General features: G+C 44.5%; 31 protein-coding genes. 15 read left to right on the forward strand and 16 right to left on the reverse strand.

The window, feature by feature from the left end; translation table 11 throughout:
* The first annotated feature begins 397 nt into the window (after nt 1-397).
* From ACJ751_RS21830 to ACJ751_RS21845, 4 genes are read left to right on the forward strand one after another with little or no spacing between them, the layout of a single operon-like run.
* Entirely contained in the window at nt 398-3,808 is a 3,411-nt protein-coding gene (locus tag ACJ751_RS21830) for a SusC/RagA family TonB-linked outer membrane protein (protein WP_407747645.1), read from the forward strand.
* 29 nt (nt 3,809-3,837) lie between these two features.
* The gene (locus ACJ751_RS21835) at nt 3,838-5,301 is read left to right on the forward strand and encodes a RagB/SusD family nutrient uptake outer membrane protein (protein WP_407747646.1); all 1,464 of its coding nucleotides are present in this window, start codon (nt 3,838-3,840) and stop codon (nt 5,299-5,301) included.
* Nucleotides 5,302-5,331: 30 nt separating this feature from the next.
* A complete protein-coding gene (locus tag ACJ751_RS21840; RefSeq protein WP_407747647.1) occupies nt 5,332-6,213 on the forward strand; it encodes a putative zinc-binding metallopeptidase in 882 nt (293 codons plus the stop codon).
* 24 nt (nt 6,214-6,237) lie between these two features.
* Nucleotides 6,238-7,593: a DUF4302 domain-containing protein gene (locus tag ACJ751_RS21845; protein WP_407747648.1), complete on the forward strand. Its 1,356-nt coding sequence runs from the start codon at nt 6,238-6,240 to the stop codon at nt 7,591-7,593.
* A 264-nt stretch (nt 7,594-7,857) separates the two neighbouring features.
* On the opposite strand, the gene ACJ751_RS21850 is transcribed toward ACJ751_RS21845, so the two are convergent.
* Genes ACJ751_RS21850 through ACJ751_RS21860 form a run of 3 tightly spaced genes read right to left on the reverse strand, consistent with a single transcriptional unit; the run spans nt 7,858 to nt 10,027 of the window.
* Nucleotides 7,858-8,868: a hypothetical protein gene (locus ACJ751_RS21850; protein WP_407747649.1), complete on the reverse strand. Its 1,011-nt coding sequence runs from the start codon at nt 8,866-8,868 to the stop codon at nt 7,858-7,860.
* Entirely contained in the window at nt 8,843-9,472 is a 630-nt protein-coding gene (locus tag ACJ751_RS21855) for a hypothetical protein (protein WP_407747650.1), read from the reverse strand. Before ACJ751_RS21855 ends, ACJ751_RS21850 begins: the two co-directional genes overlap by 26 nt.
* A gap of 3 nt (nt 9,473-9,475) precedes the next feature.
* Nucleotides 9,476-10,027 carry an RNA polymerase sigma factor gene (locus tag ACJ751_RS21860; RefSeq protein ID WP_407747651.1) on the reverse strand — a complete coding sequence of 184 codons (552 nt, stop codon included), beginning with the start codon at nt 10,025-10,027 and terminating at the stop codon, nt 9,476-9,478.
* A 191-nt stretch (nt 10,028-10,218) separates the two neighbouring features.
* Between ACJ751_RS21860 and ACJ751_RS21865 the strand changes: the two genes are divergently transcribed.
* Genes ACJ751_RS21865 through ACJ751_RS21875 form a run of 3 tightly spaced genes read left to right on the forward strand, consistent with a single transcriptional unit; the run spans nt 10,219 to nt 12,309 of the window.
* Complete coding sequence (locus ACJ751_RS21865) at nt 10,219-11,403, forward strand: acyl-CoA dehydrogenase family protein (protein ID WP_407747653.1); 1,185 nt, start codon at nt 10,219-10,221, stop codon at nt 11,401-11,403.
* A gap of 11 nt (nt 11,404-11,414) precedes the next feature.
* A complete protein-coding gene (locus ACJ751_RS21870) occupies nt 11,415-11,924 on the forward strand; it encodes a shikimate kinase (RefSeq protein ID WP_407747654.1) in 510 nt (169 codons plus the stop codon).
* Nucleotides 11,917-12,309 (forward strand): DUF423 domain-containing protein, encoded by a 393-nt coding sequence (locus tag ACJ751_RS21875; RefSeq protein ID WP_407747655.1) that lies wholly within the window; start codon nt 11,917-11,919, stop codon nt 12,307-12,309. Before ACJ751_RS21870 ends, ACJ751_RS21875 begins: the two co-directional genes overlap by 8 nt.
* Nucleotides 12,310-12,323: 14 nt before the next feature.
* Here the strand turns inward: ACJ751_RS21875 and ACJ751_RS21880 are convergent, their stop codons facing one another.
* On the reverse strand, nt 12,324-14,318 hold the full coding sequence (locus ACJ751_RS21880) for an ATP-binding protein (protein WP_407747656.1): 1,995 nt from the start codon (nt 14,316-14,318) through the stop codon (nt 12,324-12,326).
* 263 nt (nt 14,319-14,581) lie between these two features.
* Here ACJ751_RS21880 and ACJ751_RS21885 point away from each other — a divergent pair, with 263 nt between their 5' ends.
* Both ACJ751_RS21885 and ACJ751_RS21890 read left to right on the forward strand, forming a co-directional pair.
* Nucleotides 14,582-17,113, forward strand: coding sequence for a DNA translocase FtsK 4TM domain-containing protein (locus ACJ751_RS21885; RefSeq protein WP_407747657.1), 2,532 nt, complete (start codon nt 14,582-14,584; stop codon nt 17,111-17,113).
* 113 nt (nt 17,114-17,226) lie between these two features.
* Nucleotides 17,227-17,880 (forward strand): LolA family protein, encoded by a 654-nt coding sequence (locus ACJ751_RS21890; protein WP_407747658.1) that lies wholly within the window; start codon nt 17,227-17,229, stop codon nt 17,878-17,880.
* Nucleotides 17,881-17,999: 119 nt separating this feature from the next.
* Here the strand turns inward: ACJ751_RS21890 and ACJ751_RS21895 are convergent, their stop codons facing one another.
* A complete protein-coding gene (locus ACJ751_RS21895) occupies nt 18,000-18,566 on the reverse strand; it encodes a UbiX family flavin prenyltransferase (RefSeq protein ID WP_407747660.1) in 567 nt (188 codons plus the stop codon).
* 37 nt (nt 18,567-18,603) lie between these two features.
* Here ACJ751_RS21895 and ACJ751_RS21900 point away from each other — a divergent pair, with 37 nt between their 5' ends.
* On the forward strand, nt 18,604-19,161 hold the full coding sequence (locus tag ACJ751_RS21900) for a thioredoxin family protein (protein ID WP_407747661.1): 558 nt from the start codon (nt 18,604-18,606) through the stop codon (nt 19,159-19,161).
* Between the two features lie 2 nt (nt 19,162-19,163).
* Here the strand turns inward: ACJ751_RS21900 and ACJ751_RS21905 are convergent, their stop codons facing one another.
* The 3 genes from ACJ751_RS21905 to ACJ751_RS21915 all read right to left on the reverse strand — a co-directional run bounded on the left by ACJ751_RS21905 (nt 19,164) and on the right by ACJ751_RS21915 (nt 22,368).
* A complete protein-coding gene (locus ACJ751_RS21905) occupies nt 19,164-19,697 on the reverse strand; it encodes a DUF6169 family protein (RefSeq protein WP_407747662.1) in 534 nt (177 codons plus the stop codon).
* An 863-nt stretch (nt 19,698-20,560) separates the two neighbouring features.
* Nucleotides 20,561-21,007, reverse strand: coding sequence for a hypothetical protein (locus ACJ751_RS21910; protein WP_407747663.1), 447 nt, complete (start codon nt 21,005-21,007; stop codon nt 20,561-20,563).
* Nucleotides 21,008-21,225: 218 nt separating this feature from the next.
* On the reverse strand, nt 21,226-22,368 hold the full coding sequence (locus ACJ751_RS21915) for an aminotransferase class I/II-fold pyridoxal phosphate-dependent enzyme (protein WP_407747664.1): 1,143 nt from the start codon (nt 22,366-22,368) through the stop codon (nt 21,226-21,228).
* A 401-nt stretch (nt 22,369-22,769) separates the two neighbouring features.
* Here ACJ751_RS21915 and pafA point away from each other — a divergent pair, with 401 nt between their 5' ends.
* From pafA to ACJ751_RS21930, 3 genes are all read left to right on the forward strand, one after another.
* The gene (gene pafA / locus ACJ751_RS21920) at nt 22,770-24,434 is read left to right on the forward strand and encodes an alkaline phosphatase PafA (protein WP_407747665.1); all 1,665 of its coding nucleotides are present in this window, start codon (nt 22,770-22,772) and stop codon (nt 24,432-24,434) included.
* A 201-nt stretch (nt 24,435-24,635) separates the two neighbouring features.
* Complete coding sequence (locus tag ACJ751_RS21925; protein ID WP_407747666.1) at nt 24,636-27,494, forward strand: M16 family metallopeptidase; 2,859 nt, start codon at nt 24,636-24,638, stop codon at nt 27,492-27,494.
* Nucleotides 27,495-28,429: 935 nt separating this feature from the next.
* Complete coding sequence (locus ACJ751_RS21930) at nt 28,430-28,957, forward strand: hypothetical protein (protein WP_407747667.1); 528 nt, start codon at nt 28,430-28,432, stop codon at nt 28,955-28,957.
* A 134-nt stretch (nt 28,958-29,091) separates the two neighbouring features.
* On the opposite strand, the gene ACJ751_RS21935 is transcribed toward ACJ751_RS21930, so the two are convergent.
* The 6 genes from ACJ751_RS21935 to ACJ751_RS21960 form a co-directional block, all read right to left on the reverse strand.
* On the reverse strand, nt 29,092-30,150 hold the full coding sequence (locus ACJ751_RS21935; protein WP_407747668.1) for a class I fructose-bisphosphate aldolase: 1,059 nt from the start codon (nt 30,148-30,150) through the stop codon (nt 29,092-29,094).
* Nucleotides 30,151-30,398: 248 nt separating this feature from the next.
* Nucleotides 30,399-31,466, reverse strand: coding sequence for a class II fructose-bisphosphate aldolase (fbaA, locus tag ACJ751_RS21940; protein WP_014220697.1), 1,068 nt, complete (start codon nt 31,464-31,466; stop codon nt 30,399-30,401).
* Between the two features lie 144 nt (nt 31,467-31,610).
* Nucleotides 31,611-32,492, reverse strand: coding sequence for an MBL fold metallo-hydrolase (locus ACJ751_RS21945; protein WP_407747670.1), 882 nt, complete (start codon nt 32,490-32,492; stop codon nt 31,611-31,613).
* Between the two features lie 11 nt (nt 32,493-32,503).
* On the reverse strand, nt 32,504-33,604 hold the full coding sequence (locus ACJ751_RS21950; RefSeq protein WP_407747671.1) for a hypothetical protein: 1,101 nt from the start codon (nt 33,602-33,604) through the stop codon (nt 32,504-32,506).
* Nucleotides 33,605-33,618: 14 nt separating this feature from the next.
* Nucleotides 33,619-34,386 (reverse strand): ABC transporter substrate-binding protein, encoded by a 768-nt coding sequence (locus tag ACJ751_RS21955; protein ID WP_407747673.1) that lies wholly within the window; start codon nt 34,384-34,386, stop codon nt 33,619-33,621.
* Between the two features lie 1,301 nt (nt 34,387-35,687).
* Nucleotides 35,688-37,055, reverse strand: coding sequence for a pyridoxal-phosphate dependent enzyme (locus tag ACJ751_RS21960; RefSeq protein WP_407747674.1), 1,368 nt, complete (start codon nt 37,053-37,055; stop codon nt 35,688-35,690).
* Nucleotides 37,056-37,261: 206 nt separating this feature from the next.
* Here ACJ751_RS21960 and ACJ751_RS21965 point away from each other — a divergent pair, with 206 nt between their 5' ends.
* Nucleotides 37,262-37,921, forward strand: coding sequence for an alpha/beta fold hydrolase (locus ACJ751_RS21965; RefSeq protein ID WP_407747675.1), 660 nt, complete (start codon nt 37,262-37,264; stop codon nt 37,919-37,921).
* Between the two features lie 183 nt (nt 37,922-38,104).
* Nucleotides 38,105-40,387: a Tex family protein gene (locus ACJ751_RS21970; RefSeq protein WP_407747676.1), complete on the forward strand. Its 2,283-nt coding sequence runs from the start codon at nt 38,105-38,107 to the stop codon at nt 40,385-40,387.
* Between the two features lie 172 nt (nt 40,388-40,559).
* On the opposite strand, the gene ACJ751_RS21975 is transcribed toward ACJ751_RS21970, so the two are convergent.
* Together ACJ751_RS21975 and ACJ751_RS21980 are read right to left on the reverse strand one after the other, a co-directional pair.
* Nucleotides 40,560-41,084, reverse strand: a complete 525-nt coding sequence (locus tag ACJ751_RS21975) for a hypothetical protein (RefSeq protein WP_407747677.1) — start codon at nt 41,082-41,084, stop codon at nt 40,560-40,562.
* 29 nt (nt 41,085-41,113) lie between these two features.
* Nucleotides 41,114-41,380 (reverse strand): RNA polymerase sigma factor (locus ACJ751_RS21980; RefSeq protein WP_407747678.1); only part of this gene is annotated, 267 nt, incomplete at its 5' end.

Genomic DNA, 41,380 nt, shown 5'->3' on the forward strand with positions numbered 1-41,380 from the left:
AAGTTTTTCAGTAGGAAAAATTTCCATTTTTTCGAATGTACCTGCCAGTACCAATGCCAGTACCAAACAATATCAATACCGTTATATCCTTATTCAAGGATCTGTTCCGGCACGTAGCGCGGTAAATTTGAACGATTACAAGACTGTAAAAGAGTACTATAATATTCCTGACTAAGAAAGCTGAATCAGACACAAGTCGTTCCCTTCAGAAACCATTCTTTCCGGATAGCCGGATAAAAGAATAAGCGAATTATCTCAAATCAGAGTGAACTACTATATTGACCTGTCAGGGCCGTGCATAATCAATGCACTGGCCTGACTGGTTAAATAGGGGCATCCGCCAGGGCGGCCCGGACGTATTAATCTATTATTCTTCAGTAATCAAAAACTAATTGCTATGCGTTTTAAACAAAACGCTTTTGAGGCAAAGGCATTTCAGGCAACCTGCAAAAGACTATTCTTGGTGGTACTGGTAGCTGGTTGTTTGCCGGTGACTACCCACGCATTTGATATTCCCCATCATATAAACAAAACCCGGTTCTTCCAGGACACTGCCGTATTAAGAGGTAAAGTTAGCGGCACCGAGGAAGGAAGCATGCTGCCCCAGGTGTCTGTTCAAAACCTGGTAAGCGGCCGGGGATCATTTACCAATTCCCAGGGTGAATTTGCCATTGGCGCCCGCCGGGGCGACAGCATCCGGTTCTCCTATGCCGGCAAAACTCCCCAAACCATCGTTTACCGGGGTGAAAAATATCTGGAAGTGCATTTGTCTGAAGGTGGTAAGGCACTCTCTGAAGTAATTGTAACCGGTTTCCAGACTATCGAAAAAAAGAAATTTTCCGGTTCGGCAGCTAACGTGAAAATGGATGATGCCAAGCTGGCCGGTCAAACCGATATCAGCAAGATGCTTGAAGGACGGGCAGCCGGGGTATCGGTTCAAAACGTATCGGGCACCTTTGGTGCGGCCCCCAAAGTGCGGGTGCGTGGCGCCACCTCCATCAATGGTGATAATAAACCTTTGTGGGTGGTAGATGGCGTGGTGCTCGAAGACATTGTAAACATCTCGAACGACCAGCTTTCGAGCGGCGACCCTACAACCCTGTTAGGTTCTGCGGTAGCGGGGTTAAATGCGAACGACATCGAAAGCTTCGACATATTAAAAGACGCCTCTGCAGCTGCCCTGTATGGCGCCCGCGCCATGAACGGGGTAGTGGTTATCACTACTAAAAAAGGCCGTCAGGGAAAACCCAACGTAAACTATATCGGCAATTTCAGTACTTACCTGAAACCCAGTTATAATAATTTCAATATCATGAATTCTGCCCAGCAAATGTCGGTACTGGCCGAGCTGGAGCGGAAAGGCAGCCTGAATCCCAACATCCTCGACCGCGCAGATAACGGGGTATATGGCAAAATGTACGACCTCATTAACACGCCCAATGCCAATGGCACAGGGTTTATGCTGGTTAACGGCACGGCGGAGAAAAAAGCATTTTTAACCCGTTACGCACAGGCCAATACCGACTGGTTCGATATCCTGTTCCGTAACAACTTCATTCAGGAACATTCTTTAAGTGTTTCCGGCGGTACCGACCGTTCCCAGTCATACTTCTCAACCAGTTATTATGGCGATAATGGCTGGACACCGGCCGATAAAGTAAGCCGCTATACCCTCAACTTCCGCAACAACTATAAATTCAGCGATAAAGTGTCGGCCGATTTTACAACGGTAGGCTCTGTTCGCGAACAAAAAACGCCCGGCGCCCTTAGCCGGCAAAGCAACCCCGTTGATGGTAGTTATGACCGCGACTTCGACATCAACCCCTTCAGCTATGCCCTTCACAGCAGCCGCACCTTAACGGCCTTCGACCAAAATGGCAACCGGGAATATTTCCGTCGCAATTTTGCTCCGTTCAACATTCTTACCGAGCTGGAGAACAACTATATAAACCTGCGGGTGATTGACCTGCGTTTACAGGGAAGTTTGAACTATAAGATCACCCCTGAACTGCGGTATGAATTTGTAGGGGCCTTAAGGTATGTTAAATCAAGCCGCGAGCACCAGATCACAGAAAACTCAAATATGGCCAATGCTTACCGGGCAGCCGGTACATCCACCATCAAACAAAACAATAAATTCCTTTATAAAGACCCTGAAGATCCCAATGCAGAACCTGTGGTGGTATTGCCCTATGGTGGTTTTTATAACCGCACAGAAGATGAGTTGATCAACTACGATTTTCGCAACAGCCTTAACTATACTAAAGAGATTAACGATAAAAATTCCCTCAGCTTACTGGTTGGTCAACAGGTGAAATATGCCGACAGGCAGAACTTTAACAATACGGGTTACGGCTACCAGTACAATAACGGGGGCGTTCCTTTTGTCGACTACCGCATTCTGAAACAAACCATCGAGCTGAATTTTCCGTATTATGGAATGTCGAAAGATTATGACCGGTTTGTGGCGTTTTACGGCTCAGGTACCTATACTTATAACTCACGCTATAATTTAACCGGCACAGTACGGTATGACGGATCGAACAGACTGGGTAAATCACAAACCGCCCGCTGGTTGCCAACCTGGAGTGTAGCCGGATCCTGGAATGCTGAGCAGGAAAAATTCATGGAAAACTTAACCTGGGTGGATGCCCTTACCGTGCGCGGCAGCTACGGGTTAACAGCCAGTATGGGACCTGCTACCAATTCGGAAATTGTTTTAAAGAACATCATTACCAACAGAACGTATTTAACCGAAAGAGAATCAGTGATACAGCTGGCCAACCTGGAAAACTCACAGCTTACCTGGGAGAAATTGTATACTGCCAACGCGGGCATTGATGCCACCCTGTTGAACAAACGGCTCAATTTCAGCGTGGACGTATACCATCGCAACAGCTTCGACCTGATAAGCCTGGTTAAAACATCGGGTGTTGGTGGCGAACCTTATAAAGCAGCCAACTATGCTGATATGACATCCCAGGGTATTGAGTTACTGGTAGGCTATGTTCTGGTAAATAACAAAACCTTTAAATGGCGCACCAACCTTACTGCCGGTTACAATACCAACGAAATAACCAATGCCAAAAACGAGCCCAACATCTTTGACCTGGTTGCGGCAGAAGGTGGCAATAAACAGGGATACCCGGTACGCAGTTTGTTCTCGCTTAATTTTAAAGGGCTGGAACATTTTACCGGAACGCCCCAGTTTATTGATGAAACAGGCAAGGTGGGTAACAATGTATACCTGCAGGACCAAAACACCAGTTACCTGGTGTATGAAGGCCCTGTTGATCCCCGGCTTACCGGTGGTTTGCTGAACAGCTTCAGCTACAAAGATTTTACGCTGAATATATTCATCACCTACCAGGCAGGCAACAAGATCAGGTTGTACCCCGCATTCAAGAACAGTTATACCGACCTGGATGCCATGCCCAAAGAGTTTTATGACCGCTGGTCGATGCCCGGTGATGAAAAATACACCACTGTTCCTTCCATCCTGGGTGCCTTTGAGCAATCGAAACTGGATGGCGCTACACCGTATAATGACTACAACTATTCAACTGCACGGGTAGCCAGTGGCGATATGATCCGGTTAAAGAATGTTTCCCTTGGCTGGCAGGTGCCTCAGCGAATAACCAGGAAGATGGGGTTAAGCAGTCTGAATGTACAGGCCGTATCGAACAACCCCTGGCTCATTTACTCAGATAAAAAATTAAAAGGGCAGGATCCTGAGTTCTTCAATACCGGTGGTATTGCACAACCCATTCAAAAACAGTTTACATTCTCGGTGAGAGTAGGCATATAATCAGGTGTGAAACGAAAAAAGGTAATTACATGCGAAAAATATTATCATATACAACCGTTGTACTGCTTTTTACAACCGCAGGCTGTAAAAAGTTTCTCGATAAAAATCCTGACAACCGGGCATCGCTGACCAATCCGGAGCAGGTGTCGCAATTGCTGGGCACTGCCTATCCCCAGGCTAATTATATGGCCTTTTGCGAATCCATTTCAGATAATGTGGCCGATAAGGGAACAGGCGTACAGGACAGGACCAATATAGATCCTTTCTTTTTTCGGGATGTTGACAACAAGGACCAGGATTCGCCCGAGTTTTATTGGGATGGCTGTTATACTGCTATAGCAGCAGCCAACCAGGCGCTGGAAACGATCAGGAATGCCTCCGATTCAAACCTGTACAAATCCCAGAAGGGCGAGGCGCTGGTATGCAGGGCATATGCACATTTTATGCTGGTTACATTCTTCTCAAAACCATACAGTGCCAGAAGCGGCAGTACTTCCAGTACGGATCCTGGTATTCCATATGTGACCACTCCTGAGAAAGTAGTATTTCAGCAATACGATCGTAAAACAGTGGCTTATGATTACCAGATGATCGAGCAGGACCTGTTGCAGGGTTTACCGCTTATCGATGATACCAGGTATACCATAAAAAGCTATCACTTTAACAAAGCAGCCGCCAATGCGTTTGCAGCCCGTTTTTATCTTTTCAAACAGGATTATGCTAAAGTGATCACCTATGCCAATGCGGTATTTTCATCAGGTAATCCTACCTCCCTGTTGCGGCCCTGGAATACTACCTACAGGACCATGACCCCGCAGGACCTGTTTGCCATTTATGCAAAGGCAACAGAACCGGCTAACCTGTTGCTGGTGGAGACCATTTCAAACTGGGCACGTAATTATTTCACTGTTCGTTATGCTTTTAACGCGGCCAAGCGCGATGAGATCTTTGGTGATACTACCTTTGGTGCCTGGGAATTCGATAAACACATTTATACGGCAGGAACCAACAATTACCTGTTACCCAAGATCAATGAATATTTCGTACGTAATTCGGTAAATGCGAATATTGGAACTCCCTATGTAATGGTGCCCTTATTTACTGCAGAAGAAGTGCTGTTTAACCGGGCGGAAGCCTACCTGTTTACGAACGATCTCAATAGCTGCCTGCAGGATTTAAATTACTATGCAAGCACCCGCATCAGGGATTACGATGAGGCAAAAAATGCCATCACAACGACCAAACTGGCAAAACGTTATCCTTCTATCACAAACAACCTCGATAGAGCGCTGAATTGTGTAATTGATTTTAAACGGGCTGAATATGTACAGGAAGGTATGCGCTGGTTCGATCTGCTGCGTTATAACATACCCGTTACGCACACCACTTTCGACCAAAGCCAAACGCTTACGCTGGCATCAGATTCCAAAATGCGGGTGTTCCAGTTGCCTGAGACAGTAAAGCTATCTGGCATGCCGCTGAACCCGAGATAATATAACCATAAACAAAACAGAACCTACTATATGTTCAACCATAAAATATACCTTGTTGTGCTGGCGCTGGCAATTTTTGCGTCGTGTAAAAAGGGAGACGACCTGGGCGATGTGAGCCAGATACCCGGTTTGGGTGGCGATACCTGGGCGGGTGGCCCCATCGATACCTGGATCAGGGATAGCCTTACCGTTCCTTATAACGTTACCGCTAAATACAAGTGGGACCAGGGCGTACTGGAATTTGATAAAACACTGACCCCGCCCAAGGAAGAAAAAATCATCCCTGTGCTGAGTTCCATAAAAAAAGTGTGGATCGATAACTATGTGAAAGAAGCGGGAAAATCTTTCATGATGAAATACATTCCCAAGTATTTTGTACTGGTGGGCAGCGCCAGTTGGAATATGGATGGCACCATTACCCTGGGAACGGCAGAAGGCGGCCGTCAGATAATGTTGTATGTGCTGAATGATTTCAGAATAAAGGGAATGACGGGATATGTGCCCAGCGATTCTTTCAATATTAAACAAATGTTCCACACCATAGAACACGAATTTGGTCACATCCTGCACCAAACCGTTTTATATCCTGAAGAATGGAAACGCATTTCAGTAGGAGATTATATTTCAGACTGGAACAACACAACCGATTCATCAGCTCATGAAAAAGGGTTCATCACCATGTATGCCCAGTCGGGTCCCGATGAGGATTTTGTGGAAATGATCTCTATGATGCTTACGGAAGGCAAGGGCGGTTATGAAAGCATTATAAGCAGCATTAAAAGCCCTACAGGTGTAAGTAAGTTGCGCCAGAAAGAAGCGATAGTGGTTGCTTATTTTAAAGATGTGTGGGGCATCAGCTTTAGCAGTTTGCAAACCCGAACCCGCAATTCCATCGACCTATTGATAAAGTAGGCACTCACCTAACAAAAAACAGGTATGAACAAGAACATATTATATTACTTACTCGCTATAACCCTGGTGGCTTCCTGTAAGCGTGACGATGACCATGTGTTTGATAAATCGCCAGATGATCGCCTCAATGAAACGCTGAAAGCTTACCAAACTGCCATCACCAGCTCACCATACGGCTGGAATGGTAATCTTTTTACCGCAGACGGCACCCTGTACCGGTTTTATTTCAGCTTCAACGATAGCAACCGGGTAGTGATGTACAGTGATTTCGACAGCGCCACTTCCAGCAGTTCAATGGAAAGCAGTTACCGGTTAAAAGCATTGCAACAGCCCAGTCTTTTATTCGATTCTTATTCTTACATCCATATTCTGAGCGATCCCGATGCTTCAGTAAATGGCGGCTCAGTTGGTGTGGGATTGAAATCGGATTTTGAATTTGCCATCGATTCTGTTTCTACCGACAGCATTAGCTTAACAGGTCGTTTTAATGGCAGCAAACTCACTTTCAAAAAAGCCACCCAAGCCGACAAAACCATCTGGTCAGCCAAACAGGTGGCCAATGGCGTGCTGAATTTTAGAAACTACTGGAAGTTCCTGTCTTACTGGAAAAGATTAAACTACCGCGGCGCCGATTACGAATTACAGTTTGATACAACTACTAAAAAAGTAACGGTATCCTGGGGTACTGGCTCCCAGGCTACTTCAGCTACCAGTAAATATTATTTCTGGGCCAATGGGGTATATTTTCTTGATCCCATTACCAATGGTTCGATTACCATACCCGGTTTCAGTATTACCGGTTTTACCGACGGTGCGCTTACCAGCCAGGTAATGAATGTAACGGTTAATGGTACTGCTGCTACTATTAAAGGGGCCGTGCCCACAACAACCGCTCCACCGCTTAACCCCGACGTAAAGAATGCAATAACCCGGTGGCGTAACCAGGCTATAGCCGGTGGTAATTACTGGATCTCGTTAAATGGGTTTCATAAGAACGGCGTTGACGATGCCTTTAATATCAGATCTCTCAAGAACGATTCGGCTGAATTTTATTTCTTACTGTACCAACCTAACCAGGCTGGCGGCGATGCATTTGTAAACGTTTATCTCGATACGCTGCATACACCTCTCGGATTGGTTGGAATAAATGGTTCATGGGTTAAACAAACTATAACCAAAACTACCGGACTCACAAGGGTCACCGAAGATTCGGTAAATAGTAAAATACCCTGGCCCGCATCCGGACCGGCGCAGCAAACGCGTCAACAAATGTTTAGTGGTACCGGTAACTACTATTTTGTACAAAGCAGCGAGATTACCTATGATCAGGTAAGTGTTGATGATCCTTCCACCTGGATAACCTGGTATTGGGTATTCTAAATTGTCTGAACCGGGAAAGTTGGGATGTATGGGATGATTGGGAAGCGGATGTATCAAAAGTAAACGAGAATAAAAAGGGGCTGTATCATACTTTGATACGGCCCTTTCCTTATTTTAAAACGGGACCCCCAACTATTCTGTCAGGGGGAAACCCGTTGTAGAGAGTCGAAGACTCTGCTGACTGCTAATTGAATTTCGTGAAAGGTGACCCCTGTCAACTCCATCAACTTGTTAACTCGTCTACTGGTTAACTCATAGCTACACTTAAATTCGAACAGTCCCTTTTTTATCCTTATCCTTCTCTTTATTCTTCTCCTTATTCATATCTATATTTAGGTTATGGCCCAGCGTTATTTGACCGTATTCTGATTTTATCTTCATTTCGGTATTGCCACTGCCGGCCTTGCCCTGGTAGCGTTTGTTAAACCGGGGGCCATGGCTATCGTCATTGTCGCCCTCTTCCTTTATCTCGAAATTGGTTTTGTTATGCAGGTCGCCAAAATTGGTGCTGATGTCAAAATTGGCTGAGATATTGGTGTTCAGGTCAAGGTACAGGTTCGAAAAACTGTTCTTAATGGTAAGCGCCTTGGTGCTGTTATCAACCCGCAATTTGGCGATATCACAATATTCAAAAACAGCATTTACAGAACCGTCGAGGTTATCGATAGCGGCCTTTGAGAATTTAATCACCAGGCTGCCGTTGCTGATGCTGCCGATAGTTCCCTTGCCAAATTCAATCACCACTTTTTTTACATTGTTCAGCTTGCCGGTAGTAAGGCTGCCGAATTTGCTTTCAAGTGTTACCTCGCCAGCGTAGTCTCCAATGGTCATGGGACCAAATTCATTCTTAGCCTGTAAAGGATTGCGGGCAGGAGCATATACTACATAGTCAATATGAAAGCCTTGCTTTTCACCCTTGCTCCACTGTTGATCTTTATTGTCTTTGTTTTTGTCCAACTTTGTTTTGAAGAATATGCCATCGCCGCTTTTGCCATCTTCTATGCTGATGTTATCGAGAATGGACTGGGCTTTTTCATCGGTTTGGGCCTCGGCGGTAATAGTTACCGTAACACTTACTTCATTCTTGTCCCAGGTGTTTATTTTCATTTCACCAAACTGGTTGGTCAAAGAAATTTTATCACTGTTGCTAACGCTATAGGATTTGGTGTAGGTTTTCTTTTTTTCAACTAAAGGGCCCTCGGCAAATACCTGTGTCGTCAGTAGTAGCAGCGCGATAAATAAGGGGAATCTATGTCTTCTTAAAATTACTTTCATGATTGTTGCTTTTTGATGCTTTGATTTGATTGATGATGCTTAATTGTTGATTGAGTATTTCAGTCTGCAGCCTTAAGTTCTCAATCATAGCCTCGAGTAATTGTTCACGGTTAGGATTTTCCGGCAGCTCTTTTTTCAACGCGTTGTACGAGCTGTCGAGTTTATCAATACCAGTGACAAACTTTTTATACAGGTTGGGATCTTCTTTTTCAATTTCTTTCAACTCATTTTGTTTCATCTCAATGAGCTGGGTGAACTGAGATACCTCCCGCGCATAGCCAGGGTTTATCTCTTTCAACAGTTGATCATTTGTAGTCGGGGTATCGATGGGTGCTGGTTGATGCTGCACAATACCTCCATCGGATGAACGGTTATTTAACAGGGAGAAAATACCTATGCCGGCCAGTATCAGTATGGCGGCTGCCGCGCTCCAGCGAAGAATGGTAAGTACAATTATTTTCTGTCCCTTGCTTTTTTGTTGTTGGTTGTTTGGTTGTTGCTCGGTAAGTTCCTTTTCCAGTTTTTTCCATAGCTGATCGCCGGGTTCCTCCGAATCAAACTGGTCGCGGTTATCACGAATAAATTGCTCTAAACCTTTACTCATATTTCACACTCCTTGTTTAATTAAAGTCAGCAGTTTTTGTTTGGCGCGTACGTACTGGGTGCGTACCGTATTATGGGAAATATTCAATATCTGTGAAATTTCTTCATGGTCATACCCTTCCAGCAGGTACAGGCTTAACACCGTTCGGTAGCCATCGGGCAGCCGGGTGATCATTTTCTTTACTTCTTCTACCCGGTACTGCATTGCTTCCTCATTAATGCCTTCCTCCTCCGGTACAATCTGCAGTTCGGTGCTTTCCATATCAACCAGGTCATTCCGCCGCTTGCGCAGGATGTTGATCGATTTATTGATAACGATCTTTTTTAGCCAGGCCCCAAAGGTGCTGCGGTAATGAAAGTCATGCAGGGAGCGAAATGCGTCCAGGAACGACTCCTGCAGCACATCCTCAGCGTCGGCTGTGTTGTTTACGATGCGTAAACTGGTGTTAAACATAGCTTTGGAATATTGGCGGTACAATGTTTGAAAACTTTGGGTGTCGCCCTGTTTACATCGTTCCACCAGTTCATCCCGGATAATGTTTGCAGTCAGCTCCAAAATGATCTGTTTAGGTTATTTGTTTACATAAGAGACATGGGTTTTACCCGCATGTTGCACGAACGTTGTTTTTATGGCTAATGTTAGGCTAAATGGTTAAATGGCTTGATGGGTGGGGGAGGTGGTTAGATGGTTTCGGTTACTAATTTAGTTTTTCTTACTTTTAGCGTAATATCGAAAATCAGTCAGTCATGGGTACCAGAACCGATTTGTTCACCAGCCCGGATTACTTCTTATTGGATGAGCTATTGACCGACGAACAGAAACTTGTCAGAGAGTCTGTTCGCAATTACGTGAAAAGAGAAATATCCCCCATTATTGAAGAGTATGCCCAAAAGTCGGAGTTCCCCGAACAGATCGTTCAGCAAATGGGCGAGCTCGGCTGCTTTGGCCCTACCATCCCGGTTGAATACGGCGGTGGCGGGCTGGATTATATCAGCTACGGGTTAATGATGCAGGAACTGGAGCGGGGCGATAGTGGTGTGCGGTCAACCGCCTCCGTACAGGGATCCCTGGTAATGTTCCCTATTTTTGAATACGGCAGTGAAGACCAGCGGCGCAAATACCTGCCCAAGCTGGCCAACGGCGAGTGGCTGGGTTGTTTTGGGTTAACGGAGCCCGACCATGGCAGCGACCCGGGTGGTATGACCACCCATTTTACCGATGCAGGCGACCATGTAATACTAAACGGCGCCAAAATGTGGATCAGCAATGCCCCCTATGCAAAAGTGGCCATTGTATGGGCCAAGGACGAACAAGGCGAAGTACGCGGCCTGATCGTGGAAAGAGGCATGAAAGGCTTTACAGCGCCCCTTACCCATAATAAATGGAGCTTGCGGGCTTCTGCAACCGGCGAACTGGTATTTGACAATGTAAAAGTGCCCAAGGAAAATATTCTTCCCAATGTAAAAGGATTAAAAGGTCCATTGAGTTGTTTAACCAAGGCCCGCTATGGAATAGCCTGGGGGTCGGTAGGGGCCGCTATGGATTGTTATGATACAGCCCTGCGCTATTCCAAAGAGCGCCAGCAGTTCGATAAACCCATCGGGGCATTTCAGCTGCAACAAAAAAAACTGGCCGAAATGATCACCGAGATCACCAAGGCCCAGTTACTCAACTGGCGGCTGGGCATCCTGATGAATGAAGAAAAGGCCACCCCGCAGCAGGTAAGCATGGCCAAACGCAATGGATGCGAAATTGCAGCCGCTATTGCCCGTGAGGCCCGGCAGATACTGGGTGGCAGCGGCATTACCGGCGAATACGCCGTAATGCGCCATATGATGAATATTGAAAGTGTTATTACCTACGAAGGGACTCATGACATACATTTGCTGATCACTGGTATGGATGTAACTGGTTTCAACGCTTTTAAATAACTTGCGACGTAATGAGGATATTCTTAATCGGTTTCATGGGTTCCGGAAAAACACATTGGGGAAAACAAGTGGCGCAAAAGTTAAGTTTACCGTTCTATGATCTGGACGAAGTGATCGTTGCCGAAGAAAAGCGAAGCATCCCGGAGATATTTGGCGAATCGGGCGAAGAATACTTTCGCAACAGGGAAAAACAAGTGCTGGAAAAGATAGTAGATGAAAATACAAACATGGTATTGTCCTGTGGCGGCGGCACCCCCTGTTTCTTTAACAACATCGAATTCATGAAAAAGTATGGCACGGTGGTATGGCTTAATACACAGGTTGATGTATTGCTGCACCGGCTATTGAAAGAGCGCGTACAACGGCCATTACTGAAAGATATTGAGGACGAAGACCTGAAACATTTCATCATTCGTAAACTGAACGAACGCCGCATGTATTATGAACAGGCTGATGTAATTATCACTAAGGAAGATGCCATATCCATGAACGACTTTATTCAAACCGTATTACATGCATAAAGGATTTTTGCAAACGGCCGCCATTTTAGGCGCACTGGCCGTTGCCCTCGGCGCATTTGGCGCACACGGATTAAAGAAGATTGTGGGCCCCGAAACCGTTACTACCTTTGAAACCGGGGTGCGTTACCAATTCTACCATGTATTTGCATTATTAGCTGCAGCTATTTTATTTGGAAGCTTCCCCGGCAGGAATCTGCAATATGCAGGCGTGTGCTTCATCATTGGTATTATACTATTCTCTGGTTCTTTATACATACTAACCGCACTACAGGCTACCAACACGGTTGGGCTGCGTGGTATAGGCGCCATTACACCAATTGGTGGAGTATTCTTCATCGTAGGATGGATTTTCCTGTTCCTGGGAGTTTGGAAAGGAAAGGGGTAAGGGCAAACCGGCAACTAGATTGGCGCTTCAAAGGTCAGTACGCAGTTCTTCTCAGATTCGATTTTACTTTCAATTTTGAAAGAACCGTCAATGCTTTCCATGCGACGGCGCATGTTGCTGAGACCATTGCCGAAACGGCGCAGTTTATCGGCGTCGATGCCCACGCCATTATCACAGATCTTTATCATCAGCAATTTGTCGTTGGTGGAAATAATGATCTGTATCTGCGAGGCTTGAGAGTGTTTCATGGCATTGTTCAGCGCCTCTTTTATACTCAGGAAGATATTCCTTCTTTTTTCGCCGCTTACTTCAGCCTGCGGTATCAGGGCAGGCAGTTGCACTTTACATTCAATAGGGGTGCTGTCGAAATATTCAATGGCGTGCGCCCTGATGTAGGCGATGAGACTTTCCAGCGTGTCGTTACTGCTTTTCATGGTCCAGATGATGGTGTTCATCTTACCCAGCAGTTCATTGGCTGAGTTGGAGATTTTTTCCAGCTCGGGCACCACATCGCCTTTCAACCGGCTCTTCATGATCTCGCTCATCAGCCTGATGGCTGTAACGCCCGAACCCAGTTCGTCGTGCATATCGGCCGAAATGCGGTTCCGCTCTTCCTGTTTGGCCGCCATTACCGCCATTTGTTTATCAAATTCTTTACGTTCATTTTCCAGCTTCAGGCGCTCGCGTTCTTTTACCCGCTCAATAATATCGCGCCGGTTCTTGAACGCCAAACCCGACAAAAAGAACCCCAGTTCCAATACCAGTCCAAATTCGTAATAGAACAGCGCCCGGTTAAAAATAGAAGTGGGATCGTTCTTGACCAGTTTCCAGCCGGTAAGGATGATAATATAAGAAATAACCGACAATGCGATCAGCGAAAAATTACCGGCCGCCAGGTAGTTCAGCAACGGGTTCTTCTTTTTAATGCTGTATGCAATGAACACCACGCCGGTTACAAAGAACAGCTGTTTGATAGCGTTCTCCATAATGTTCAGCATAATATACCAGTCGGTAAAAAAGTAAACAAAGGAAAAAACAATACTGGCGCAAATGAGCAGGATATTGAAATAACGAAGTATTTTATCAAGTAACGGGTACACCTCTTTGCTGTTGATGAACTTGCGCATGAAGATCTGGTAAACGACCACACTGGCCGTCATGATCATAAAATCAAGATACTCTTCATAGAAATAATTGAACCAGTTCGCGCTGGTATCGAGATACGATTTCAGGAACAACAAAGAGCAGGTAAGAAAGGTGTACCAGGCATAAAAGATAAATTCCTTGTTCCTGCTTTGAATATACACCGCCAGTGAATAAAAGATCATGAACAGCAATACGCCCGATACAGTATAGGTAAACACATACAACATGCCATCGCGTTCACGTAGTAATGTGGTCCACTGCTTGAGGTAATCGTCCATGATAAGGCGGGGAATGAGGGAGTTTACATTGGTACGCACAAAGTTGAACCGGCAGAAAAACACGGCTTCTTCATGCGGTTGCAAATGGATGCGTTTTACGCCCGCATTGCGGCTGTCGTTAATAAGGGTGTCGGGCAACCGGGTCAACGTGCCCGGAATATCATCGATCTGCGCTTTAAAAAGTGTGATAAGGCGGCAGTAGGAACCCGGGATAAAACAGACGGAAATGGCGGTATCGGCGCTGTTCTTTAAAGCAAATTGTAAAAAACAATCCTGTTCAACCAGCCAGCCCGGCAGGTCATGCGGTAAGTAATGACCCGGGGTTTGTTTATAGGGCAATTTGTATATATCTGCATCTGTTACCCAGTGTTTAGGCGCTGAAGTGAACAGGGTTTGTTTGCCTATTGCTTTCTGAAAGCGGATATCAGAAGCTTCAATCACCATGGAATCGGGCAACTGTGAATAACTATTGTTTGCAAAACAAAAAAGCAGGATATAAAAAAATGTATGTTTGAAGGCCTTATGAAAGGGATTGCGGCGAGTAGTGTTAGCAGATACAAATCGAGGATGGCTGTTAGTGCTCATAAAGTGCCCCGGTTATGCGCCGGGAGGTTAGTTTCTAAGGTGAAAGTACGAAAAAAGTTGACGAGTTGACGAGTTAACAAGTTAACGAGTTAACAAGTTGATAGTGTTGACAGGGTTGATAGCGTTGATAAAGGGAACCCTTTCACGTTTCACGTTTGCCGTTTCACGATTAAACGAGGCTCGAATTCCGCGAGGCCAAAATTGACATTTCCTTGTGCCTTCTTTCTTGTGCCCTGAACCTTAAACTACTTATCTTTGTGCCCATGGCCAACCGCTTAAAAGCAGACAAAGCAGAAAAGAAAAAGCCAGCAAATACGGATAAATTCAAGCCTGAAAAAGAAGCTCAGGTTACGGTTAAGCAATTAGTAAAAGATGAGCGTACCCATAAAATTGCTGGTGCTTTCTCCATACTGATCAGCCTTTTCTTATTTATCGCCTTTGCATCATACCTGTTTACCTGGAAGGAAGACCAGGATAAGGTATTCAGGGGCGCTGCCATATTATTGCCTGGTGAAGACGTAAAAACAACGAATTTGCTCGGCAACCTTGGCGCGTATATTTCACACTTGTTTTTCTATAAAGGATTTGGCGCTGCCAGCTTCATGTTCTGCAGCCTGTTTTTTGTAATAGGTGTAAATGCATTGCTGGGTGCGAAAGTATTTAACCTCTGGCGCAATGTGCGCTACGTAATAGTAAGCCTGTTGTTTTTTAGTGTGGTATTGGCATTCATATTCCGTGGCGGTGCATTCGCCTGGGGCGGGGCCGTGGGTAATATGGGCAGCGACTGGCTGGTGCGGATGATTGGCAACGTTGGTACGGCCGCTTTATTATTGCTGGGCGGACTGGCATACGTGATCTGGCGGTTCAACCCCGTTTTCAAAGCACCAACATTATCCAAACCCAAAACAACAGAACCTGCCAACGAGGTGGTGCCGGTATTAGCTACAAAAGAAGAAACAGAAACGCCGGTAGTAAAACCGGTTGGCAATAAACTGAACAACGGGCTGGGAGTTATTAAAAAAGCGCCTAAAACAGAACCCGAAGAAGAGCCAATGGATCTGCAACTGGTAGAAAGAGATGGGGAAGATGAAGAAGTAGAAGATCTGGAGGACATAGAAGACGATGTTGAGGAACCGGGAGTGGTGGAAGCGCCACCGGTTATTGGTCAAAAAGGCCGTAACAAAAAGCCGGAACTGGGCCCATTGGAGTTGGAAATAAAAACGTACCCCGAGGTAGATCAGCCTGAAGTGCCGGTTGAAGAACCAAAGGTTGAAAAAGTGATCTCTCAGGAACCGTACGATCCGTCGCTCGAACTGCGCGATTATAAATTCCCCAGTCTTGAATTGCTGGAGCTGCATGGCAGCGAACGCATTATTCAGGACCCACAGGAACTGGAGACCAACAAGAACCAGATCATCAATACGCTGAAGAACTACGACATCGAAATACAGAAGATCAGCGCCACTGTAGGGCCCACTGTAACGCTGTATGAAATTGTGCCGGCAGCAGGGGTGCGTATTTCGCGCATTAAGAACCTGGAAGATGATATTGCGCTTAGTTTGGCCGCGCTTGGTATTCGTATTATTGCGCCCATACCCGGTAAAGGTACCGTGGGTATTGAAGTGCCCAATGTAAAGAAGACGGTAGTGAGTATGCGCAGTATGCTGTCGTCGGAAAAATTCCAGAACAATAATTTCAGTTTACCAATAGCTATTGGGAAGAAGATCGATAACGAGAATTTTATCGTTGACCTTACCACCATGCCGCACTTGTTGATGGCGGGTGCTACCGGCCAGGGTAAATCGGTTGGGTTGAACGCCATCCTGGTGTCGTTGCTGTATAAAAAACATCCATCGCAAATAAAACTGGTACTGGTTGACCCCAAGAAAGTGGAATTGAGCCTGTACCGCCATATTGAAACGCATTTTCTGGCCAAATTACCGGGTGAAGATGAAGCCATCATCACCGATACCAAAAAGGTAATTCATACGCTCAATGCCCTGTGTATTGAAATGGATAACCGGTACGACCTGTTGAAGGAAGCCGGCGCCCGTAACATTCGTGAATACAACGAGAAGTTTATAAAGCGGAAGCTGAACCCGCAAAAGGGTCACCAGTTCCTGCCATTTATTGTATTGGTGGTGGATGAGTTTGCGGACCTTATTATGACGGCTGGTAAAGAAGTGGAAATGCCCATTGCCCGGTTGGCGCAGCTGGCCCGTGCGGTAGGTATCCATTTGATCATTGCCACCCAGCGCCCGTCGGTAAACATCATTACCGGTACCATTAAGGCCAACTTCCCGGTGCGGATTGCCTTTAAAGTATCCTCCAAGATCGACTCCCGTACCATTCTGGATGCGGGTGGGGCCGAACAACTGATCGGTAAAGGGGACATGCTTATTAGCTATAATGGGGAAATAACCCGTTTGCAGTGCGCCTTTGTTGATACGCCCGAAGTAGACAGTATTTGTGATTTCATCGGCACCCAGGAAGGGTACCCCCAGGCATTCTTTTTGCCGGAATATGTGGATGAAAAGCAATTTGAAGGGAAGGAACTCAGCCTGGAAGACCGGGATACTTTGTTTGAAAGTGCTGCCCGGATGATCGTAACCAGCCAAATGGGTTCAACCTCCTTATTGCAACGGCGGATGAAACTGGGTTATAACCGGGCCGGCCGCCTGATGGACCAGCTGGAAGCAGCCGGGATTGTTGGCCCCAGTCAGGGAAGTAAGGCCCGCGACGTGCTGGTTAAAACGGAAGCCGACCTGGAAATGCTGCTGAACGACATAGGTTAGAATTTTGTTAAGGTGGCCGTATTTTACAACCCAGGGCAACAATTCACGTCTTATTATTGCCGCAATAGGTTTAACCAATTATCTTTGCGGCCTTTACACAAAGTATTCATATAATGAAAAGCCTAATTGTATTAATTTCTACTTTTTTTATAGCCACTATAGGTTTTAGCCAACAAAACGACCCCGCCGCCAAAAAAGTGCTGGATGGAGTAAGCGCAAAGTTTAAAACTTTTAAAGCCGTTCAGGCAGCGTTTACCCTGCGTCAGGAAGATGCCAAAGGCGGTTTACTGGGAACCAAGAAGGGCACCGTATCCCTGAAAGGAAGCCGCTACCGGGTTAGCATTGCCGGTACTGGCCAGGAAATATTCTGTGATGGCACCAACATCTGGACGTACGATAAATCGGCCAACGAAGTAACCATCACCAAACCCGATCCTTCTGCCAGCACCATCAGCATGCAGAAGTTATTTACCAGCTTTTATGACAAAGATTTCCTGTACAAGCTGAATGGCGATAAAGTGGTGAATAAAAAAACATTACAGGAAATTGAAATGACCCCCACAGATAAAAACAAACCCTTCCACAAAGTATATGTGCTGGTAGATAAAAAAAGTCAGACTATCAACAGTACTCGTATCCTGGATAAAGCGGGTAACGTAATGGTGTATACCGTAAATACCATGAACGGAAGCGCTAACCTTCCCGATAACCTGTTTGTGTTTGATAAAGCAAAATATCCTGGGGTTGAAGTGGTTGATCTGCGATAAAAAGAAACTTACAACAAGATATTAAAAAGGGATTGTTTTTAACAGTCCCTTTTTTAATGTCGAATATCGAATGTTCAAAGTTGGAGTCTACAATCAATTTGTGACTTCATCATTCAATATTATTTGGGTTCATTTCCCCAACGATAGGTGCTTATATCCAGTCCTGCCAGGTCAAGAACACGATCGGTAACAGTAGCCACCACTTCCTCAATGGTAGTGGGGCGGCTGTAAAACGAGGGGGTTGCAGGACAAATAATACCACCGGCCAGGGTAACGGTTTCCATATTGCGAATGTGAATGAGGTTATAAGGCGTATCGCGTACCAGGCAAATAAGCTTGCGGCGTTCTTTCAACACTACATCGGCAGCGCGGGAAATAAGATCGCTTGAAATACCGCCCGCAATACGGCCCAGGGTGCCCATAGAGCAGGGCGCGATGATCATGGTATTATACCGGCCCGAACCGGAGGCAAAAGGTGCGTTGAAGTCATTTTTAGAATAAAATTGAATGGGGTATTGGGTGTAGTCGTTGTTGCCCAGTTCGGTTTCCCACACCTGTTTGGCGTTGTCGGTCATTACTACAGCAACATCCTGCCATTGTTGTTTAATGGTCAACAGTTTTTCAATCAGTAAGCGGGCGTAAATACTGCCACTGGCGCCCGTAATGGCCAACACTATTTTGTGCATGGAATGACTTAAATTTAGGTGTTAAACAAAAATACGCATGCAAACATTGAAATTGTCGGTTTTGTTTTGTTGGTTAGTTGTTTTTTCATGTGCTGAAAAGCCGGCCCTTAAAGGAGAGAATAAGAACTGGGGTAAAAGTAGCGCAGAGAAACTAAAATGGATGAGCCTGGATGAGGCTGCAGCCGGCCTGCAAAAGGAAAAGCGCCCGGTGCTGATTGATCTATATACCGACTGGTGCGGCTGGTGTAAGGTGATGGATAAAAAAACGTATAACAACAAAGATGTAACGGCTTATGTGCAGCAGAAGTTTTATCCGGTTAAGTTCGATGCCGAAGGGCATAAGAGCATTACCTGGAATGGCAGGACCTATGATTTCAATACAAGAAATAAGACCCACGATTTTGCTATCTATCTTACTAATGGCAATTTATCATATCCTACAACCGTAATCATTCCGGTAGATGGGGAACCACAAGCCATACCTGGTTATCTGGCGCCAAATGAGTTTGAACTGATCGCCAAATATTTCGGCGAAGGCAAATATGGGAAAGTGTCGTTTGATGAGTATCAGAAGAATTTTAAATCCCATTGGTAGGGTTAGCTGGATTGTAGGATGCCAATTTTTTGTGCAAAAATATTAGGGATTTCATCAATGAACTCTTTTTGTAAGACTTCCATATGAGGAAAGTCTTTTCTTGTTATAACACCGCCATGCGCACTGGCCGAAAAGCCTGACATTTCATCTTTCAGATCGATTTCAATAGGTATCCTGATATAGTTCTCTTGCTCAGCCAGGTTTTTAAACCAGTGCTTAAAAAGTTTATGTCTTATTTTATGTCTGCCATCGCTGGTATCGCATACATAAGTTATGACCCGCAGTTCGGATGCAAAGGAATTTAAAATTAATTGGGATATAGTGGCTGAAATATGTTTATTATACTTATTGAATTCACAATTTTGGGTATCCGGATTTTGGCAGGTGAAATCAAATTCACAAACCTGAATGTCATAAATACCCAGAACAGGAGATAATTCCCTTGTCCAATCCTGAAAATGGCAAGCGTAGGTCAGGCCATTTTCAGTATGAAAATGGTAGGATCCTAAATAAGGATCAAATGCAATCTTATACATTGGAGGCGGCTATAATAAAGAAGGATCTATGACAGCATCGAACCTGATGTTGTTCTTTTTGCAATATTCAACATACTCATCGAAAGTGAGACCTGCGGTAGCTTCCCGGAAAGCTTTTTTTTCGGCCATACGTTTTATGATAAATTGGCCAAGCCTGGAGTTTGCCTTTATATTTATAGTAATTTCTGTGGTCATTTGGTAGAAGTTAAGGTGTAACGTTAATGGCTTAAATAACTACCCAAAGTTATCCCAATCTCCAATATAATAAAACATCTCTAATAACTTATCCGTTTGTAATCGGTTATACTTGACCAACATCAAGATTACCTTCTTCATATTTAAAAAGTATATACTCAACGCATTGTGTTAAGCAGTGTTGATGGGCGTGAGCTGAGTAATTACGAATAAAATATATGAAATAATTATATGTTGGCATAAAAGGTTGCAGAGTACAAAAACACACCAAAATCGGTAAATAAATAGGTTTATTTTACCATTGATTTAAATCAATTATATAGTCGTCGTTTAAAATTTCCATACCGATAAGATCTATGCTTTGAGCTATTCATACTATATTTGAATTTTCATAGGATAAGGTTTAATGGTTAATGGTATTTGATTAGTGCAGCCTCCCCTCCGGGAGGCTATTTTTTTACGGGTCAGTGGTAAATCTCCTATACTGATACATAGGGTATATATGCAACATAGTATTGACGGGGACATCTCCTGCACTGAATTACCACTGGGGGTTGCACTGAATAGAGGGTGTCAGTGCAACCCTGGTGCAACTCCAGTGCAACCCCTACCGCATTTCTACCGCTGTATGATCGAATAAATGCCGTACCTGGGTTACGCTGATACGCCTATCTGAATGACTTAATATTTGTAATAGCAAGATTGGTAAAATCAACTTCCATATCGGGCAAATAAGTACCGGGGGTGTACTCATCACTCCGCTTTAATTTATAGCGCAGGTTATTACTATGCCTTTTGCTAACGAACATCAGATCGTTGAAAGTATCGCGGTAAAAGCCCAAACAATAGATGCTGATGTAATATTTCCCTTCCGGGACATTGGAGATGGTGAATTGATTATTGGTGGGATGGTAAATGCGTTTTATAATGCCGGCGCCGGTACGATCAAAGCGGTCGAATATCACCAATACACTATCAACCAGCGGGTTTTTTACATCCCGCGGGTGTAAACGGATCAGCACATTCACACTGTCTGGTAGTCTATTACTTTGTGCGGTTGCTGTTTTAGCTGTCAAAAGCATCAGCAGCAAGGCCAACACACAGACCGCTTTCATAGATATTGATGTTTGGGTACCGGAATAAAGTTCATTACATATCTGGCAATTTTACTACGTCAATTTACTATAGGACTATTGATCTATAGTAGGTAATAACGCTTATCCGTATAATTTCTTATTTATTTTTCCTGGCTTTAGGGTAATTAACATAAAAAAATCCCGAAGCAACGCTTCGGGATCAAAATTTATATTGAGAATCAATATGTTTATTGGCTTTATGCTTCTGCCATATCAGGGATAGCCGATACTTTATAGGCGCCGGCATCCAGCTTTTGTTTGGTTTCAGAGAAGGCTGTGAGTGTTTTTTGAATATCCTCATCGGTATGAACCGCCGTAGGAATAAGCCGGTAAATGATGTGTCCTTTCGGAATTACCGGGTAAACTACAATTGAACAGAAAATACCATAGTTCTCACGAAGGTCCATAACCATGGCGGTAGCTTCTTCAACACCACCTTTCATATAAACGGGCGTAACTACTGAATCGGTTTTACCAATATCAAAACCTCTTTCTTTCAATCCTTTTTGCAGTTTGCTAGCCACATCCCACAACTTTTGTTTTAATTCAGGACGGGTTTGCAACAGTTCCAGGCGCTTCAGGTTACCAACTACCAATGGCATGGGCAAGCTTTTAGCAAAGATCTGACTGCGGATGTTATAGCGGATATAGTCTATGATCGCTTTGGGACCGGCAATGAAAGCGCCGATAGAAGCCATGGACTTGGCGAAGGTGGAGAAGTACACGTCAATTTGATCCTGTACACCCTGTGCTTCACCCGCACCGGCTCCTGTTTTACCCAGGGTGCCAAAACCGTGGGCGTCATCAACCAGCAGGCGGAATTCATATTTCGATTTCAGTTCGGCAATCTCTTTCAGTTTACCCTGGTCGCCGGCCATACCAAATACCCCTTCAGTTATAACCAGGATACCACCAGCTTTTTGTTTTTCGATAAGGGCTGTAGCACGTTGCAGCTGTTTTTCCAGATCTTCCAGATCGTTGTGTTTGAACACATACCGGTGACCGGGATGCAGACGAACACCATCTATGATACAGGCATGGCTTTCGGCGTCGTAAACAATGATGTCATGACGGCTGCACAACACATCGATCAAACTAACCATACCCTGGTAACCAAAATTCAATAAAATAGCATCTTCTTTACTTTCGAAAGCGGCCAACTTTTTTTCCAGCAACTCGTGATTATTACTATTGCCACTCATCATACGGGCGCCCATGGGCAATGCCAGTCCGTACTGGGCAGCGCCTTCTGCGTCGGCTTTCCGGATTTCAGGATGATTGGCTAAACCCAGATAATTATTCAAACTCCACACAATCATTTCCTTACCTCTGAATTTCATTCTGCTCCCGATTTCTCCTTCCAGTTTAGGAAATGCAAAATAACCATGAGCTCTTTCACGATGTTGACCTATTGGACCTTGATTCTTTAGTAATCTTTCAAAAATATCTGCCATAATATGGATTTTATTAATAGGGTTATTGCTGTTTTTGGCGAATGGCGCAAAGGTAGCGTTTTTAATGTTTTGATAACCTTGGCGAAATGGTTTAATAGCCGTTTAATTGCTATATCGTTTAACGGGAAAGAACCCTGAATATTTTGAAAGAATACGCTAAAAGTTTGAAAAAAGGGCCGTTAAACAACTTAGCAATCAAAACATTAAGCAATCGTTTGTGTTCACGATTTTATTAAATTTTAATGTACGGGGTTATATAGCCGGTTATCTTTGCCAAAACTTTTTTAATGCGCCTTCTTTTAGCAACAAGTTGTTTTTTGCTGTTTTGGTTTATTTCACCCGCTCAAATCAAAACAAGCGCAACTGCAACCACAACCGCTTCAACTACTGTAAACCGTCCTAAACTGGTAGTAGGTATCGTTATAGACCAAATGCGTTGGGATTACCTGTACCGGTTTTATGACCGTTATGCCGCCGATGGAGGTTTTAAACGTTTCCTGAATCAGGGTTTTTCTTGCGAGAACACCATGATCCCCTACGTGCCTACGATAACTGCCTGTGGGCATACCTGTATTTATACCGGTAGCGTGCCCGCCATTCATGGCATTGTAGGTAATGCCTGGTACGATCCGCAAAAGAACAGGAACGTATACTGCACAGAAGACTCAACCGTGGCAACTGTTGGGGCCGAAGCAGGCGTTCCCGGCGCCATGAGCCCTTTTAACATGAAGGTTACCACTATCGGTGATGAGTTAAGACAGGCCACCAATTTCAAGGGTAAAGTGATTGGCGTTGCCGTTAAAGACAGAGGTGGTATTTTACCCGCCGGTCATTCGGCCAATGCGGCGTACTGGTACGATAGCCGCAACGGAAACTGGATAACTTCAACCTACTACATGAAGGAACTTCCTAAATGGATGCAGGACTTCAATGCACAAAAGCTGGTTGATAAATACTATGGCATGGGCTGGAATACCTTGTATCCCATCAATTCTTATGTACAAAGTACTGCCGACGAAAAAAGCTATGAAGCCACTCCCTTTGGCGTAGAACAAAAAGCTTTCCCATATGATCTTAAAAAATTTGCCGGTACCAACTATTCCAATATCTGTTCTACTCCTTATGGTAATTCCATGACGGTTGAAATAGCAAAAGCTGCTGTTACTGGCGAACAACTGGGGGCTGACAATATCACCGATCTGCTGGCTATCAGCTTTTCTTCACCTGATTATATAGGTCATGCATTCGGTCCTAATTCAGTTGAACAGGAAGATGATTACCTGCGCCTTGATAAAGACCTCGGCAGCTTCTTTAATTTCCTCGATGCCAAAGTAGGTAAGGGACAATATGTTGTGTTTTTATCGGCCGACCATGCCGTGGCACACGTTCCTGGCTTTAGCAAAGAGAATAAATTGCCTGGTGGTATAGCGCCTGCCGCCCGTTGGTCGCAGGACCTGGGTAAGATCCTGAATGAGAAATTCGGGTCTTCAAGGCTAATCATTGGCAACTTCAATCATCAGATCTACCTCAATCACCAGGTGATCGATTCCATGAAACTCGATGTAAACGCGGTAAAGAGAACGGTCATTCAATACCTCATTCTTCAACCCGAAGTGGGGCAGGTATTTGACCTGAACAAACTGATGGAAGTGCCTTTAACGGCTAAACAGCGGGATATGGTAGCCAATGGCTATAACCAGCATTTAAGCGGCGATATTCAGGTAATGCTGCAATCGGGCTATATGGAAGGAAGCGGTACAGGCACCACCCACAGCGCCTGGAACCCCTACGATTCTCACATTCCTTTGCTGTTCTATGGCTGGAATGTTCCCAAAGGCAAAACCAACCGCGAAGTGTATATGACGGATATTGCTGCTACGCTGGCGGCCATGCTGCACATACAAATGCCCAGCGGCTGTATAGGACATGTAATTGAGGAAGTTGTCAAATAGATATAATTTGTAAGGTGTTATATCAGAGAGGCCCGGTAGAAGTACCGGGCCTCTTTGCATAAAGCCTGAAGGGTAAAGGCAAAGCATTTTCCCTGTAGGCTTTATGCTTTGAGCTTTATGCTGTATTTTAACTACATTTTTACAAACGGACCTTAAGTATATAGCTCACCCCAATATTTTTGTAGTCCAAAAACAATTATCATGATATACTCCTTGCGTGTTGCATGCCGGTGGCTGTTGCTGCTGGTTGGTATGTTGGTTATTCAACATACTACCGCTCAATTGAACGGGCAAAGCAAATTACCGGTTGATACAAAAGTTAAGATCGGAAAGCTGGCGAACGGGTTAACGTATTACATTCGCCAGAATAAAAAGCCTGAGCAGAAGGTTGAATTACGGCTGGTGTTGAATGCCGGTTCTATTCTGGAAGAAGACGACCAGCAGGGGCTGGCCCATATGGCCGAACATATGGCCTTTAACGGAACCACCCATTTCAAAAAGAACGACATCGTTTCCTTTTTACAGAATATTGGCGTAGGGTTCGGGAACGACCTGAATGCCTATACCAGTTTTGATGAAACGGTATACATTCTGCCCATTCCCACCGATAAACCCGGTAACCTCGAAAAAGGCTTTCAGGTACTGGAAGACTGGGCGCATAATGTAACCTACCTTACTGACGATATCAATGGTGAGCGGGCTATAATTCTGGAAGAAAGCCGGATGGGCAAGGGCGCCAATGACCGCATCTTCAGAAAAGTGTACCCGCGTTTGTTCGAAGGATCAAAATATGCCAGGCGTTTACCTATAGGTATTGACAGCATCATTAAAAATTTCCCGGTCGATAACATTCGCCGTTTTTATAAAGAATGGTACCGGCCCGATCTGATGGCTGTGATCGTGGTAGGGGACATTGATCCGCTTAAAGCGGAAGAAATGGTTAAAAAGCATTTTGCCTCATTAACCAATCCTCCTGCTGAACGTAAAAGAGAATATGCCGATGTGCCTGCCTACAATTCTTCACAGGCCATGGTGGTAACTGATAAAGAAGCTACCGGTTACCGGGTTTCAATAAATTATCCCGCCATTAAAAAACCGGCCTCGGTAACCATCGGCGATTATCGCAAGGAACTGATTCAGCAGATGTTTGTTTCCATGCTGAATGAACGCCTGCAGGAGATAACGCAGAAAGAAGACCCGCCCTTCATTTATGGCAGTGCTGATTTTGATTCGTATGCCCGCGGATATGAGAGCTTTAATGCCATGGCGGCTGCAGGTACCGGCGATATAAGAAAGGCCACCAATGCACTGGCTGAAGAGATAGAACGGGTAAAACGGTTTGGTTTTACGCAACCGGAATTACAACGCGCCAAGAAAACAGTACTGGCGCAATATGAACGCACGTACAATAACCGCACTAAAACTGAATCGGCCGACCTGGTAGATGAATACATGAACAACTTTCTGGTACAGGACCCCATACCCGGTATTGAAAAGGAATTTGAGTATGTAAAAGCCATGTTGCCCGCCATTACCCTCAATGAAGTGAACGAGGTATCGAAGGTGATAAAAGATCAGAAGAACCTGTTTGTGTACATGAGCGGGCCCGAAACAAACGACAGTACGGCGCCTACTGATAAAGAGTTACTGGCGATCATCGATGCAAAAGCAAAGGCGGAGATAAAACCTTATGAAGAAAAAGCGGTGGCCTCTTCGTTGTTGAACAAAACACCCACGCCTGGTAAAGTGCTGGCGGTTACAAAAAATGCGTTGCTGGGCACCACTGAATATAAACTAAGCAATGGCGTTACCGTAACATTGAAGCCAACCGATTTCAAGAGCGACCAGATCATCATGGGCGCTACCCGACCCGGGGGTAAAAACGAATATGGCGTGGCCGATAAGTATAATGCTGAATATATGGTGCCGGTTACCACCGCCATGGGACTGGGTCAGTTTTCGCCTACCGATTTAAGTAAGGTGCTGGCTGGTAAAACCGTTAGTGTGGAACCTGTTTTTTCATCCATTGCTGATGGCTTCAAAGGCAGCAGTAGTGTAAAAGACCTGGAAACCCTGTTTCAACTCACTTACCTGCAATGTACAGCCCCACGTGGCGATACTGCTTTGTTCAGGGCATTTATTCAAAAGAATAAGTTGCAGTATGCCAACATCAGTGCCAACCCGCGGGCGGCATTTGCCGATACCTTGTATAAGCTATTGTTCAATAACAACCCGTTAGCACCGGTTGTGGTGCCTAACAGCAGCTTCTTCGATCAAATCAGCTATAACCGGGTGCTGGACATTCGTAAAGAACATTTTGGCGATGCCAGTGGGATGCAGTTTGTATTTACCGGCAGCTTTAAAGAGGCGGAAATAAAACCGCTGATTGAAAAATACATTGCGAGTTTACCAGCCACCGGTAAAAAATTCAGCTTTGTCGATAACAAAGTGCGTCCCGTAGATGGTAAAAAAACACTAACGGTTAACAAAGGAAAAGAAGAGCAAAGTCTGATACTGGGCTTTTTTACAGGAGAAACGCCTTATAGTGAAGCTATTGAAATGAAAGCCCATGCGTTGAGCGAAGTGCTGAACATTCGCATCATTGAAGAGTTGCGCGAAAAGATCCAGGGTATTTATGGTGGTGGTACTTATGCCGATCTGGAAAAGTATCCATACAGCAACTTCAGTTTTGTAGTGCAGTTACCCTGTGGACCACAAAAGGTTGATACACTGGTAAAAGCCATTAAGAATGAATTCAATGAGATGGTTTCGAAAGGGCCCGATACCACTTACCTGAACAAGGTAAAAAAACAATGGTTGGAACAGCACAAACTGGACATAAAGGATAATGGTGTGTGGGTGGAAAAGCTGTTGCAACTTAAAGCGCAAGGCGGTGATCCCGACAGGTTTGTTCATTATGAGAAGTATGTAAATATGCTAACGCCTGCAGATGTGCAGCAGGCTGCCAAACTGGTGCTGGCAGGAAATGAATTCCTGGCCATACAGTTACCTGAAAATGCCAAAAGCACAGTAACAGAGGAACCTAAAAAAGGATTTTAGTCACTAAATCACTAACACACAATACTAAAGGCCTTCCCACGGCTCAGCCGGGGGGAGGCCTTTTTTTATGGTGGTTATGTGTATAGTATTGAATTGCAGTACAATTGAACTAAACCGTGAGGAAGCGTAAAAAAACTAAAAATGCAATCCGCGCAAACGCTGGTCAAGCGCGCCCTTCATGGAAATTTTGCTCATTCGTTTTATTATTAAAAAAAACTAAAAAAATTTTTTTATTTTCTCTTAAACACTAACTTGCAGGAACAAACGGTTATAGCAAACTCCTCCCTATTAGATCTTGTACTACTTTACGATTAGCGTGTAACGCTGGATTTGATCATTGGTGCTAGAAATGAAATTTTTTTGCATGGCACAGTTTCAATTTATGAATTGCTTTCAATTATAAAACTACATGATGCAATTATGTGAGCTGGATAACTCATATAGGTGTACTTAACATAAAATTATAGATAAAGATATCCCGGAGGAAGAGGCGTCTTAGTACCGGCTTTAATTAGTAGCAGGTAAAGCTTTGTTCATATTAGCATCGTTAAGTTGCTCTGAAAATTACCTGTTTAACGATTTCGCTGGTTTAGGGGTTGCTAGATCACGACAGTCGGCCGCATGGCTGGCTGTCTTTTTTTTACCCCTGAGCAAAGTCGAAGGGCACTCTCTTTACTATGATCACGGAACACCATAAACGAAGATGTTATACTATTCAACAACTAACAAACTAAATAACTAACGAACTAAATAACCCTGATTTCTTAAAAGAATGCAAAGGCTTAATGAAGTGATCAGTTTTAGCTTGCTTTTAACTGTTTAACCCGTTGGCGCTCAGTTTATATCTTAAAATTTGTTAATTGTTGGGTTGTCCACATTTACGTATTGATAAGGCATGTATTTTGGATTCATATTCATAACCAAATTGATGATTTATGAAACGGGTTTTACCAATTTTGCCAGTACTTGCCTTCTTAACAACAGCCTCCCTTCAATCAAAAGCACAGGTTAGTGTAAGCGTGAATATCGGTGCGCAACCCCAGTGGGCGCCTGCCGGTTATGCATCTGCTGATTATTATTACCTGCCAGATATTGAATGTTACTATTACGTTCCCCAACGCCAGTTCGTTTACCTGAACGGTCCCAACTGGGAGTTCTCGTACAATTTACCGGCGCGTTGCCGCAGCTACGATCTGTATAGCGGTTATAAAGTGGTTTGCCGCGGTCCAAGGCCATATACGCACTTTTATGACGACCGCGTAGCTTATGCGCGTTACAGAGGTTACAGGAACTGTCAGCCTGTTGTGCGTGATTGTGGCCCACGGGGTGGTTATTATGAACGTGAACGATATTACGATGGCCCACGCGGTCGTGGACATGGATACGGCCATTATAAAGATCGTGGTTATGAAGATCGTGGGTATGAAGGTCATGGCCGTGGACATGGGCATGGACGCTGGTAGAGGTAGGAGGTAAGAAGATTACTATACTTCATGCCTGATAATTGAATTCGAATAAATACAAAAGGTGAGCTTACTTTTAATAGCGAGCTCACCTTTTTATCAGCTTCATTTTTCTTACTTCCTACATCACCTTCTTAGGCAACAGTAATATCTTTATCCAGATACACATCCTGCGTAGCGTTCAGCAACTCAATACCTTCTTTCATCGGGCGCTGGAATGCTTTACGACCCAGGATCAAACCCATACCACCGGCTCTTTTGTTTATTACAGCAGTATACACAGAATCGGCCAGATCGCTGGTGCCTTTGCTTTCGCCGCCACTGTTGATCAAGCCTACGCGGCCACCGTAGCAATTCAGTACCTGGTAACGGCACAGGTCGATGGGGTGATCTGTGGTGAGTTTTTCATACACCAGCGGTGATGTTTTACCATGTTTGGTAGCCAGGTAACCGCCGTTATTGGTAGGTAGTTTTTGTTTTATAATGTCGGCCTGCAACGTAACACCCAAATGGTTGGCCTGGCCGGTAAAGTCGGCAGCCGTGTGATAATCTACACCATCTACTTTAAACCCATTGTTACGGGTATAACACCACAGGATGGTGGCCATGCCCAGCTCGTGCGCCATTTCAAATGCTTCGGCCACTTCTTTTAACTGACGGGCGCTTTCGGCAGAACCCCAGTAAATAGTGGCGCCAACAGCAACAGCACCCATGTTCCAGGCACTTCTGATAGTACCAAACATAGTTTGGTCGTACTTATTGGGAAGACTTAAAAATTCATTGTGATTGATTTTTACAATAAAAGGTATGCGGTGCGCATATTTACGGCTCATAATGCCTAATACGCCATAGGTACTGGCCACAGCATTACAACCGCCTTCAATAGCGAGTTTGATAATATTTTCAGGGTCGAAATAAATAGGATTGGGAGCGAAGGCGGAGCCGCCACTGTGCTCGATGCCCTGGTCGACCGGGAAGATGCTGCAAAAACCGGTATCGGCCAAACGGCCATGGCTTAACAGGGTTTGCAAACTGCGCAACACCTGGTTGCTGCGATTGCTGTTGACCCAAATTTCTTCAACGTGATTAGGGGAAGGAAGCGTAATAGTTGATTTGTCAACAGCGGTACTTTTGTGCTCCAACAGGTAGGAAGCTTTGTCACCTAACAGATCGATGATTTTTTTAGACGGCATACTTGTTTTTAAGTTTATTGTGAATTGTCAATCGTTAATGCAATTCATAAGCCATCAGCCGGCAAACGGCAAACGTGAAACGGCAAACGGTTCGCGGCGATGAATGCTTTTGGCTTTTGGCTATTTTCAATGCCGCCCAAAGATATGCAGTACAAGTGTGCGACGCAACGAAAGCCCCCCGATGCGTCGGGGGGCTTGGTTCATAATAATTTAACCCGCTAAAGAATTCGGAAATTAAATTCTAAACTTTAAGCGTTTCTGTTGATGCAATTCAAATCATCAAACGCTATTTCTAAACGTTTAATAAAGTTTTCTTCGCCTTTACGCAACCAAACGCGGGGATCGTAGTATTTTTTATTTGGCTTATCTGCGCCTTCGGGGTTGCCCAGCTGGTCTTGCAGATAACCTTCACTCTTTTTGTAGTATTTCAGGATACCTTCCCAGAAAGCCCATTGCAGATCGGTATCGATGTTCATTTTAATAGCGCCGTAGCTGATAGCTTCACGGATCTGGTGTTGGGGAGAACCGCTACCGCCGTGGAATACAAAGTATACGGGCTTTTCGCCGGTTTTGTATGTTTTCTGAATGTAGTCCTGGCTGTTCTTCAGGATCTCGGGACGCAATTCAACATTACCCGGACTGTACACGCCATGCACATTACCAAAAGCAGCAGCTACGGTAAACATACGGCCTACTTTGCCTAATTGCTCATAAGCATATGCTACGTGCTGTGGTTGCGTATATAATTTATCGTTCTCTACACCGCTGTTGTCAACGCCATCTTCTTCACCGCCGGTAACACCCAGCTCAATTTCAATACCCATGCCCAGGGGCGCCATGCGTTTGTAGAATTCAACGGATGTATGAATGTTCTCCTCGATTGGCTCTTCGCTCAGATCGAGCATGTGAGAGCTGAACAGGGGTTGTTTTTTCTCTTTGAAGTATTGCTCACCGGCATCGATGAGACCACTGATCCAGGGTAACCATTTTTTAGCAGCATGATCGGTGTGCAGCACAACCGGTACGCCGTAATATTTTGCAACGTTATGTATATGCAATGCACCGGAAATACCACCGGAGATATTGCCCTGCAGCTCTTCGTTGGGCATACCTTTACCGGCAATGAACTGTGCACCGCCATTGGAGAATTGAATAATTACAGGGGAATTTACTTTTGCGGCGGTCTCAAGAGTAGCGTTGATCGTATTAGTGCCAATTGTATTAACTGCTGGTAAAGCAAATTGGTTTTCTTTGGCGTCTTTATACAAAGCTTCGAGTTCTTCACCAAAGAGTACTCCTGGTTTGTATTTCTTCATCGTTTTCTGTGTTAAAGCGTGTTGTTATTTAATTGACTATCAAAAGCGTTGGAAAATATTTAATGGATTATGGCTTTTTTTAATGCAACGCGAAGATAACTAATTAGCAATGAATGTTGGTGTATTTGTTACATGATACATATGTTACTTTCCATTCACGGGATGGCCGTTCAGGATATTGGTACCCACCTGGCCGGGCAATACCCTGAAAACCGGGATGTTGATGGCATATTTCTCACACAACTCCAGGATGCGGCTATCAATTTGTTCGACGCTGTAGCGGGAGGAGAAATGCCCCAGGATGAGTTGCTCTATGTTTGACCCGCTTACCATTTCCATCACTTCTTCCAGATAACTATGTTTGTGGGAATGGGAGCCCAATTCCTTCTCTTCGTCATCATCGCGCAGAAAGGTAGCTTCGTGGATGAGTATTTGGGAGTTTTCCCAACGCGTAAGGTCCTCAACCGGCGTATCGCCGGAATAGCTGATTAAATTGGTTTGAACTTCGGTGTGGGTGTTTTGCTTTCCCCGTTCCTCGATTATGCGCCTGATGTCCTCGCCCGGTAGTTTTGTTAACTCAGGGTTTAATTTCATTTTTGTTTGAATGACCTTATAACTGAGACTTCTGATACCGCCTTTTTCAGCAGCATGGGTATTGGGAATAGCCCTGATGAAAAGATCTTTTTTTATGTGCACATCGTTCTCAGGCGAAATGGGCGTCCATACGGTGCCCGTAACATGCGGATCGAATTTTATTGAGAACTCATTTAACGCCGGGAAAGAACCGCTGTCTTTTGGATAATAGATGACAGGAAAACCGGGTCGTGAATTCAATTGATTGAACTGCAGCAAGCCGGTTATATGATCGCGGTCGGCATGGGAAATAAATACATGTTCTACTTTCCTGCTTTTCTGCAACAGGCTTGCCATAAGCCCATCGCCCGCATCGAACAACAGGCGAAGCTCATCAATGAAATACCAGGTAGAAAATAAGGCCGTTGAATAACCGGTTATGGTGAATTGCATGGTTGGTTAGATTAATCCCCGATCTTGCCCAGGTTCTTCTGGATCAATTTTAGGTTCTTCTGCAGGGTTTGTTTTAACTGTCGTTTTACCAGTTGCCCCATAGAGGAACATTTATAAAATTGCGGGTTGTGAAAATAATCCCCCAGCTCTGTCCGCAACTGGTGCAGTTTTGCAGGAACAGAAATATGGTCCTTTGACATAATGTTCAATAATTCCATTAACCGGAACCGGGAAGAAGCTACGCGAAAGGCCATCATGGTGCGTTCTTCTGTTTGATACTGGTGAATACTTTCTTTATTAAGCAACTTGGCGCAGAGATCGACCAGGGTGTAATTCTCTTTAAAGAATTGCGGCATGTATAAATTCTTGCGCCCCTCATACGATTGCTGATCAAAGTCGATAGCCCTGATGCGGTATTGATAGTCTTCAATATCGGGCGTAATGTCAACCACAAAATTGTAGGAACGCATATCGCCCAGTAACCGTACAAAACACCGCTCGTTGAATTTTACAAATTCCTTGGCCAGCCTGATCTTGTTGGTATGAGGATCGCTCAGGTGTTCGTCAATAAATACATCTCCGGGAATGCCGGGTATATGTTCTTCAACCAATGTGTTTTGATTGGTGAGATAGGTAATGCGGTTGGGTGAAAGAATATGTTCCAGCTCCAGCCCGTAGATGCGCGAGGCATCGGCTATTTTAATATAGTAGTGATCGTAGTTATCATTATACTTGTTTACGATGCGGATGCGAAAGGGATTGGAGTTGCCAAAGCTGCAATAGTCAATACGCGCTACATCGAGGTGACTGGTAAAAGTAAGATCACCTTCCGTTTTCAGGAAGGCATACATCTGCACCAGTCCATTGCGAATGTATTCCCAGTCGCGCATATCATACACCACCGTTTCCCAATAGGTATCGTTGCCTTTTTTATCTTTCAGGGGAAGGGAATAAGTGATGCGAAGCAGATCGTTATATGATACCGGCAGCTTTACTTCACGACCATGATTTTTCAAATACCCACGCAGGCGGTCATGCACCGGGAACATTGGTTTTTTGCGGGACGGCTTATTGGGCTCGTTCATATCAATGTTGTCAATCATCGGATTCATATACGCCAAAGTTACTATAACTGCCGTAATAAGTTGGTAAAGTAGGCGGGCGCCTGTAATAACCGGCTTCCGTACCAGCTGAACATTTCCCCATCAACCAGGATAATGCGGGTATTGGGTAATTCAGCCTGCAGTTCATCAATATGTTTTTGTTGAAAAGGGTAGGGCTCTGAAGAGAGTAACAATAAATCACATTGGGCCAGTTGCCAAGTATCGATGACCGGGTACCGGGTGGTATTGTCAAAAATGTTTTTAAACCCACAGCGGCCAAGCATATCATGAATGAAGGTGTCGTTACCAATGGTCATGTAGGGGTTGCGCCAGATGAGGTACCCGGTTTTTAGTTGTTGGGCTTTATTTTGCAGGGCAGAAAAGGCCGCATTGATCTGACTGATTAAACGGGTGGCTTCCGGCTGCGTGCTGGTGATGGCGCCTATTTGTTCAATCATTTCCAGGGCATCGGCCAGGTTGTTTACATCAGTTACCCATACGGGGTAGTGTTGCGCCAGTTCTTCTATCTGCTCTTTTACATTCTCTTCTTTATTGGCTATAATCAAATCGGGTTGTAATTCATGAATCACACTGGCCTTGATGGCCTTGGTGCCACCCACGCGTGTTTTTTCCCGGAACCAGTTGTTGGGATGAATACAGAATTTGGTGATACCGGTCACCTGCTCATCGAGCTGTAAAGCAGATAGTAATTCAGTTATGGAAGGAACCAGCGATACAATTCTGCGGGGTGAAGCAGGCAACTCCACCGTCCGGCCCATTTGATCTGTCATAGACTGGGATTTTTGGGATGAATGGGATGAACTGGGATTCGTTGAAAGTAGCAAAGGTACAGGAATAGAAGCATAGGCTTAAGAAGGGATGCCCAAGATCAGAAACTTAGAAAGATAGCTATTAGTGAAGATGTTTGAATAGAAGGCTTGTGCCTTGTTGCCTGGAGTTTGTGCCTTTTCAAGGGACCGCTGCTCCTCCTGCTAAAAGCATTGTCGGGTTTTAGCAGGAGGGGTTATTGGAGTTAAGCAGACGGTTTTTAACACACAGGAATTGGAACTACCTTGGTCTTACGGACGTTGGATTTTAATTTACTTGGTTATTCATTAGGATATCCGTTGGTTTTCACAGGGATATTCGTTTTGTCACGGACATTGGATCTGGATAATGGCTTTTATAAATGATATCGGATTATTAAAAAATGAAGTTGACTGATACCGGATTTTTCTTGATTTTTCCTGGATATTGAACACATACAGTTTTTCCTGGATATTGGAATAGATTGATTTGTAATCAATCAACTTCTTTAACAAAGGTAATGCAGATACAAATGTTAACAAGAGCAAAAAAACTCGATTAAAATTGTTCGGTATTTACTGCAAAAATAGTAGCTATCCAGCACTGTTATACGTAGTATTTCTTTAGTGGTATGGTAGTGTTACGAAAGAGTAGTTAGTACAATTTACTTTCTCTTGATCCAGATCAAACATTTAATAAAAGTATATGCCTGAAACGCCCTTCCAGTAACGGTTTCAGGCGATTGAACGAGCTTAATCTGACTTTTCCACACATTAAACGAGCAACGATAGCCATTGATCGAATAGACTTCAACCGTCGCAAAAACATCATCATCTTTGTACTGTCAATACGATGTTGACATACCCTTTAAAAGTTCTGTACCGGATTTACACGAACGACCTTACTCCTGAAACCATAGAAAGAGCCCCTAAACCCTTTACTTGTTTATTATAGTTTTTTTGGTTTTTGATCCGTACCCCGTATCCAATATCGTGAGAACCAGAAATCTCTATCAGCAAACCAGTCCTTAGTAAAACCGTCCCAAGTACCTGAACAAGATTTCACAAAAGCGCTCTGCTAAATGCGGGGCGCTTTGTTTTTTATTAGGGCAGAGGGCAGAGGGCAGAAAAAATGCCGGCGATGCAAGGTCGTAATTAATTTCAGATCTGGCGAGCCATTCACGATTGCCGATTCACGAAAAAGCCCACCCCGGTTACCGGAGCGGACTTTTATATTGTATTAACTTGTTAACTTGTCAACTTGTTAACTCCGTCAACTCTTTCAACTAACTACCTAACGCCAATATCACATCGTATTTTGTAACTATATGATAGTTTCCTAATTCATCTTTACTTAATACTGCTCCATTGTCCTTATTAATTAGCGTGCGCAACTTTTCAATGGGGGTATTAAAATCAACAATCGGGAAGGCGGGTTCCATCACCGTTTCAATGGTGGCGTTTTTAATATCGGGGTTGGAAAATATTTTCTGGAATAATCCACTTTCACTGATGGCGCCTACTGGTCCGCTGCCATTGATAACCGGGATGTGTTCAATGTCGTATTTGCGCATGAGGTCAACTGCCTGGGCTACGGTATGAGCGGGTTCAATAGTTACAAGCTTTTGTTTGGCAGCGCGTCCGTTGATGATATCCTTACAAGTTTTTACCTCCATAAAGCCACGTTCCATCATCCACTGGTCGTTGTAAATTTTGGCTACATAGCGGCTGCCATGATCGTGGAAGATACAAACCACCAGGTCGTCTTTTTTCAAAGGCTGGCTGGCGGCTATTTGCATAAGCCCCTGCAGGCAACTGCCGGCACTGTATCCGCAAAAGAGACCTTCGTCTTTAGCCAGGCGGCGGGCCATAATAGCACCATCGCGGTCGGTAACCTGTTCAAAATAATCGATGACGCTCATGTCATAATTTTCGGGCACAAAATCTTCCCCAAAACCTTCTGAAATATAGGGGTGTACTTCACTCATATCCACTTCGCCTGTGCGAAAAAATTTGGTGAGCAGGGAGCCGTACACATCGATGGCCCAGATCTTAATAGCAGGATTTTTTTCTTTCAGGTACATGGCCGTACCTGTTACCGTACCACCCGTGCCGGCTGTACAAACCAGGTGGGTTATTTTGCCATCGGTTTGTTTCCAGATCTCGGGGCCTGTGGTTTCATAATGGGCCAGCCGGTTGGCCAGGTTATCGTATTGATTACAATGGAATGAATTGGGAATTTCTTTAGCCAGTCGGCGGGCTACGGAGTAGTAACTGCGTGGGTCATCTGGTTCCACATTGGTAGGACAAACAATTACTTCGGCGCCTACAGCTTTTAAGATGTCTACTTTTTCTTTTGATTGCTTATCGGTAGTGGTAAAAATACATTTGTATCCTTTTACACAGGCTGCCAGAGCCAGACCCATGCCAGTATTACCGCTGGTACATTCAATAATAGTTCCACCGGGTTTTAATTTGCCTTCCTTTTCGGCCACCTCGATCATTTTAACTGCCATGCGGTCTTTGATGGAGTTGCCGGGATTAAAATAATCTACTTTGGCTACAACGGTGGCCGGGAGTTGTTTAGTGATCTTGTTGAGCTTGATAAGTGGCGTATTTCCAATCGTTTCGAGAATATTATTTTTAATATCCATGTAGTTTTTGTTAGTTCGTCACAAAGGTAGGTTTTTAATGGCTAGCAGCTGTTTTTGTGGTAGTTGTAACTGTTGTGGAGTTAACCAGTTACGAGGTTAACGTTGAGATCGCTTCCCGGGTATCGGGGTTTATTAACTTGTTAACTTTTCAACTTGTCAACTTTTTAACCGCACTCAGCGGTAAATTTGCATAGGAGATTCCTGCTATGAAAGTGTATTTTATTGCCGGGCTGGCAGCCGATAAACGGGTATTTAAATATATTCAATTGCCAGAAGGTTGTGAGGCAGTTTATTTAGATTGGATAACACCTGATAAAGATGATACCCTTCCTTCTTATGCATTGCGCCTGGCTTCAGCAATCAACAAAGAGGAACCTTTTGCCCTGGTAGGGTTATCATTTGGCGGTATGCTGGCTATTGAAATAGCGAAAGTACATAAACCTTCAGTTACCATTCTTATCTCAAGTATACCGGTATCAAAAGAGTTACCAGGCTATTTCAAAATGGTTGGTAAAATGGGGCTACATAAAATAGTGCCCGTATCGCTGTTAAAATCAACGGCCGCTACCAAACGGCTCTTCACCCGGGAAAAACAGGCAGATAAATTAATGTTGTTAGAACTTATTAACGAAAGTGATTCGGATCTAATTCGCTGGAGCGTTGATGCTATCCTGAACTGGCAAAACGATGAGGTGCCACAACCATTATGGCATATACATGGTAAAAGCGATGAAATATTACCTGTACGATTTACAAATCCAACATTGACTATTCCAAAACAAGGGCATGTTATGGTGGTTACGAAGCCCGATGTAGTGAATGAGTTTTTGGCTAAAGCACTTACTTCCCCCCTCAAATACTTATAAGCATTGCCATTTTAAATCATAAATTTGGGCAGTCCAATTAAAAATCTGGTACGTTTTTTAAGGAAAAATGTTGTTAGTAAAAACAAGTTTTTTCTTTGTTAGCATACCTTACATTTGCGACCCCTTATACCGATTTTTAGGTTGAACCGGTAAGACATTAAAAAAACTGCAAATTCTCAATAGATGGAAGTAAAGTACATTCAGAAGATCGCTGAAAAATTATCATTCAGCATTAAGCAGGTCACGAATATCCATGACTTGCAAAGTGAAGGAGCAACCATTCCATTTATGGCCCGTTACCGTAAGGAAGCGACCAACAACATGGATGAGGTGGGCATTGGCCAGGTGGTTGAACAGATCGCTTATTTTTCTGAACTGGATAAACGCAAAGAAACGGTTGTAAAAACGATCGAAGGCCTGGACAAATTAACGCCCGAGTTAAAAGATCGTATTGAAAATTGTTACGATGCTACCGAGTTGGAAGATATTTATCTGCCCTACAAACCCAAACGCAAAACAAGGGCAACCCAGGCTATTGAAAAAGGACTGGAGCCATTGGCGAAACTGGTGTTTGAACAGGGTGCTGAGAATATGGATGAAGTAGCCGCCAAATTCATTAACGAGCAGGTGAAAGATATCAAGGAAGCAATGCAGGGCGCCCGCGATATCATTGCAGAGTGGGTAAGTGAAAACGAACAGGCGCGTAATAAAGTTCGCCAGGAGTTTACCGAAACAGCCAAGCTGTCCGCGAAAGTACTCACCAGCAAAAAAGAGGAAGAAGAAGCGCAGAAATACCGTGATTACTTTGAGTTCAACGAAAATCTGGCCGACAGTCCTTCACACCGCATCCTGGCCATACGCCGGGCCGAGAAAGAAGGTTACCTGGTGATGGACATCAATATCGACAAACAAACTGCTGTTGATGACCTCAACAGAACATTCATAAAAAGTAACAGCCCATTTGCTTCAGAAGTAAAGAAAGCGATCGACGATTCATTCGACCGTTTGCTGAAACCTTCTATTGAAAATGAGTTCCGCCTGGCCAGCAAGAACAAGGCCGATGAAGAAGCTATTAATGTATTTGCCGAGAACCTGCGTCAACTGTTGCTGGCTTCCCCATTAGGTTCAAAAAAGGTGCTGGCGTTGGACCCCGGTTTCCGTACCGGTTGCAAACTGGTTTGCCTGGATGCACAGGGCAACCTGGTGTACAACACTGCCATCTACCCACACCCGCCGCAAAACGACTGGCAGGGAAGTGTATCTGAATTAAAATTCCTGGTTGATAAATATGAGATTGATGCGATCGGTATTGGTAATGGTACCGCCGGCCGTGAAACCGAACAACTGGTACGCAGCATTGATTTTGGCAAACCGGTAAGTGTGTTCCAGGTAAATGAAAGCGGCGCTTCCATTTATTCTGCCTCTGAAGTAGCCCGGGAAGAATTCCCCGATCAGGATATAACCGTACGTGGCGCTGTAAGTATTGGCCGTCGTTTGCTCGATCCGCTGAGCGAACTGGTAAAGATCGACCCCAAATCAATTGGTGTAGGTCAGTACCAACACGATGTTAACCAAACCCGACTGAAAGAAGCGTTGGACAGGGTAGTAGAGAGTGCGGTGAACTTTGTGGGTGTTGATGTGAATACGGCATCCAAACACCTGCTGGTATATGTATCAGGTTTAAGTAATACACTGGCTAAAAATATTGTTGAGTACCGCGCCAAGAACGGGCCTTTCAAAACCCGTGAAGAATTGAAGAAGGTGCCGATGATGGGACCCAAATCATTTGAGCAGTGCGCGGGTTTTTTACGCATTCCCGGCGCTGAGAACCCACTCGATAATTCATCCGTTCACCCGGAGAGCTATCATGTGGTAGAAAGCATGGCTAAAGATCTACAGGCTTCACTCGAAGACCTGATTAAAAAAGGCGAGCTGCGCAAAAAGATCAACAAGAAACAATACATCACTGAAAGCATTGGTGAATATACCATCGATGATATCTTAAAAGAGTTGGAAAAGCCTGGTCGTGACCCGCGCGCCCAGATTGAAGAATTCCGCTTTGATGATACCATTAAAGCCATTGAAGATGTAAAACCAGGGATGACGGTTCCGGGCATCGTCACCAACATCACCAACTTTGGAGTGTTTGTTGACATTGGCGTTAAACAGGATGGCCTGGTGCATATTTCTCAATTGAGCAATACCTACGTTTCTGACCCTAATGAAGTGGTGAAGCTGAACCAGAAAGTAATGGTTACTGTTTCTGAAGTGGATGTGCCCCGTAAGCGTATTTCGCTTACCATGAAAGATCAGCAAAAAAGTAGTGGTGGCGGTGGTGAAAGACGTAGCAGTGGCAGTGATCGCAAACCTGCTGCTGGCGGTGGTAAAGGTCAGCCGAAGAAACAGGAGCCGCTGAATCCGTTCCAGGCCAAGCTGGCGGAGTTGAAGAAGAAATTCAATGATTAGTTGCTATAGTTGACCAGTTGATCAGTTGACGAGTTGACCAGGGACTTGATAAGGTTGATAAAGTTGACAAGTTAACAGGTAAATACAATATAAAAGCGCACTCCGGTTACCGGAGTGCGCTTTTTGCTTAAAGCTTTAAACTGTATTTTCTTGTAGCCTGTGGCTTGGGCTTTCATCTCTGCCTTCTGCCTTTTGCCTTCTGCCTTCTCAAATACATATCCAACGCAACCAGCCCCAATACCACATTCACCATCATAAAAATAGTTGCATAGGTACTACTGAAGAATTTACTGTTATCAACTTTATCGAGGTTGATCTTATTGATGAATGAACTATCAGGGGTGCTTCCGGCAGACCAATGTATCTGAGCGAAAAATGCTATCAGGAATCCCAGAATAGTGCAAGTGAAAAAGCCGGCAATACCCCAAACGATCCGTTTATTGATGTATGATTTGGCGGCAGGAGCGATATGATGTTTGCTGATGGCTTCCATAATGTTCTGGGTAAATCGCATGGAGGGTTCATCCAGTTCCAGGCGATGGCTCAGCAGGTCCTGCAGCTCCAGCAATTCCTGATATTTGGCTTTCCATTCCGTGTTGGAAGCAATGAGTTGTTCAATAAACAAGCGATCATCAGCGCTGCCTGCGCCATCGAGGTACTCCCACAAACGATCTTCTATATTTTGTTGCTTGCTCATTGTTTTACTTTTAAAGATTAACAAACTGGTCAACTTTTCAACTCTTCAACTACCTCACTAAAGTGTTTCTCCATTTTTTCTTTCAACCGTTGCCGGGCCCGGTGCAGTTTTACTTTGGCGGTATTGGGCTCAACACCCAGAATGCGACCAATTTCTTCCAGGCTTTGTTCGGCCTGGTAAAACAAAGTAATAATGCGGGCGTCATCGATGCTCAATAATCGCAATGCTTCATTAATCACCTGCACCTTCGATTTTTGTTCTACCTGGTTCGCCTTAAAAGCTGAATTCTGATTGTC

It is taken from the genome of Niastella sp., assembly GCF_045805085.1.
Lineage (GTDB): Bacteria > Bacteroidota > Bacteroidia > Chitinophagales > Chitinophagaceae > Niastella.

Excerpts from the sequence above, each read along its gene's own strand:
- ACJ751_RS21865 (WP_407747653.1), top strand. The coding sequence starts at position 10,219 with ATGGGTACCAGAACCGATTTGTTCACCAGCCCGGATTACTTCTTATTG.
- ACJ751_RS21935 (WP_407747668.1), bottom strand. The coding sequence starts at position 30,150 with ATGCCGTCTAAAAAAATCATCGATCTGTTAGGTGACAAAGCTTCCTAC.
- ACJ751_RS21830 (WP_407747645.1), top strand. The coding sequence starts at position 398 with ATGCGTTTTAAACAAAACGCTTTTGAGGCAAAGGCATTTCAGGCAACC.
- ACJ751_RS21835 (WP_407747646.1), top strand. The coding sequence starts at position 3,838 with ATGCGAAAAATATTATCATATACAACCGTTGTACTGCTTTTTACAACC.
- ACJ751_RS21895 (WP_407747660.1), bottom strand. The coding sequence starts at position 18,566 with ATGCACAAAATAGTGTTGGCCATTACGGGCGCCAGTGGCAGTATTTAC.
- ACJ751_RS21910 (WP_407747663.1), bottom strand. The coding sequence starts at position 21,007 with ATGAAAGCGGTCTGTGTGTTGGCCTTGCTGCTGATGCTTTTGACAGCT.
- ACJ751_RS21950 (WP_407747671.1), bottom strand. The coding sequence starts at position 33,604 with ATGAATCCGATGATTGACAACATTGATATGAACGAGCCCAATAAGCCG.
- ACJ751_RS21845 (WP_407747648.1), top strand. The coding sequence starts at position 6,238 with ATGAACAAGAACATATTATATTACTTACTCGCTATAACCCTGGTGGCT.
- ACJ751_RS21905 (WP_407747662.1), bottom strand. The coding sequence starts at position 19,697 with ATGTATAAGATTGCATTTGATCCTTATTTAGGATCCTACCATTTTCAT.
- ACJ751_RS21900 (WP_407747661.1), top strand. The coding sequence starts at position 18,604 with ATGCAAACATTGAAATTGTCGGTTTTGTTTTGTTGGTTAGTTGTTTTT.
- ACJ751_RS21875 (WP_407747655.1), top strand. The coding sequence starts at position 11,917 with ATGCATAAAGGATTTTTGCAAACGGCCGCCATTTTAGGCGCACTGGCC.
- ACJ751_RS21880 (WP_407747656.1), bottom strand. The coding sequence starts at position 14,318 with ATGAGCACTAACAGCCATCCTCGATTTGTATCTGCTAACACTACTCGC.
- ACJ751_RS21970 (WP_407747676.1), top strand. The coding sequence starts at position 38,105 with ATGGAAGTAAAGTACATTCAGAAGATCGCTGAAAAATTATCATTCAGC.
- pafA (WP_407747665.1), top strand. The coding sequence starts at position 22,770 with ATGCGCCTTCTTTTAGCAACAAGTTGTTTTTTGCTGTTTTGGTTTATT.
- ACJ751_RS21925 (WP_407747666.1), top strand. The coding sequence starts at position 24,636 with ATGATATACTCCTTGCGTGTTGCATGCCGGTGGCTGTTGCTGCTGGTT.
- ACJ751_RS21885 (WP_407747657.1), top strand. The coding sequence starts at position 14,582 with ATGGCCAACCGCTTAAAAGCAGACAAAGCAGAAAAGAAAAAGCCAGCA.
- ACJ751_RS21850 (WP_407747649.1), bottom strand. The coding sequence starts at position 8,868 with ATGAAAGTAATTTTAAGAAGACATAGATTCCCCTTATTTATCGCGCTG.
- ACJ751_RS21915 (WP_407747664.1), bottom strand. The coding sequence starts at position 22,368 with ATGAAATTCAGAGGTAAGGAAATGATTGTGTGGAGTTTGAATAATTAT.
- ACJ751_RS21930 (WP_407747667.1), top strand. The coding sequence starts at position 28,430 with ATGAAACGGGTTTTACCAATTTTGCCAGTACTTGCCTTCTTAACAACA.
- ACJ751_RS21960 (WP_407747674.1), bottom strand. The coding sequence starts at position 37,055 with ATGGATATTAAAAATAATATTCTCGAAACGATTGGAAATACGCCACTT.
- ACJ751_RS21890 (WP_407747658.1), top strand. The coding sequence starts at position 17,227 with ATGAAAAGCCTAATTGTATTAATTTCTACTTTTTTTATAGCCACTATA.
- ACJ751_RS21855 (WP_407747650.1), bottom strand. The coding sequence starts at position 9,472 with ATGAGTAAAGGTTTAGAGCAATTTATTCGTGATAACCGCGACCAGTTT.
- fbaA (WP_014220697.1), bottom strand. The coding sequence starts at position 31,466 with ATGAAGAAATACAAACCAGGAGTACTCTTTGGTGAAGAACTCGAAGCT.
- ACJ751_RS21840 (WP_407747647.1), top strand. The coding sequence starts at position 5,332 with ATGTTCAACCATAAAATATACCTTGTTGTGCTGGCGCTGGCAATTTTT.
- ACJ751_RS21945 (WP_407747670.1), bottom strand. The coding sequence starts at position 32,492 with ATGCAATTCACCATAACCGGTTATTCAACGGCCTTATTTTCTACCTGG.
- ACJ751_RS21870 (WP_407747654.1), top strand. The coding sequence starts at position 11,415 with ATGAGGATATTCTTAATCGGTTTCATGGGTTCCGGAAAAACACATTGG.
- ACJ751_RS21965 (WP_407747675.1), top strand. The coding sequence starts at position 37,262 with ATGAAAGTGTATTTTATTGCCGGGCTGGCAGCCGATAAACGGGTATTT.
- ACJ751_RS21955 (WP_407747673.1), bottom strand. The coding sequence starts at position 34,386 with ATGACAGATCAAATGGGCCGGACGGTGGAGTTGCCTGCTTCACCCCGC.
- ACJ751_RS21975 (WP_407747677.1), bottom strand. The coding sequence starts at position 41,084 with ATGAGCAAGCAACAAAATATAGAAGATCGTTTGTGGGAGTACCTCGAT.